The sequence below is a fragment of the Rhizobium sp. L9 genome (assembly GCF_002531885.1).
Classification (GTDB): domain Bacteria; phylum Pseudomonadota; class Alphaproteobacteria; order Rhizobiales; family Rhizobiaceae; genus Rhizobium.
The window spans coordinates 54758-111508 of the sequence record NZ_NWSZ01000002.1 but is presented as its reverse complement, the minus strand read 5'-3'; the positions used below and the strand labels follow the sequence as shown (position 1 = coordinate 111508).

General features: G+C 61.1%; 53 protein-coding genes and 1 pseudogene (2 of these 54 only partly in view). 21 read left to right on the top strand and 33 right to left on the bottom strand.

The genetic code is table 11. The features are described 5' to 3' along the window. Both CO660_RS01070 and CO660_RS01065 read right to left on the bottom strand, forming a co-directional pair. Window positions 1-648 carry the 5' portion of a glycosyltransferase family 1 protein gene (locus CO660_RS01070; RefSeq protein ID WP_097596998.1) on the bottom strand. The gene continues 534 nt to the left of window position 1, outside the view, so 648 of the gene's 1182 nt are visible here — the first part of the coding sequence; its start codon is at window positions 646-648; its stop codon lies off the left edge, out of view. A gap of 235 nt (window positions 649-883) precedes the next feature. Then, window positions 884-1924 (bottom strand): glutamine synthetase beta-grasp domain-containing protein, encoded by a 1041-nt coding sequence (locus CO660_RS01065; RefSeq protein WP_011426340.1) that lies wholly within the window; start codon window positions 1922-1924, stop codon window positions 884-886. Between the two features lie 432 nt (window positions 1925-2356). Between CO660_RS01065 and gstI the strand changes: the two genes are divergently transcribed. Next, window positions 2357-2548, top strand: coding sequence for a glutamine synthetase translation inhibitor GstI (gstI, locus tag CO660_RS01060; RefSeq protein WP_097597128.1), 192 nt, complete (start codon window positions 2357-2359; stop codon window positions 2546-2548). A gap of 65 nt (window positions 2549-2613) precedes the next feature. On the opposite strand, the gene CO660_RS01055 is transcribed toward gstI, so the two are convergent. From CO660_RS01055 to CO660_RS01025, 7 genes are all read right to left on the bottom strand, one after another. Next, a complete protein-coding gene (locus CO660_RS01055; RefSeq protein ID WP_097596997.1) occupies window positions 2614-3537 on the bottom strand; it encodes a sugar kinase in 924 nt (307 codons plus the stop codon). Window positions 3538-3721: 184 nt separating this feature from the next. After that, window positions 3722-4063 carry a hypothetical protein gene (locus CO660_RS01050; protein ID WP_011426337.1) on the bottom strand — a complete coding sequence of 114 codons (342 nt, stop codon included), beginning with the start codon at window positions 4061-4063 and terminating at the stop codon, window positions 3722-3724. Between the two features lie 167 nt (window positions 4064-4230). Then, window positions 4231-5217, bottom strand: a complete 987-nt coding sequence (locus CO660_RS01045) for an oligopeptide/dipeptide ABC transporter ATP-binding protein (protein ID WP_097596996.1) — start codon at window positions 5215-5217, stop codon at window positions 4231-4233. Beyond that, on the bottom strand, window positions 5210-6211 hold the full coding sequence (locus CO660_RS01040) for an ABC transporter ATP-binding protein (protein ID WP_097596995.1): 1002 nt from the start codon (window positions 6209-6211) through the stop codon (window positions 5210-5212). The genes CO660_RS01045 and CO660_RS01040 overlap by 8 nt, the downstream gene beginning before the upstream one ends. A gap of 1 nt (window position 6212) precedes the next feature. Continuing rightward, complete coding sequence (locus CO660_RS01035; RefSeq protein ID WP_085778968.1) at window positions 6213-7130, bottom strand: ABC transporter permease subunit; 918 nt, start codon at window positions 7128-7130, stop codon at window positions 6213-6215. Next, complete coding sequence (oppB, locus tag CO660_RS01030) at window positions 7127-8050, bottom strand: oligopeptide ABC transporter permease OppB (protein ID WP_085778967.1); 924 nt, start codon at window positions 8048-8050, stop codon at window positions 7127-7129. The genes CO660_RS01035 and oppB overlap by 4 nt, the downstream gene beginning before the upstream one ends. A 47-nt stretch (window positions 8051-8097) precedes the next feature. After that, entirely contained in the window at window positions 8098-9678 is a 1581-nt protein-coding gene (locus CO660_RS01025; RefSeq protein WP_097596994.1) for a peptide ABC transporter substrate-binding protein, read from the bottom strand. Between the two features lie 286 nt (window positions 9679-9964). Between CO660_RS01025 and CO660_RS01020 the strand changes: the two genes are divergently transcribed. Continuing rightward, window positions 9965-11686 carry an alpha-glucosidase gene (locus tag CO660_RS01020; protein WP_097596993.1) on the top strand — a complete coding sequence of 574 codons (1722 nt, stop codon included), beginning with the start codon at window positions 9965-9967 and terminating at the stop codon, window positions 11684-11686. A gap of 21 nt (window positions 11687-11707) precedes the next feature. Here CO660_RS01020 and ade read toward each other — a convergent pair whose 3' ends face one another. Both ade and CO660_RS01010 read right to left on the bottom strand, forming a co-directional pair. After that, window positions 11708-13405: an adenine deaminase gene (gene ade, locus CO660_RS01015; protein ID WP_097596992.1), complete on the bottom strand. Its 1698-nt coding sequence runs from the start codon at window positions 13403-13405 to the stop codon at window positions 11708-11710. Between the two features lie 116 nt (window positions 13406-13521). Further along, entirely contained in the window at window positions 13522-14625 is a 1104-nt protein-coding gene (locus CO660_RS01010) for a branched-chain amino acid ABC transporter substrate-binding protein (protein ID WP_097596991.1), read from the bottom strand. A 151-nt stretch (window positions 14626-14776) separates the two neighbouring features. Here CO660_RS01010 and CO660_RS01005 point away from each other — a divergent pair, with 151 nt between their 5' ends. Continuing rightward, window positions 14777-15076 (top strand): hypothetical protein, encoded by a 300-nt coding sequence (locus CO660_RS01005; RefSeq protein WP_097596990.1) that lies wholly within the window; start codon window positions 14777-14779, stop codon window positions 15074-15076. Then, entirely contained in the window at window positions 15076-15990 is a 915-nt protein-coding gene (locus CO660_RS01000; protein ID WP_097596989.1) for an HD domain-containing phosphohydrolase, read from the top strand. The genes CO660_RS01005 and CO660_RS01000 overlap by 1 nt, the downstream gene beginning before the upstream one ends. A gap of 78 nt (window positions 15991-16068) precedes the next feature. Here the strand turns inward: CO660_RS01000 and CO660_RS00995 are convergent, their stop codons facing one another. The 6 genes from CO660_RS00995 to CO660_RS00970 all read right to left on the bottom strand — a co-directional run bounded on the left by CO660_RS00995 (window position 16069) and on the right by CO660_RS00970 (window position 21867). Beyond that, window positions 16069-17394, bottom strand: coding sequence for an aspartate aminotransferase family protein (locus CO660_RS00995; RefSeq protein WP_097596988.1), 1326 nt, complete (start codon window positions 17392-17394; stop codon window positions 16069-16071). A 340-nt stretch (window positions 17395-17734) separates the two neighbouring features. Next, entirely contained in the window at window positions 17735-18052 is a 318-nt protein-coding gene (locus CO660_RS00990; protein ID WP_085778959.1) for a metalloregulator ArsR/SmtB family transcription factor, read from the bottom strand. Window positions 18053-18160: 108 nt separating this feature from the next. Further along, window positions 18161-18910, bottom strand: coding sequence for a pyridoxamine 5'-phosphate oxidase family protein (locus CO660_RS00985; protein ID WP_097596987.1), 750 nt, complete (start codon window positions 18908-18910; stop codon window positions 18161-18163). 31 nt (window positions 18911-18941) lie between these two features. After that, complete coding sequence (gene choV / locus CO660_RS00980) at window positions 18942-19994, bottom strand: choline ABC transporter ATP-binding protein (RefSeq protein ID WP_097596986.1); 1053 nt, start codon at window positions 19992-19994, stop codon at window positions 18942-18944. Continuing rightward, the gene (choW, locus tag CO660_RS00975; protein WP_097596985.1) at window positions 19991-20836 is read right to left on the bottom strand and encodes a choline ABC transporter permease subunit; all 846 of its coding nucleotides are present in this window, start codon (window positions 20834-20836) and stop codon (window positions 19991-19993) included. Before choW ends, choV begins: the two co-directional genes overlap by 4 nt. A gap of 74 nt (window positions 20837-20910) precedes the next feature. Then, window positions 20911-21867, bottom strand: coding sequence for a choline ABC transporter substrate-binding protein (locus CO660_RS00970; protein WP_085778956.1), 957 nt, complete (start codon window positions 21865-21867; stop codon window positions 20911-20913). Window positions 21868-22102: 235 nt separating this feature from the next. On the opposite strand from CO660_RS00970, the gene CO660_RS00965 reads away from it, so the two are divergent. From CO660_RS00965 to CO660_RS00955, 3 genes are all read left to right on the top strand, one after another. Further along, complete coding sequence (locus CO660_RS00965) at window positions 22103-22705, top strand: thymidine kinase (protein ID WP_011426320.1); 603 nt, start codon at window positions 22103-22105, stop codon at window positions 22703-22705. Between the two features lie 336 nt (window positions 22706-23041). Further along, window positions 23042-24115, top strand: coding sequence for a hypothetical protein (locus CO660_RS00960; RefSeq protein ID WP_097596984.1), 1074 nt, complete (start codon window positions 23042-23044; stop codon window positions 24113-24115). A gap of 232 nt (window positions 24116-24347) precedes the next feature. After that, complete coding sequence (locus CO660_RS00955; protein WP_097596983.1) at window positions 24348-25478, top strand: DUF2333 family protein; 1131 nt, start codon at window positions 24348-24350, stop codon at window positions 25476-25478. Between the two features lie 11 nt (window positions 25479-25489). Here CO660_RS00955 and CO660_RS00950 read toward each other — a convergent pair. From CO660_RS00950 to CO660_RS33680, 3 genes and pseudogenes are all read right to left on the bottom strand, one after another. After that, window positions 25490-25949, bottom strand: a pseudogene (locus CO660_RS00950) (PAS domain-containing protein). Window positions 25950-25994: 45 nt separating this feature from the next. Next, window positions 25995-26720 carry a LuxR family transcriptional regulator gene (locus CO660_RS00945; RefSeq protein ID WP_085778952.1) on the bottom strand — a complete coding sequence of 242 codons (726 nt, stop codon included), beginning with the start codon at window positions 26718-26720 and terminating at the stop codon, window positions 25995-25997. 112 nt (window positions 26721-26832) lie between these two features. Continuing rightward, complete coding sequence (locus CO660_RS33680; RefSeq protein ID WP_245421268.1) at window positions 26833-27201, bottom strand: hypothetical protein; 369 nt, start codon at window positions 27199-27201, stop codon at window positions 26833-26835. On the opposite strand from CO660_RS33680, the gene CO660_RS00940 reads away from it, so the two are divergent. Further along, window positions 27188-28678, top strand: a complete 1491-nt coding sequence (locus CO660_RS00940; protein WP_245421266.1) for a hypothetical protein — start codon at window positions 27188-27190, stop codon at window positions 28676-28678. The genes CO660_RS33680 and CO660_RS00940 overlap by 14 nt on opposite strands. A 67-nt stretch (window positions 28679-28745) precedes the next feature. Here the strand turns inward: CO660_RS00940 and CO660_RS00935 are convergent, their stop codons facing one another. After that, complete coding sequence (locus tag CO660_RS00935) at window positions 28746-29276, bottom strand: TIGR00645 family protein (protein ID WP_097596981.1); 531 nt, start codon at window positions 29274-29276, stop codon at window positions 28746-28748. 155 nt (window positions 29277-29431) lie between these two features. Here CO660_RS00935 and CO660_RS00930 point away from each other — a divergent pair, with 155 nt between their 5' ends. After that, on the top strand, window positions 29432-31111 hold the full coding sequence (locus CO660_RS00930) for a formate--tetrahydrofolate ligase (protein WP_097596980.1): 1680 nt from the start codon (window positions 29432-29434) through the stop codon (window positions 31109-31111). Between the two features lie 161 nt (window positions 31112-31272). On the opposite strand, the gene CO660_RS00925 is transcribed toward CO660_RS00930, so the two are convergent. Together CO660_RS00925 and CO660_RS33675 are read right to left on the bottom strand one after the other, a co-directional pair. Beyond that, complete coding sequence (locus CO660_RS00925; protein WP_097596979.1) at window positions 31273-32223, bottom strand: extensin family protein; 951 nt, start codon at window positions 32221-32223, stop codon at window positions 31273-31275. Window positions 32224-32370: 147 nt separating this feature from the next. Beyond that, window positions 32371-32643 (bottom strand): hypothetical protein, encoded by a 273-nt coding sequence (locus CO660_RS33675; protein WP_245421280.1) that lies wholly within the window; start codon window positions 32641-32643, stop codon window positions 32371-32373. Between CO660_RS33675 and CO660_RS00920 the strand changes: the two genes are divergently transcribed. The 6 genes from CO660_RS00920 to queF all read left to right on the top strand — a co-directional run bounded on the left by CO660_RS00920 (window position 32546) and on the right by queF (window position 39823). Beyond that, window positions 32546-34750 (top strand): TonB-dependent hemoglobin/transferrin/lactoferrin family receptor, encoded by a 2205-nt coding sequence (locus CO660_RS00920; RefSeq protein ID WP_245421272.1) that lies wholly within the window; start codon window positions 32546-32548, stop codon window positions 34748-34750. The two genes, CO660_RS33675 and CO660_RS00920, sit on opposite strands and share 98 nt — an antisense overlap. Before the next feature lie 265 nt (window positions 34751-35015). Continuing rightward, window positions 35016-37205: an anthranilate synthase gene (locus tag CO660_RS00915; RefSeq protein ID WP_097596977.1), complete on the top strand. Its 2190-nt coding sequence runs from the start codon at window positions 35016-35018 to the stop codon at window positions 37203-37205. A 103-nt stretch (window positions 37206-37308) separates the two neighbouring features. After that, a complete protein-coding gene (locus CO660_RS00910; protein WP_097596976.1) occupies window positions 37309-37548 on the top strand; it encodes a hypothetical protein in 240 nt (79 codons plus the stop codon). A gap of 14 nt (window positions 37549-37562) precedes the next feature. Next, window positions 37563-38219: a DUF2161 family putative PD-(D/E)XK-type phosphodiesterase gene (locus CO660_RS00905; RefSeq protein ID WP_097597127.1), complete on the top strand. Its 657-nt coding sequence runs from the start codon at window positions 37563-37565 to the stop codon at window positions 38217-38219. Between the two features lie 225 nt (window positions 38220-38444). After that, complete coding sequence (emfA, locus tag CO660_RS00900; protein WP_097597126.1) at window positions 38445-39359, top strand: CDF family cation efflux transporter EmfA; 915 nt, start codon at window positions 38445-38447, stop codon at window positions 39357-39359. Beyond that, complete coding sequence (queF, locus tag CO660_RS00895; protein WP_085778944.1) at window positions 39359-39823, top strand: preQ(1) synthase; 465 nt, start codon at window positions 39359-39361, stop codon at window positions 39821-39823. The genes emfA and queF overlap by 1 nt, the downstream gene beginning before the upstream one ends. Before the next feature lie 135 nt (window positions 39824-39958). On the opposite strand, the gene CO660_RS00890 is transcribed toward queF, so the two are convergent. Continuing rightward, a complete protein-coding gene (locus CO660_RS00890) occupies window positions 39959-40720 on the bottom strand; it encodes a DUF2076 domain-containing protein (protein ID WP_097596975.1) in 762 nt (253 codons plus the stop codon). 231 nt (window positions 40721-40951) lie between these two features. Here CO660_RS00890 and CO660_RS00885 point away from each other — a divergent pair, with 231 nt between their 5' ends. The 4 genes from CO660_RS00885 (at window position 40952) to leuA (ending at window position 44977) form a co-directional block, all read left to right on the top strand. Continuing rightward, the gene (locus tag CO660_RS00885) at window positions 40952-41536 is read left to right on the top strand and encodes an ATP-dependent Clp protease proteolytic subunit (protein ID WP_011426306.1); all 585 of its coding nucleotides are present in this window, start codon (window positions 40952-40954) and stop codon (window positions 41534-41536) included. Between the two features lie 149 nt (window positions 41537-41685). Continuing rightward, a complete protein-coding gene (locus CO660_RS00880) occupies window positions 41686-42915 on the top strand; it encodes a benzoate/H(+) symporter BenE family transporter (RefSeq protein WP_176536209.1) in 1230 nt (409 codons plus the stop codon). A 61-nt stretch (window positions 42916-42976) separates the two neighbouring features. Next, window positions 42977-43102 (top strand): hypothetical protein, encoded by a 126-nt coding sequence (locus tag CO660_RS34265; protein WP_257784615.1) that lies wholly within the window; start codon window positions 42977-42979, stop codon window positions 43100-43102. Between the two features lie 156 nt (window positions 43103-43258). Next, the gene (leuA, locus tag CO660_RS00875; RefSeq protein WP_097596973.1) at window positions 43259-44977 is read left to right on the top strand and encodes a 2-isopropylmalate synthase; all 1719 of its coding nucleotides are present in this window, start codon (window positions 43259-43261) and stop codon (window positions 44975-44977) included. Window positions 44978-45317: 340 nt separating this feature from the next. On the opposite strand, the gene CO660_RS00870 is transcribed toward leuA, so the two are convergent. The 4 genes from CO660_RS00870 to CO660_RS00855 form a co-directional block, all read right to left on the bottom strand. Continuing rightward, complete coding sequence (locus tag CO660_RS00870) at window positions 45318-46157, bottom strand: anti-sigma factor (protein ID WP_097596972.1); 840 nt, start codon at window positions 46155-46157, stop codon at window positions 45318-45320. A gap of 1 nt (window position 46158) precedes the next feature. Beyond that, complete coding sequence (locus CO660_RS00865; protein ID WP_097596971.1) at window positions 46159-46668, bottom strand: RNA polymerase sigma factor; 510 nt, start codon at window positions 46666-46668, stop codon at window positions 46159-46161. A gap of 185 nt (window positions 46669-46853) precedes the next feature. Further along, complete coding sequence (locus CO660_RS00860) at window positions 46854-47414, bottom strand: hypothetical protein (RefSeq protein WP_097596970.1); 561 nt, start codon at window positions 47412-47414, stop codon at window positions 46854-46856. Between the two features lie 158 nt (window positions 47415-47572). Next, window positions 47573-48481: a metallophosphoesterase gene (locus tag CO660_RS00855; RefSeq protein WP_097596969.1), complete on the bottom strand. Its 909-nt coding sequence runs from the start codon at window positions 48479-48481 to the stop codon at window positions 47573-47575. Between the two features lie 70 nt (window positions 48482-48551). Between CO660_RS00855 and CO660_RS00850 the strand changes: the two genes are divergently transcribed. Beyond that, on the top strand, window positions 48552-49031 hold the full coding sequence (locus tag CO660_RS00850) for an NUDIX domain-containing protein (RefSeq protein ID WP_085778936.1): 480 nt from the start codon (window positions 48552-48554) through the stop codon (window positions 49029-49031). 84 nt (window positions 49032-49115) lie between these two features. On the opposite strand, the gene CO660_RS00845 is transcribed toward CO660_RS00850, so the two are convergent. Next, window positions 49116-50126 (bottom strand): glutathione S-transferase family protein, encoded by a 1011-nt coding sequence (locus CO660_RS00845; RefSeq protein WP_097596968.1) that lies wholly within the window; start codon window positions 50124-50126, stop codon window positions 49116-49118. A gap of 276 nt (window positions 50127-50402) precedes the next feature. On the opposite strand from CO660_RS00845, the gene CO660_RS00840 reads away from it, so the two are divergent. Continuing rightward, window positions 50403-50903: an N-acetyltransferase gene (locus CO660_RS00840; protein ID WP_245362099.1), complete on the top strand. Its 501-nt coding sequence runs from the start codon at window positions 50403-50405 to the stop codon at window positions 50901-50903. On the opposite strand, the gene CO660_RS00835 is transcribed toward CO660_RS00840, so the two are convergent. The 4 genes in view from CO660_RS00835 to CO660_RS00820 are tightly spaced (at most 4 nt apart) and all read right to left on the bottom strand, a layout consistent with a single transcriptional unit that may run on beyond the window. Next, window positions 50904-51320, bottom strand: coding sequence for a GNAT family N-acetyltransferase (locus tag CO660_RS00835; protein WP_097596967.1), 417 nt, complete (start codon window positions 51318-51320; stop codon window positions 50904-50906). It abuts the gene before it with no gap. 4 nt (window positions 51321-51324) lie between these two features. Then, entirely contained in the window at window positions 51325-53397 is a 2073-nt protein-coding gene (locus CO660_RS00830; protein WP_097596966.1) for a hypothetical protein, read from the bottom strand. A gap of 1 nt (window position 53398) precedes the next feature. Continuing rightward, window positions 53399-56212, bottom strand: coding sequence for a DUF4159 domain-containing protein (locus CO660_RS00825; protein ID WP_097596965.1), 2814 nt, complete (start codon window positions 56210-56212; stop codon window positions 53399-53401). After that, on the bottom strand, window positions 56209-56751 hold the 3' portion of the coding sequence (locus tag CO660_RS00820; protein WP_097596964.1) for a DUF58 domain-containing protein. 378 nt of this gene lie beyond the right edge of the window; the window shows 543 of its 921 coding nt (coding positions 379-921); the start codon falls outside the window, past its right edge; the stop codon is at window positions 56209-56211. Before CO660_RS00820 ends, CO660_RS00825 begins: the two co-directional genes overlap by 4 nt.

The following is a 56751-nucleotide window of genomic DNA, read 5'->3' as shown; positions in this document are numbered from 1 at the left end:
TAATGCCACGCGGCCGACGGTCATGAAGATCGGGCGCGCCAGGCCGAACGGCTTTTCCTCGAGCGCCATAGGGCGGAACTGCGCGGCGTCGATGCCGCGGCTCCAGGGCATGAGATTGCGGATGCCTTTTTCCGACAGTTCACGCGCAAGGCTCGGTGTCGCCACCATGCAGCCGGCGCCGCCATTGTGGAACCAGCGGATGAAGGAATAGAGCCAGCTCTTCGGGATCGGCAGGCGGGCCGTGACATATTCCGGGAAGCGGGTGTGGTAGCTCGTCGAAAACGGCATGCGGTTCTTCAGGCACCAGCGGCGGGCAGTGAGCCCGAGCGGCCCTTCGGTGGCGATATGCACGTAGGAGGGATTGTGCTTTGCGATCTCGCGGGCAATGCGGCGATAACTGGCGATCGACAGACGGATCTCGGGATAGGTGGGGCAAGGGATGCTGTTGAAACGCTCCGGCGTCACCATCCCAACCTCGACGCCCATCTTTGCCAGTTCGCGATTGGTGTTCTCGATCGAGCGCACCACGCCGTTGACCTGCGGATGCCAGGCATCGGTGACGATCACCAGCCGTTCCGGCAGTTTGCCGGCCGAGGTGGCATTGGCCCAGCTCTCGCCGCTGTAAGTGTTTGCCGGACGTTGCAGCATATCGCGATTTCCATCCGCGTTGCAGTGATCTGTCAACGCTCAACCCCAAAGCGGGGTTCCGGAACGGCGATTCCCGCTTGCCTATTTTGAGGCATGACCATGATGGAAATATTACAGCCGCTTGCCAGTCTTTTCAGGCATTTAGCGGTCCGATCGGCGCGAATATGTCAGCGGCCGATCATCATCAGGCAGAAAGAATCACGGCGCCGGTCGAGGACCGGCGCCGCTTGGGAGGTTAGGCGGCAGCGGAAGCCGAACCGGCGAGCGGAACTTCCGAGATCGTCTTCAGAACCTGCGAAGCGATCTGGTAGGGGCAGCCCTGGGAGTTCGGGCGGCGATCTTCCAGATAGCCCTTGTAGTCGTTCTTGATGAAGGAGTGCGGCACGCGGATCGAAGCGCCACGATCGGCAACGCCGTAGGAGAACTTGTTCCACGGAGCCGTCTCGTGCTTGCCGGTCAGGCGCTTGTCGTTGTCAGGACCGTAAACGTTGATGTGGTCCATCAGGTTCTTTTCGAACTGCGCCATCAGCGCTTCGAAGTAGGCCTTGCCGCCGACTTCGCGCATGTACTTAGTCGAGAAGTTGCAATGCATGCCCGAGCCATTCCAGTCGGTGTCGCCGAGCGGCTTGCAGTGATATTCGATGTCGATGCCGTATTTTTCGGTCAGACGCTGCAGCAGGTAGCGTGCCATCCAGATCTGGTCGGCAGCCTTCTTGGAGCCCTTGCCGAAAATCTGGAATTCCCACTGGCCCTTGGCCACTTCGGCGTTGATGCCTTCGTGGTTGATGCCGGCAGCGAGGCAGAGATCGAGATGCTCTTCGACGATTTCACGGGCGACGTCGCCGACATTCGAATAGCCGACGCCGGTGTAGTAGGGGCCCTGCGGAGCCGGATAGCCCTGCTCGGGGAAGCCGAGCGGGCGGCCGTTCTGGTAGAAGAAATATTCCTGCTCGAAGCCGAACCAGGCATCTTCGTCGTCGAGGATGGTGGCACGGGCGTTGCTCGGGTGCGGCGTGACGCCATCGGGCATCATGACTTCGCACATGACGAGAACGCCGTTGGTGCGGGCCGGGTCGGGATAGATGGCGACGGGCTTCAGCACGCAATCGGAGCTGCGGCCTTCGGCCTGCATCGTCGACGATCCGTCGAAGCCCCAGAGCGGAAGCTGTTCCAGCGTCGGGAAGGCGTCGAATTCCTTGATCTGCGTCTTGCCACGCAGGTTCGGTACCGGGGTGTACCCATCGAGCCAAATATACTCGAGCTTATATTTTGTCATCGTGACTCTCTCAATACGACGAAGGTGAGCAAACCCGGAGACGATCTGGGCGCGCAAACGCATCCGACCGCCAGGGGATGCACCTATTGAAGCACGTAGCGTGCCAGTTTGATCGCGGGCGAAAGAAAAATTGTAAATCAGCCAGTCAATTCGCGCTTTTCCTTTCTCGAAGGAAGCCCGTTTGGACGATCGAAGATTGATTCATCAGGAGGATAGAGAGGTTTTCTGCCTCGGAACCGGATGAAAAATTGGGCGTTAGTCTGAAACGGTGAAGTGTTGAACAAATAGGCGGAAGCTTCAGCCATAGACAGCATATGGATCAATCATTAGTTAGATCATGCATTTATTTTGTGCAATTTGCATAAAGGATGTGCATCATGCTATAGTCGCGGTCCTGATGTCGATGCGCCGAACGGAATGGAGGCGAGTCTCATGCCCACCGGTTTCCATCGTGAATCCGCGACGATCTACCAGTTTCCCGTCAAGCCGACGCGGGCCGCAAGCCGGTTCGAACGCGCCAGGCTGATGGAGCGCGAGGCGGCTGATGTCTGCGACGCCGCGCTCGATAGCTGCTGGTATCATGACGAGGCGGTTCGCGAGACAGATCGGCCGACGAAGTCCTGATTTTCATCCCTTAAGGGGGAGGCATGCCGACCCGCGCATGGCATATGTACGGTCGTGCGCGGGCTTCAGGCGCCGCTCAACCCGAGCTTCTCTCTTGCAATCAACGCCCCATGCTCACTGACGACGCGAGCCGCAACGCCTGCGGCGAAGCGCGCAGCGGCCGGCGCGTCTTGACTCTCGAGATATCGTGCGAGAAAGGCACCATTGAAACTGTCGCCGGCGCTGGTGGTGTCGACGACCTTCTCGACCTTTTCGGCCGGCACGAAGGTCTCCTCGCCGCCGAAATTCAAGGTAACGCCGTCTGCGCCATTTTTGACCACGACATCGATAGCGCCCAGCGCGCGGTAGCGATGGATGGTCGCCTCGATGGAATCGTCGCCGAAATGGGCGGCCTCGTCGTCAAAGCTCGGCATGACGAGCACGGAGGAGCGGGCGCCTTCGCTAATCGTCGCATGCATCACGTCGTAGCTCGACCAGAGGCGTGGACGGATGTTGGGGTCGAAAACCACGAGCTTGCCGGCTGCCTTGGCGCGGCGGATTTCGGCGAGCAGCGTTGCGGCATCCTCCTGCGGCAGGATGGCAAGGGTGATGCCGGAGAAGTAAACGACGTCAGCGCTTTCCACCGCCTCGCGCAGATGATCCGGATCGGCAGCCAGGCTGCGGGCAGCCGAACTGTCGCGCCAATAGCTGAAGGAGCGTTCGCCGTTCTTCAGATTGATCATGTAGAGGCCAGGCGTCTTGCCCTTGATGCGGCGAATGAGGTTCGTGCCAATACCCGCTCCGGCGATAAAGGCAGCCATCTCGTCCGACATGGCGTCGTCTCCGAGCGCGGTGAAATAATCGACCGACCAATCGGGGCCGAGGCAAGCGCGGGCATACCATGCGGTATTGAAGGTATCGCCGGCAAAACCCTTGCGCAGCAGGCCGTCGCCGGCCTGCGAGAGCTCCACCATGCATTCACCGATCGACAGAAACCGTCTTCCGTTCACCTTGTCCTCCCGGCATCGGAGCGCCGCTGATACAACAGGCCGCTCTATCGCTTCGAATTAACGCTTCATCCGCTGATACGCGGAGCCGGGCGGAGTGACAAGCGTCGATATTGCAAGCGCCATTGCGACAAGGAACCGAAAGCCGCCTTCGCGGGCAAGCGAAGGCGGCGAGCGCGAAAGGTGTTTATTCGTGGATGGTGTAGCTGCCGAGCGCGCAAAGATCCTGCGTGTCTTCGGTGGTGTCGAGGTCCGAGTCTTCGTCGAATTCGAAGCGCATGTCGTATTTGCAGACGGTACGGCCGTCGGCGATGGTGATGTTCACGGTCTCGCCTGGATTGAGGACATCCTCGCCGAACACGTCTTCTTCCCAGCTGTTGACGCCTGTCGGCGAACTGTAGAAGCGTGTCAGGACGGACTTGGTCCCGTTGGTGAGCTGGAATTTCAGATCTTCGGCATGTGACGATACGGCGGAGGTGGCGATGATCGCAGCGGCAAGCGCGATCAATCCTGATAGTTTCGATTTCATATTGCGTTCCCCAAGCCCATGATTGGGCGGAGGCAGGGATAGCATGCGCGCATCTAAATCTTTGTTATCGGAGATTATAGATTCCGACGCATGTGTGTTTTGGCCGATTCACCGCAAAGGGGACGTGACAAGTGTTACGAGCGAAGGCCGCTTCATGCGGCCTCCACTCACGGCCGGTCCATATGATAGCAGGCCGCCTTCTGACCGGGACGAACCTCTTCGGTCGGCGGCATTTCCGTGCGGCAGATGTCGGTCGCCTTCCAGCAGCGGGGAGAGAAGACGCAGCCTTTCGGCGGGTTGAGCGGCGAGGGCGGATCGCCCTGAAGGCGGATGCGGGTGCGCAGGCGCGCAAGCTTCGGATCCGGGATCGGTGCGGCGGAAAACAGCGCCTGTGTATAGGGGTGAGCGGGATGATCGAAGACAGTGGCGCAGTCGCCTGATTCCACCACGCGGCCGAGATAGAGTACCAGCACATCATCGGAGATCAGGCGCACGACCGAGAGGTCGTGGCTGATGAAGATCAGCGTCAGGCCGAACTCCCTACGCAGCCTGCGCAGGAGCGTGATGACCTGGCCCTGGATTGAAACGTCGAGGGCCGAAACGGGCTCGTCACAGACAATGAGCTTCGGTTTGGTGATGATCGCACGCGCAATGCCGATGCGTTGCGCCTGGCCGCCGGAGAATTCGTGCGGATAGCGGTTGATCATCTCCGGCACCAGGCCGACGGCGCCCATGATTTCGCGCACGCGCTGGGTACGCTCGGCCTTCGAAAGCTTCGGTTCGAAGACGGTGACCGGTTCGGCGATGATGTCTCCAACCGTCATGCGCGGGTCGAGCGAGGCGATCGGATCCTGGAAGATGATCTGCATGTCGCGGCGAGCGGCACGCATTTCCTCCTCCGTGAGGTCGAGAAGATTGCGGCCCTGCCAGAGGATGCGGCCCTTCTGCGATTTCAAGAGCCGCAGAATGGACCGGCCGAGTGTGGATTTGCCGCAGCCGGATTCGCCGACAACACCGAGCGTGCGGCCTTCGGCGAGATCGAAGCTGACATTGTTAACGGCGGTGAGGAAGACCGGCGGCTTGAAGAGGCCTTTCGCCGGCAGTTCGAACTGGGTGGTGAGGTTTTCGACCCTGAGCAGCGATCGATCAGCCATGGTTCAGCAACTCCTCACGGCGCGGAAACGGATGGTAGCAGGCCGCACAGTGGCGCGGCGCCAACGGTTCGAGGGAAGGCGGACGGTCGATGCAATCATCCTGGACCTGCGAACAGCGCGGCGAAAAATTGCAGCCCTTCGGCAGGTGCTGCAGATTCGGCGGGCGGCCGGGGATGACGACGAGATCATCGACATCCTGGTCCGGGCGCGGGATCGAGGCATGCAGCGCGGCCGTATAAGGATGGGCGGGACTATCGAAGAGTTCGTCGACCGGCGCCTCCTCGACGATGCGGCCGGCATACATGACGGCGACGCGGTCGGCGAGACCGGCAACGACGCCAAGATCGTGGGTGATCATGACAAGCGCCGTGTTCATCTCCGCCGTCAGATCGTTGAAAAGGTCGAGGATCTGCGCCTGGATGGTCACGTCGAGCGCCGTCGTCGGCTCGTCGGCGATCAGGAGCTTCGGCTTGGTGAGCAGCGCCATGGCGATGACGATGCGCTGACGCATGCCGCCTGACAGTTCGTGCGGATAGAGGTGGAAGCGCCGCGTCGGGTCGGGGATGCCGACGCGTTTCAGCATGTCGAGGGCAGCGTCCGAAGCGGCGCGCGACGTCAGGCCGCGGTGAACCTCCAACTGTTCCGTCAGCTGCCGCGAAATCTTCAGCGACGGGTTCAGCGCTGTCATCGGGTCCTGGAAGACCATGGCCATGTCCTTGCCGCGGATCTGGTCGAGCTCGCGCGGTTTCAGCGACAGCACGTCCTTGCCTTCGAGCAGCGCCTGTCCCGCCGTCCGGCCGTTCTTGGCAAGCAGGCCCATGATGCCGAGGAAGGTCTGGCTCTTGCCGGAGCCGGACTCGCCGACGATGGCGATGCGCTCGCCGCGCCGCACCGTGAGGTTCATGTTGGAGACCGCCTTCACCTCGCCGTCGGGCGTTGCGAAGGTGATCGAGTAATCCTTGAGTTCGAGCAGGATGTCTTTTTCTTGGAACATTCTATCGATCCTTCGGGTCGAACGCGTCGCGCAGGCCGTCTCCGATGAAGAGCAGGCTGAGCAGCAGGGCGACGAGGAAGCTTGCCGGGAAGATCAGCAGCCAGGGCATGCTTTCCATCGCATCGGTCCCTTCCGCGATCAGCGTGCCGAGCGAGGTCAGCGGTTCCTGCACGCCGAAGCCGAGATAGGAAAGGAAGCTTTCCGTGGCGATGATCTCAGGCACTGTCAGCGCCGCAAAAATGACCACCGGCCCGACGAGGTTCGGGATGATGTGCTTGACGATGATCTTGAACGGCCGCTGCCCGGATGCGCGGGCCGCTTCGATGAATTCGCGATGCTTGATCGATAGCGTCTGGCCGCGCACGATGCGGGCCATTGTCAGCCATTCCAGCGCGCCGATCGCGGCAAAGAGCAGATAGACGTTGCGGCCGAAGATCACCATCAGCAGGATGACGAAGAGGATGTAGGGAAGCGCGTACATGATGTCGACGAAGCGCATCATGATTGCATCCAGCCTCCCGCCGATATAGCCCGATATCGCGCCATAGAGTACGCCGATGACGACCGAGACGACAGTCGCCGTCAGCGCCACGGCCAGTGAGACGCGGGTGCCGTAGAGCACGCGGGCGAGAAGGTCGCGGCCGTTCGGGTCGGTGCCGAAATAATGGCCGGTCTCGATCGAGGGCGGGATGCGGAACGCGGCCCAATCCGGGTCCTCGTAGTTGAAGGGAATGAACCAGGGACCGAGGAAGGCGGCGAGGATCAGGAGCCCGAGGACGGCGATCGACAGAACGGCCGCCTTGTTGCGCCCGAGGCGGCGAAGCGCATCCCTGGTGAGCGAACGGCCTTCGGGCGCCAGGCCTTCGGCCTGCAGAAGCTCCTCTGCGAGCAGCTCGCGTTTTGCGGGATTGAGGATCATCGGTTTCTCACCTTCGGATCGAGCCACGCATAGGCGATATCGACGAGAAGGTTCAGGAACACGATCAGCACCATGTAGAAGATGACCGTTCCGAGAACCATGCCGTAGTCGCGGTTCAACGCCGCATTGACGAAATAGCGGCCGATGCCGGGCAATCCGAAGATGCTCTCGACAACCAGCGAGCCGGTGAGAAGGTAGCTTGCCGCCGGTCCGAGATAGGAGACGACCGGCATCATGGCGGGCTTCAGCGCGTGGCGCATCACCGTCAGCCGCGGGCCGATGCCCTTGGCCTTGGCGGTGCGGATGAAGTTCTGGTTCATCACTTCGATCATCGAGCCGCGGGTTATGCGCGAGATGCGCCCGGCATGGGGAAGGGCTAGAACGACGATCGGCAGGACAAGGAATTTGAGCGAGCCGTCACCCCAGCCGCCGACCGGAAACCAGGCAAGATGGATGCCGAAGATCAATTGCAGAATAGGCGCGATCAGGAAGTTCGGCAGCACGACGCCGATCAGGATCAGGCTACCGAGAATGTAGTCCGGCGTCTTGTTCTGATAAAGCGCCCCGAGACAGCCGACGGTCACGCCGACGATGATGGCGAGCAGGAAAGCAGCCGTGCCGATCGTGAAGGTATAGGGCAGACCGATCATGATCTGCTGAGCGACGCTGAAATCCTCACTGGAGAAGGAGGGGCCGAGATCGCCCTTGAGCAGATCTCCGACGTAGAGCAGGTATTGCTGGATCAGCGGCTTGTCGAGATTGTAGTGGGCCGCAAGATTCTTGAGGATGACCGGCGGCAATGGCCTTTCGCCATCGAAGGGGCCGCCGGGAGCAAGGCGCAGGACGAAAAACGAGGCTGTCACGGCGATCCACATGACGGGGATCGTCGACAGCAGGCGACGGAGAGCGTATTTGATCATGGTCGTGGGCCGGTCCTCCCGCAGTGTGCGGGAAGGACCGTTTTCCCTTACTCTTTCATCGACAGCCAGCGCGTGCGGTGGATGTCCTGGATGTTGTCGACGAATCCTTCGATCTTTGGCGAAACGACATTCTTCGAGACGTAATAGTAGATGGGCAGGGCGGCGGATTCATCAAGCGCGAGTTGCTCGGCCTTCTTGAAGATTTCGGCGCGCTTGGTGAGGTCCGTCTGAGCATTGCCGTCCTTGATCAGCTTGTCATATTCAGGATTGGACCAGCGGCCGTAATTCATCTGCACGCCCGTCACCAAGAGGTTCAGGAAATTGTCCGGGTCGTTGTAATCGGCAAGCCAGCCCGCACGGCCGATTTCCACCTGGCCGCGCTGCATCTGGTCGTAATGCACCTTGGTTTCGGCGTTGACGAGCTCGACATCAACGCCGAGCGGCTTCCACATCGAAGCGATCGCGACGGCGATGCGCTTGTGGTTGTCATTGGTATTGTAGCTGAGGACCGCGTGGAGCGGCTTATCTGGGCCGAATCCGGCGTCGGCAAGCAGCTTCTTGGCCTCGGAGACCTTGTCCTTGTAAGGCAGGTCCTTCCAGCTGACATAGGCCGGCTCGCCGTAATTGGCAGTGCCTGGCGGAACCCAGGAATAGGCCGGAAGCTCGCCCGTGCCGAGGATCTGCGGGCCGATCACTTCGCGGTTGATCGCCATGGAGAGAGCCTGGCGGACGCGCTTGTCGCTGAAAGGAGGCTTCTGCGAGTTGACGACGTAATAATAGAGGCCGGAGAAGGGGGCGACATGCGCCTGGCCCGGCAGGTTCTTCTTCATCCATTCGTACTGGTCTGTGGGAAAGTCGGTGAGGATGTCGAATTCGCCGGCGCGGTAGCGTTTCAGCGCCGCTTCCTGGTCTTCGAGCACGAAGAACTTGGCGCCGTCGATCTTCAGGTCTTTGGTGCCATACCACTGGTCGTTCTTGACTGTTGTGACGTGCGAGCCGGGAACCCATTCGACCGGCTTATATGGGCCGTTGGTGACGATGTTGCCGATTTTAACCCAATCCTGGCCCTTCGCCTCGACGACATGCTTCGGCAGCGGATAGGCCGTGTAGTGCATCAGCGCATTGAGGAAATAGGGAGTCGGATTTTCCAGGGTGATTTCGAGTGTCTTGTCGTCGATCGCCTTGACGCCAAGCTGGCTGAGATCGGTGATCTCGCCCTTATTGATCTTCTCGGCGTTCTTGATGGTGAACTGCAAATAGGCGTAGTCGGCGGCGTTCTTCGGATCGACGAGGCGCTGGAAGGCGAAGACGAAGTCTCCTGCCGTTACCGGCTGGCCATCGGACCACTTGATGCCGTCGCGGAGCTTGAAGGTGTAGACCTTGCCGTCAGGCGAAATGGTCCAGCTTTCGGCCTGGCCAGGGACCGGATTGTCCTTGGCGTCTTCGGTGACGAGGCCTTCGAAAATGTCGCCGGCAATACGATTCTCCCAATCGCCGGAAAGTTTCTGGGGATCGAGCGACTGCGGATCGCCACCATTGTGGATGTTGAGCGTCGCCGCGTGCGCCGAAAACGCCAGCAATGTGCCAAGCATTGCGGAGGCGAGAAATTTTTTCGTGAACTTGTTCATCGTGGGTCCACCTTTCTAGGCTTTGCGCCTTTATTAGACATCTGTTCCCGGTTTTCGACCTCTTACGTGCAGGTCAGTGCGCACCTTATCGCAAAGGCTTTGCGTTGCAACCCCAAATCCGGAGGCTGGTTTGCGGTTGTGGACAAGCCTATATACGTCTCCCTCTTGCGGGATCGCGACGAAGCGTCGCGGCGGTTTCGGCTCCATTCATAACGGCTTCACATGGTTGTCTTTTGTTTCGTCCGCTTTAGTGTGGCGAGCGCGAACAAGGCGGGAGACGTAGCCGATGGCATTGCAGGCAGGCGGGAATGCGGACTGGTGGCGCGGAGCGGTGATCTATCAGGTCTACCCGCGCTCGTTTCAGGACACCAACAGCGATGGGCTCGGCGATCTCAAGGGGATCACCCGCCGGCTGCCGCATATCGCCAGCCTCGGTGTCGATGCGATCTGGCTTTCGCCCTTCTTCAAGTCTCCGATGGCCGACATGGGTTACGACGTTTCCGATTATTGCGACGTCGACCCGATCTTCGGCACGCTCGCCGATTTCGACGAGATGATGGCCGAGGCGCACAGGCTCGGCATCAAAGTGATCATCGACCAGGTGATCTCGCACACCTCCGACCGACATCCCTGGTTCGTCGAGAGCCGGGCGAGCCGGAGCAATCCGAAGGCGGACTGGTATGTCTGGGCCGATCCGAAGCCCGATGGGACGGCGCCGAACAACTGGCTGTCGATCTTCGGCGGCCCGGGCTGGGAATGGGACGGCGTGCGCCGGCAATATTACCAACACAATTTTCTGACTTCGCAGCCTGACCTCAATTTCCACAGCGAAGAAGTGCAGGAGGCGGTGCTGCAGACGGTGAAGTTCTGGCTCGACCGCGGCGTCGACGGCTTCCGGCTGGACACGGTCAACTATTATTTCTGCGATAAGCAGCTCCGAAGCAATCCGCCGCATGAGCCCGATACCAGTGACGGGGGCCTCGATGCGCCCGACACCAATCCTTACGGCATGCAGAACCACCTCTACGACAAGACGCAGCCGGAAAATCTCAGCTTCCTCAAGCGCTTTCGGGCGCTGCTCGACCGCTATGAAGATCGCACGACCGTCGGCGAAGTCGGCGACGGCGCTCGCTCGCTGAAGACGGTGGCCGCCTATACGAGTGGCGACGACAAGCTGCACATGTGCTACACCTTCGATCTGCTGGGGCCTGATTTCACCGCCGCGCATATCCGCGGCTGCGTCGAAGCCTTCCAGAAATCGGTGACCGACGGTTGGGTCTGCTGGGCTTTCTCCAATCATGACGTGATGCGCCATGTCAGCCGGTTCGCGCTGACGGAGGAGGAGCGGCCTGTTATCGCCAAGCTCGCGATCTCCGTACTTGCGGCGCTGCGCGGTTCGATTTGCCTTTATCAAGGCGAGGAGCTCGGATTGCCGGAGGCGGAGCTTGCCTTCGAGGATCTGCGCGATCCCTACGGCATCCGCTTCTGGCCGGCCTTCAAGGGCCGCGACGGATGCCGCACGCCGATGCCATGGGAAGCCGGAAAGGCGCATGCAGGCTTCACCTCGGCTGAAAAGAGCTGGCTGCCGGTGCCTTACGAGCAAGCTGCGCTTTCCGTGGATACACAGGAGGACAGCGACAGCTCGGTGCTGCACCACTACCGCCGGACGCTCGCCTTCCGGAAGAGCCACCCTGCGCTTGTTGACGGCGAGATGACCTTCATCGGCACCAATCCGGACCTGCTCGCCTTCACCCGCGACAAGGACGGAGAGAAACTGCTGTTCGTTTTCAACCTGACGCGCAAGCCGGCGGAATTCCGCGTGCCTGACGGCATGGTATTCGGAGAGCCCTTGGCCATGCCGGGCTACGAGGCTGTGGACGGTGCCGGGACGGTGGCACTTGCGGCGCTGGACGGATTTTGTGCGCGGGTTGGCGGCCTCTCGAAGCTGCTCGGGAAGGTGCCCATTGCGAAACCTGTCGAGGGTGAATTGCCGGAGGCCTGGCAGTAAGCCCACCCAACCCGGCGCTACTCACCCGATCAGCGCGAACTTGTCCACGTCGACCATGCCACGGTCGGAAATCTTCAGATGCGGGATGACGGGCAGCGGCAGGAAGGCCAGTTGGAGGAAGGGCTCTTCCAGTGTGGCGCCGAGTGCCAAGGCGGCCTGGCGCAGATGGTGCAGCGTGTCGCGCACTGTCTCGTAAGGCTCGATGCTCATCAGGCCGGCGACGGGCAGCGCGATTTCGCCGGTGATCTTGCCATCCTCAACAACGACGAAGCCGCCCTTGATCTCTCCGAGGCGATTTGCGGCGAGCGCCATGTCGTCCTCATCGACCCCGACGACGCAGATATTGTGGCTGTCATGGCCGACGGTGGAGGCGATCGCACCCTTCTTCAGGCCGAAGCCCTGGACGAAGCCATTGGCATGATTTCCGTTCTTGCCGTGGCGCTCGATGACGGCGACCTTGATGATGTCGTTGGTTAGATCGACAGTCGCCTCGTTGCCCTTGGCCGGCAGGCGGTAGCGGCGATGCTCAGTGATGATCTTGCCCGGCATGACGCCGATGACCGATGTTTCGCCCTCGGTGACCGGTACTCCAAAATGGGCGGCATTGACCCGCCGAGCCTTGACGCTGTCGAGGCCGATCGGGGCGACCGGTTTGCGCGTGGCAAAAAGCTCGTCGGTGACGCGGCGGCCGGCGCAAAAAACCATCTCTGCACGGCAGCTTTGTAGGCTGTCGAGAACCACGAGATCGGCGCGCCAGCCCGGGGCCACCAGGCCGCGGTCTCTAAGGCCGAAGGCTTGTGCGGCAGAGATCGAGGCGGCGCGGTAGATGGCGAGCGGCTCGACGCCGCTCGCGATCGCCGTGCGGATCATATGATCGAGATGGCCCTGTTCGGCGATATCGAGCGGATTGCGGTCGTCGGTGCAGAGCGCGAGGTAGGGTGAAAGCCGCTCGGTAATGATAGGGATCAGCGCGGCGAGGTCTTTGGAGACCGAGCCCTCGCGCACCAGGATGTGCATGCCCTTGCGAATCTTTTCCAGCGCCTCGGCGGCGCTCGTGCACTCATGCTCGGTGCGGATGCCGGCCGCGAGATAGCCGTTGAGGTCGTTGCCGGAAAGAAGCGGGGCGTGACCATCGATATGGCCGCCCTGGAAGGCCTCGAGCTTGGCCACGCAGACGGGATCCTTATGGATCACCCCGGGGAAATTCATGAATTCGGCAAGACCTATGACTTTCGGATGTTCGCGGAAGGGCAGCAGGCTTTCGATCGGCAGGTCGGCGCCCGCAGTTTCAAGATGCGTGGCCGGCACGCAGGAGGAGAGCTGGACGCGAATGTCCATGATCGTCTCCAGCGCGGATTTAAGGAAGAATTCGATGCCCTCGGCGCCGAGTACATTAGCGATCTCATGCGGATCGCAGATAGCGGTGGTGACGCCATAGGGCAGGACGCAGCGGTCGAATTCATGCGGCGTCACCAGCGAGGATTCGATGTGCAGATGCGTGTCGATGAAGCCGGGAACGACTATTCTGCCAGATATATCGACCTCGGTCTCGCCCACGTAATCGCCCGCAGTGCCAACAATGCGGTCAGCGCCGATGGCGATGTCGGAGCGGACGAGTTCGCCGGTGACGAGATCGAAGAAGCTGCCGCCCTTCAGCACGATGTCGGCGGGGATACGGCCCACACCCTGGTCGATGAGACGTTCGAGTCTGTTGGTCATGGCACCGCTCACATTGCAAACCGATTCCGGAACTTATAACCGATCTGCCGCGACATGCGATGCCACAAACGAAACCGGGCGCTTTTAGCGCCCGGTCGCAATCTGCAAATCTGGGATTATTCCGCAGCGACGATCTTGCCGCCTTCCCACTTATAGAGCGAGAAGCTCTGCGAGGTCAGGTCGCCGGTCTCGCCGTAGGTGAGCTTGCCGATGGCGGTCGGAACCTCCATGCCGCCCTTCAGTGCAGCCGCGACGGCTTCCGCATCCTCAGCGCTGCCGGCCTTTTCGATACCGGCTTTCAGGACTTCGACCGCGGCGTAGGCATTGAGCGTAAACGCCTCGGCCGGAATGTTCTTAGCGGTAAGCGCTTCGGCGGCAGCCTTTGAGTCCGGGTTCTTGGTGGCGTCGGAAGCGTTGGTGAACAGCGTGCCTCCCGCCGCATCGGTTCCGATCGCCCAGAATTCCGTATTGGAGAGGCCGTCGCCGCCGATGATCATCGCGTTGGCGGAGAGGTCATGCAGTTGGCGGGCGAGCAGGCCGCCTTCCGGGTGGTAGCCGCCAAAATAGACGATGTCGACCTTTTCGGCCTTGATGCGGGTGGTGAGGGCGCTGAAATCCTTGTCGCCTGGTGTGATTGCGTCATTGACGACTTCGGTGACGCCGCCGGCATTCAGCGTCGCCTTGAAGGCGTCGGCAAGACCCTTGCCGTAGGCGCCCTTGTCGTTGACGATGGCAATGCGTTTGTCCTTGAAATTCTTCAGCACGTATTTGGCGGCGACTTCGGCCTGCTGATCGTCGCGGCCGCAGGTGCGCAGCACGTTGGCGAGGCCGCGCTTGGTGAGGTCGGGAGCTGTCGCGGTCGGGGTGACCATCAGCACGCCGTTTTCAGCCAAAACGTCCGACACGGGGATCGCTACGCCCGATGTCACCGGGCCGACGACGAAGCGGATGCCGTCGCCGACAAGCTTGTTGGCGGCGGAAACGCCCTGCTTCGGTTCGCCGGCATCGTCGGCCAGCTCCAACACGACTTTCTCACCGAGAATGCCGCCCTTCTTGTTGATTTCATCGACAGCAGTCTGAGCGCCGTTCTTCACCTGATCGCCATAGGCGGCGACGGGACCGGTCAGGGGCGCGATCAGGCCGACGGTGATATCCGCATGAGCAAGGGGCGCAAAGGCGAGTGACGCGACGAGGGTCGCCGTCAATGTCTTGAGGGTCATTGTCTGTCTCCTTGGATGGGGTCGTCGACCCGCGATGATGTGCCGCGCCGGCTTTCCCGATCATTCAACAGCCTTCAGAGGCTGTGCCAAGGACGACCGGTAACGGTGCGATCAGCGAACCCGCCGGCCATGTTTGACTCGGTGAGGGCTCATGGCGAGATTTCTAGAAATTTTGATGAGATTGCGCAAGTTCATAACAAAATGGAAAGAAAATTCGGCCGATCCGGCGGAGAATTCAGTCGGAACCGATCATTTCCTTCGATTTTCCATTGTTTTCAGAGGCGAGGCGGCAAATGGTCACCACCTGCCTCCGGACAAAATCACCTCCATAAGGTTGTCTTTAACTTTCCTATTAACCGTTAGTTTGGCCAAGGGCAGTAGTATCCAGGAGACCCCGAATACCGCCGCATTGAAAAAGAGTACTGTACAATATCGGGAAACAGAGATCTGATGCTCAAGCGTATCGACGCCGGTCAGGTGTGTATCGGAATGTTTGTGGAGGTTGTCGAGGGCCTGTGGCAGGATCCGTTTTTGTCCAGGCGCAGATTTTCCCTGCGACGCGAAGTTGATGCTGCAAAAATTCGTAAATGCGGCACTGCCGGCGTCGTCATCAATACCAGCAAGGGGCTCGATACCAACGGCCTGCCGGGCCGTGACGTCGAGATCGACATTCAGGCCGCGCGCGACACCGTCCAGAGATCCATGCCGTTGTTGGAACAGGCTTTCGCAAAGCTGCGGAACGGCGATGGAGTCAGCATAGATCATGTGGCGCCGGTGATCTCGTCCGTCTCCAAGTCGATGGACGAGAACCCTGCGGTGTTCCTGAGCGTCACACGCCTGAAATCAAAGGACGAGGTAACCTTCCTGCATTCCATTTCGGTGAGCGCGCTGATGATCCTTTTCGGCCGCCATCTCGCACTCGACGAGCATACGATTCAGATGCTCGGCACTGCGGGTTTGCTGCACGATGTCGGTAAGCTTGAAGTTCCAATTGAGGTGCTGAACAAGGCAGGGCCTCTGGAAAAGGATGAGATCGGCTTGCTTCGGGGCCATCCGGAGAAGGGGCACGCGATCCTGTCGCGGCAGGAGGGCATCTCGGACATCGTTCTCGACGTTTGCCTCAATCATCACGAACGCATCGACGGCAAGGGCTATCCGCGCAGCTTGCCCGCCAGCGAGGTGAGCCTCCACGCGCGGATGGCCACGATCTGCGATGTTTATGACGCCATTACCTCTGTGCGGCCATACAAGGCGCCGTGGAGTGCCAGCCAGGCACTGAAATGGATGTTCGGTGCCGAGGGGCATTTCGATCGCCAGCTCCTGAAAAAGTTCGCCCTCTGCCTTTCCGTCGCCTCTGTGAGCTGAGGTCTGAATTTTCAGACGAAAAGACCCGCGAGAACATTGTCCATCGCGGGTCTCTGGCACCGAGCTTCGAGAGCCTCTTCAGATGTTGTTCTGAAGGATGGTCCTCAGCTTGCCGAAGAGCTCGTCGATATGCTGCTTCTCGATGATCAGCGGTGGTGAGAGCGCGATGATGTCACCGGTGGTGCGGATCAGAAGCCCGCTCTCATAGGCCTTCAGGAAGGCGGTGAAGGCGCGCTTCGTCGGCTCGCCGGCGATCGGGTCAAGTTCGATTGCGCCGATCAGACCGGTGTTCCTGATGTCGATGACGTTGGGGCAGTCCCTGAGCGAATGCAGCGCATCGGCCCAATAATCGGAAAGCTCAGCGGCGCGGGTGAGCAGACCTTCTTCCTTGTAGGTGTCGAGCGTGGCGAGGGCTGCGGCGGAAGCGATCGGGTTCCCGGAATAGGTATAGCCGTGGAAGAACTCAATCATGTGCTCCGGGCCGTTCATGAAGGCGTCATGGATCTCGGAGGTGACGAAGACGGCGCCCATCGGAATGACGCCGTTGGTCAGCCCCTTGGCGGTGGTGATCATGTCGGGCTTGACGTCGTAATATTGCGCGGCGAAGGGGGCGCCGAGACGGCCGAAGCCGGTGATGACTTCGTCGAAGATCAGAAGGATGCCGTGTTTGGTGCAGATTTCGCGCAGCTTCTGCAGGTAGCCCTTCGGCGGAATCAGGACGCCCGTGGAGCCGGCCACCGGCTCGACGATGACGGCCGCGATGGTGGAGGCATCATGCAGCGTGACGATGCGCTCGAGTTCAGTGGCGATGTCGCCGCCATGCTCAGGTTCGCCGCGGGTGAAGTTGTTCTTGCCGGGCTGGTGGGTGTGCGGCATGTGATCGACACCGGTCAGGAGCGTGCCGAACATCTTTCGGTTGGCGACGATGCCGCCGACGGAGATGCCGCCGAAATTGACGCCGTGATAGCCGCGCTCGCGGCCGATCAGGCGGAAACGCGAACCGTTACCCTTCACGCGGTGATAGGCAAGCGCGACTTTGAGGGCAGTCTCGACGGATTCGGAACCGGAATTGGTGTAGAGGACGTGGTTCATGCCTTCCGGAGCGATATCGACCAGGCGGTTCGCCAGTTCGAACGCCTTGGGATGGCCGAGCTGGAAAGCCGGCGCGTAATCGAGTTCGCCCGCCTGCTGGCGGATCGCTTCGGTGATCTTCGGGCGGCAGTGGCCGGCGTTGACGCACCAGAGGCCAGCCGTGCCGTCCAACACCTGACGACCGTCATGGGTGGTATAATACATGTCCTTGGCGCCCACGAATAACCGCGGCTCCTTCTTGAACTGGCGATTGGCCGTAAAGGGCATCCAGAAGGCACGAAGATCATTCGGTGCATTGAGGCGGTTGGACATGCTGTTCTCCTGGCCGTTGGCGGCCCGTTCCCGAGGGGTTTGTCGTCCGAATTTTTACTGCCCGGTCAAATTATCAGCGCTTCCCAACGCGTCAACGAGAAAAGTCCCAACGCTTGGCCTTCTGTTCAGCATCCGATGTTGCGTCGCCGGCAAGAAGTCGCGGGTTGGGCTGATGTCAGGCATCAGACGAAGGTCACACAGAATCCGAAAAAACGACCGGCAAATCGCGTGATTTGCCGGTCGTGTCTTTAAGGTTTAGGTGCTGAAATACGTTGCCGATGCTCCCCAGGGGTATTCCCATGCGGCGCGGCACCGGCGGACTGTTATGTCAGCGCTATCATCAGGCTGCGGATCTATTTCGGCTCGGAACGAGGTAGATGTCTTCGAGCGTCGCCAAGATCTTCATGACAGGCTCGGATGTGCTCGAATAGTAGATGGTCTGGGCGTCGCGGCGGGTCTTGACAAGCTTCTGCGCGCGCAGTTTCGAAAGGTGCTGTGAAAGCGCCGACTGGCTGAGGCCGACTTGTGTGGCAAGTACGCCGACGGCGACTTCGCCCTTCACCAGGCTGCACAGGATCAGCAATCTTTTGGGGTTGGCCATGGCTGACAATAGTGCTGCCGCCACATTCGTGTGGTCAGCCAAATCAGGGGTTTCCATATTCTTATCTTCCTAATGCGAAACGTACATCATCTATCTGGTAAGGGCTGTCTGCCGGAGCCCGCGGCAAAATTAGCAACTGGGCTCGAAGATTGTATATACCTAAAATTAAGGTATCGAGTATGCTATTTTAGATATGTTTGAACAAATGTGATCGGAATCCACAGCGGGCGTTTCGAATTCGTATCGCAGCAAAAAGTCGCCGGAAATGATTTCAAAGCCCGCCGGATCGATGCCGCAGATACGCCAAGAAGCCGATTTCGGGGCTTTTAAGCGCGCTGCAAGGGTTTCCGCCACATCGGGATGGCGCTCTACTAAATCTCGCACTGTTTCGGCCGCTTTGGCGGCAATCTCTTCGATTGCCGGCGATTGGATGATGAGATCCCCGCCGTCGAGATGGTAGGCGCGGCCGAAGCCGGCATTGAGGCTCGCCTGCTCCGGTTTGAGACGGAAGAAGAGAAAATCGGGGAAATCGATATAGAGATTTGCCTTGGGATGGCGATCGAGAAAACGCGTGCGAATGCGCTCGTGGAACCGATGACCATGCTCAATCGGCTCCGCCGTGCATTGGGTCGTCAGCCGGCTATGGGCAAGCGGATCGCCTTTGCCCGGCTCACCGGTCAGCAACGAGGCGCGCGGGTCTCGTACTAGCGCTTTCGTGTGAGCTGAAAGCTTCGAAACGAGAATAACGGGCGCGCCGTCGACGTCGGTAGCGAGAAGGACACGGCTGGCAAAGGGAAAACCAGTGTCGGGATCGAGAACGGCAATTGCCGCGTACCGTGCGGAGCGCAGCAGCACGCGGCCGAGCCTACGGGCCTCGTCGTCGGTTTCGCGTAAGGGCGAGGGCTGATGTTTCATGTCCGCTTTGTGGCAAAGCGGATCGAAAACATCAAGCGTCCTCCTTGCGGCGATGGCGCGTGAGGCCGGCGACGATATCCTGGGCGGTGATGGTGCCGATGACGGTGCCGTTTTCCACGATGCCGATGCTGCCCGGCTGACGGGCGAGTACGTCGAGGACATCGACGAGCGGGGTCGCGGCGCGGGCCGTGGCGCTGACGCTCATACCGGCAGCGGTCTGGCCGAGGCCGGGCTGCATAACGTCGGCGGCCGTCAGCATGTTGATCGGGTTGAGGTTCTGCACGAAGTCGGCGACATACTGGTCCGCGGGGTTCTTGACGATGTCGTGCGGCGTTCCGCACTGAATGATCCGACCGCCCTCCATGATGGCGATGCGGTTGCCTATGCGGAAGGCCTCGTCGAGATCGTGGCTGACGAAGAGAATGGTCTTCTTCAGCCGCCGCTGGAACTCCAGGAGTTCGTCCTGGAGGCGGGTGCGGATCAGCGGGTCGAGCGCAGAGAAGGGCTCGTCCATGAGCAGGATCGGGGCGCCGGTGGCAAAGGCTCGGGCAAGGCCGACACGCTGCTGCATGCCGCCTGACAGCTCGTTGACCTTACGGTTCGCCCATTTCGTCAGGTTGACGAGTTCGAGCTGCTCGCCGACGCGGGCTTTGCGTTCGGCCTCCGGCATGCCGGCGAGTTCGAGACCGAAGCCGACATTTTCGGCGACGGTGCGCCAGGGCAGGAGGGCGAACTGCTGGAACACCATGGAGACGGTGTGGGTGCGCAGTTCGCGCAGCGCCTTGGCATTGCATTTGTAAGGGTTGACGAGGCCGGTGGTCGTGGAGACCGCGACCTCGCCGCGCACCACGGGAGCGAGCCCGTTGACGGCGCGCAGCAAAGTCGACTTGCCCGAACCGGAAAGGCCCATCAGCACGAGGATCTCGCCTTCCTCGATCGTCAGCGAGGCATTGGCGACGCCCAGCACCAGGCCGGTCGCGGCGCCGATCTCGTCGCGCGTTTTGCCCTGGTCGGCCATGGCAAGGGCGGCTTCCGGCCGATCGCCGAAGATAATGCTGACATCCTTGAAGCTTACCGCGGTCATGCGCCGTCTCCTTCACCCGCCGTGCGGAACATGCGGTCGAGAATGATCGCCAGGATGACGATACAGAGACCGGCTTCAAAGCCTTTTGCGACATTGACAGTGTTCAGCGCACGCACGACGGGGACGCCGAGACCATCGGCGCCGACGAGTGCGGCGATGACCACCATCGACAGCGACAGCATGATGGTCTGGGTGAGACCCGCCATAATCTGCGGCGCGGCGAAGGGAAGCTCGACCTTGCGCAGCACCTGCATCGGCCGCGCGCCGAAGGCGACCGCGGCTTCGACGAGGGAGGGTGGCGTTGAGATGATACCGAGACGCGTCAATCGGATGGGAGCGGGGATCGCGAAGATGACAGTCGCGATCAAGCCCGGAACCATTCCGAGGCCGAACAGGATCAGCGCCGGGATCAGGTAGACGAATGTCGGAATGGTCTGCATCAAATCGAGTACCGGGCGCATGGCTGCATAGACCCAGGCGCGGCGGGCGGCCGCGATACCCAGTGGAATACCGATCACCATGCTGACGAAGGTGGAGGCGAGCACAAGCGCGAGCGTCTCCGTAGTCTCCTTCCAGTATCCTTGATTCATGATGAGCAGCAGCCCAACACAGGTGAAGAGCGTAATCGCGATCGACCGCCGCAGCCAAAAAGCGAGGGCGGAAATGACCGCAATGACGATCAGCGGATGCGGCTTTTGCAACACGAAGAGCAGGCCGTCGATGACGTGCGACAGCAGAAAGGCAAGCTGGTTGAAGAACCATTCGCCATTCGAGGTCAGCCAGTCCACGAAGGATTTGGCCAATGGGCCGATGGGAATCTTAGAGTCGGTGATCCAATTCAAGAGCGCGCCTATCCCGAAAAAATTAACAATCGGACAAAAATGAAACGGGGCGGCGAGCCGCCCCGTTCATGTGATCAAAGGCCCAGGCTGGTCTTGGCGGCCGCCAACGCGTCGCCCTTGCCGTCGCGGGTCTTGACGCCGGCGAGCCAGGGCTCGAGCGCCGACGGGTTGGCCTTCAGCCATTCGGTAGCCGCAGCTTCCGGCTCCTTGCCGTCATCGAGGATCTTACCCATGATCTGGTTCTCCATGTCGAGGGAGAACGTCAGGTTCTTCAGCATGGAGCCGACATTCGGGCATTCGCCGAGATAACCGGCGCGGACATTTGTGTAGACCTTGGCACCGCCGAAGTCGGGACCGAAGACGTCGTCGCCGCCTGTGAGGTAGGTCAGCTTGAAGTTGGTGTTCATCGGATGGGGTTCCCAGCCGAGGAAGACGACGGGCTTGCCTGCTTTCTCGGCCCGAGCGACCTGGGCGAGCATCCCCTGTTCGGAGGATTCGACGACTTCCATATCCTTCATTCCGAAGGTGTTCTTTTCGATCAGATCCATGACGAGGCGGTTGCCGTCATTGCCGGGCTCGATGCCGTAGATCTTGCCGTCGAGATCGTCCTTGTGGGCGGCGATATCCTTGAAATCCTTGATACCGAGCTCGGCACCCTTGGCGTTGGTGGCGAGCGTGTACTTGGCGCCGACGAGGTTCGGGCCGAAGGATTCGACCGACTTGTCATCGATGTAGGGGCGAACGTCCTTTTCCTGCGTCGGCATCCAGTTGCCGAGGAAGATGTCGATGTCCTTGTTCTTCAGCGAGGTATAGGTGACCGGCACCGAGAGGACCTTGATGTCGGTCTGGTAGCCGATGCTTTTCAGGACGACGGAGGCGGTCGCCGTCGTGGCGGTAATATCAGTCCAGCCGACGTCGGAGAAGCGGACGGTGGAGCAGCTGTCGGGATCGGCGGCGAAGGCGGCGGTCGCAACGGAGAGGGCGGCGACGGCAGTTGCAGTGACGAGTTTGAATGTGCTTGTTGTTTTCATTTTAGACTCCCAGTCTTTAGGTCCCCAAGCCAATCACCAATAACCCAGTTTGACAAGCGACCTCAGTGCGTTTGCGTCGTATCGGAGGGTGCGATTGCGACGTTTGCGGTTTTTTCCGAGGTGCCCAGTTTTCGAGGCTTTCGACGGAGTCCAGACGGCGATTCCTGTGATTATTGCCCTTGCGGGGCTTTTCTTTGCCACTCCGAGCTTTCAATAACCGATCAAGGAGACTCTAATGGCAAAGCTCTATTTCAACTATTCGACGATGAATGCCGGCAAATCGACGATGCTGCTGCAGGCCTCCTATAATTACCAAGAGCGCGGCATGCGCACGGTGCAGCTGATCGCCGCCTTCGACGAGCGCGCCGGCCGGGGCGTGATCGGCTCGCGGATCGGGCTGGAGGCGAGCGCCATTCCCTTCGAACCGGACGAGGATCTGTTCCGACTGGTCATGACGCTGAGTGGTGAAGGGGCGCCGATCTCCTGCGTCTTCGTCGACGAGGCGCATTTCATGACGCCTCTCCATGTCTGGCAGCTTGCCCGCATCGTCGACCGGCTCGGCATCCCCGTCATGGTCTACGGGCTGAGGACGGATTTTCAGGGCAAGCTGTTTCCAGCCTCACAGGAGCTTTTGGCGATTGCCGACGAAATGCGCGAGGTGCGGACGATCTGCCATTGCGGGCGTAAGGCGACGATGGTGGTGCGGCTGGACGCGCAGGGAAAGGTGCTGCACGAAGGCGCGCAGATCGATGTCGGCGGCAATGAGAAATATGTCTCGCTCTGCCGCAGGCACTGGGACGACGAAATGAATGGGGCCTGGATCGCCGAGCCGGTCTGAGACCGTCCGTTTTATTTGGCCGCTTTAGCAAAAGCCGATCACGTGACTTCAATGAAAGGGTGGAGATGTCATCCAGCTACGTTATCGGTGATCACCACGAAATGTTCGTGCGCACTTGTCGAGAGCGGACGCTACCAGAGTGCCAGTAATGCGCGATGGTCTGCGCCTTCTGGAGCAGCGCGAGCAAGAGAGCGCCCTGGAGCTCGAAATTCGTCAGACGGTGAAAGCCGAGCGGCGCTCCGAGCGCGTCTAGTTAGAAGCTCCCTCGGTGCTAACCGCTCACACTTTTCGGCGTTATGCTCTAGCTTGAGGCAGAAGATTCCCTGGAGAGATTAGGTGCGCAGAGCCCCGCCATTCGATAGCCTGTACGAAGCCGCAGGCGGCCTTGCCGAAAAGATTGCGGCCGAGGGAGCCTATTGCGAAGCCTGCATCCGCGGCTTTGACAGCGACGAAACGCGGTCGGCCGACGAGGTTTTTCTCGAACAGAACGCGCGCTTCCAGGCCCATATTGCCGATGGCACGGCGCTCGATGCGTTGCTTGCCGAACTGGTCTTCACATTGGACCGGATGACGGCGGAGGTTTCGGCCGATCTCGATAGTTTCCGCGGATTGACCCTGCGCGAGAAAATGGCCGGCTGGACGTCGCGCCAGAGAATGTGGCGCATGTATACCGAACGCGTGCGCGAGGCGCCAGTCATCGAGCGGCTGCTCGATCTCCTGGCGAAATCGGACGCGCTCGCCAGGCTGATCATGAGCCAGCGCACCTCGATCATCGAACGCCACAAGATAGCCGAGCACGGGCTCGTGGGCATTGTCGAGCAACGGCGCCGGCTGGTCGATTCCATCGATATCGCCCGCCTGAAGATGAAGGAGCTCAACGCCAAAGCACTGACGACGCAGGGCCGTATCGGCGTCTATGGCAACAGGGCGCACTGGGAGCAGATGGAGGCAGAGCGGCGGGCGTTGAAGGCAGAGGCCGAACGAATTTCGGCCGAGGAGCACGAGATGCGGGACGACAGCCAGCGGCGCGAGCGCTTCATCGGCCTGTTCCAGGCTTTCGTCGATTCGCTGAATGGCCGGATCGGTGCCTGCAACGTCTTGCTGCGCAAGCTGATGATCGATGTCGAGGAGCGGCTGATCATCTATCAGGCGCAGGTCGATACCGACCGGCCAGGCATGAAGGTCAGGATCAAGCCGGAACTGTTCCCCGACATTGCAGCCCCGATCAGGCTGTTCGAGAAGGATATGCTGGTCGCCCAGGATCTGGAGCGGCGCAAGAGCCGGGCCGACCTCGACGTCGCCGGAAAATTTCCGGCTTACGCCGAGCTGGCACCGGACACGTCGGGAGCGCCGCTCATCGATTCGGCGCGCAGATCCTTCCGCTTCAGGTTGCCGTTCCTGCGTTCCTGAGCCGTGACGCGCGCGGTTCGCGCTGCTTTCATTCGTAAAAATCGAGGGCTCTTGTTGTGCTCGGGCTGGCGAGCGCATATGTGGATGCAGCGGGGCGGCGATGTCCTCCTGCATAATTCCTTAGATTGGAACCATTTAAGGAATTATGCAGTGACTCAAAGTGCTACAGCGTCCTTAGCGCGTCTAAAACGCGCGGCGCGGTAGTGTTCGCCTCGCCTGACAGGAGACGACGATGCTTGACCGGATTGCCGGTTTTTTCAGGCGGATCGGCCAGACGATCGGCCGCTGGGCCCGCCTGTTTTCCGCCTGGGCCTTTTGGCCCTTTCTTGCCGCGCATGGCTGGTACCAGCGCCGGAGCTGGTTGATCCGGCTGCCGATCATCGCATTCGTGGCGCTCTTCGCCGTACTTTACGGCTATTTCTTCTGGCAGACGCAGGTCTGGTCGAACTTCAACACTGCCTTCGTCGACCAATACCGCTTTTCGGAACGCAAGATTGCCGCCGGGCAGGAACTGCCGTCCGCCGAGGGCGCGAGCGGCGCGGCCACCAAGACCTGTCAGCGCTCAGCCATTGTCGATGTCACGGCTGACCTTACCGATTTCAACGTCAACCAGAACGCATGGATTTCTTCCATGCTGCTCTACAAAATGGGCTTCTTCGGGATCGACTGGGATCACACGCCCTTCCTCGACAACAAGGCCTCGTTCCAGCGTGGCATCAACCAGGCAGTCCGGCGTACCTCGGCGGAGCTTGTCGATACACTCGGGCGCGTGCGCGGCACGTCTGGCATCAACAACGATCTGCAGAGCGCGCGCGGCAATCTGCAGTTCGACGAATATAGCTGGTATTTCGGGCTCAATCCGTTCGGGCCTAAAACGCCAACGCCTTCCTACTACCGCTCGGCGATCGGCAGCCTGCGCAAGTTCAATACTGATCTGTCCGCCTGCAACGTTATTTTCGACGGCCGCGCCGACAATCTGATGCAGTTCATCGACCGCATCGCCAACGATCTCGGCGCCACTTCCGACATGCTTGCCGAGCGCTCGGAACACCATAATCGCGGCTGGTTCGACACGCGTGCCGACGACCGGTTCTGGTTCGCCTACGGCCAGCTTTATGCCTATTACGCCATCCTGACGGCTGCACAGGCGGATTTCTCGCAGGTGGTGCAGGAACGCAATCTCGGCGCGATTTGGAGCGGCACCACGCGGCAGTTCCAGGCGGCACTGCGCATCCAGCCCTCGATCATCTCGAACGGCCGCGAAGATGGCTGGATTATGCCGAGCCACCTCGCGACCATGGGCTTCTATATTCTGAGGGTGCGCTCAAACCTCGTCGAGATCCGGTCGGTGCTCGATCGTTAGAGCGTTGCGCGTCAGCGGCGCCCCGTATGATCCTCGAAGCCAACGACGCGCAGCCTCTCGACGAATTCATAGGTGACGCCGACGATGCCGCCGCCGCTGGCATCGTCACGGAAGCGGCCGATGCTGCGCACCAACTTGTAACCGCCGAGCCGGTTGTCGACGCGATAGACGAAATGGAAGCCGACGCCGTGACGGCTTGCCTCCTCGAAGGTCTGGGCGATCAGGCTGCGGTCTTCGGCGTGAATTCGAGACATCAGTTCGGCCAGATGACCGGCCCGTCGCTATAGGGAAGATCGAAGATCGTGTGCACATCCTCGCTTGCAAAGAAATGTCCGGGTTCGATGTCGATGCGCCAGAAGCCGAAAAGGCGATAGGCCGCAACCATCTGCACGATTTCCGCATCGGTGATGCCATATGGACGCGGGACTGTGCTACCTTGTCGACGACAGGCTGTTCGAAACGAAGAGACACGATTCCCCCAATCACGGGACGACGTGCTGACCCTCTTCTGATTTTTCAGCTGATCAGCTTCAATCGAATTGCTTTTGCTACCAACTGGGTGCGATTGACGCAATCGAGTTTCTTGATCGCGTTGGTCATGTAGGCGTTTACCGTGTGATCGGAGAGCGCCAGGATCTGGCCGATTTCGATCGAAGTCTTGCCCTGTGCCGTCCAGCGCACGACTTCAAGTTCACGCGCCGACAGCGCATTGTGCGCGTTTTCCTCGTTGCGCCTGACGGCATTGTATGCGTCGAGGGCATGCAGGATGATGATCGCCAGCTCGTTGACCTCGCTCTGGCCGAGCGCCGCACGCTCGCCGCAGAACCAGAAGACCAGGCGCTGCCCATCGAGTGCAATCGTCGGCATGGCAACACCCGCAGGTATCGCATGGCGCAGCATCAAGGCGCGGAGTTCGGCTGGAAAGGCCTGTCCATTGACGGTATCGTCGAGGTGCCAGGCCTGCGGCACGGCCGACTCCCTCAGCCGTACGCCGAAAGGGCAACCGCGCATCATGTTGGCGCGATCGAAGTCTCTGATATAGGCCGCGGGAAGGGAGCTTTCGATCAGTAGCGGTTTCAGGAGGAGGTCTTCTGGCGAGGGAGCGTGCATCAGCGTCGCATAGGACAGTCCGAAAGCCGCAGAGACCCTGCCGAGCCCTTGTGCAAACAGGCCGCGCGTTCCTGCAACAGCAAGTTCCGCCGCAAGCAACGACTGTCTTTCAGAGGTGGTCATATAAGACATTTGTACGCCTCCGGCAGCCCCAATGTTAACGCTATCAAATACACAAACACTGCTGGATGCTAGTCCCAATTGCCTTATCTCAAGCCGATTAGTACGAAACGCGCAGAAATAGTCACGACTGCGCGCGCCTCGGTTGAGTTGGGGCTTGTGCAAATAGCGTTGTGGTATCTTTGACTTCTTCCGCGGCGGGATAGCTGCGGATCTCGCCTGCTCCGGGAGCGAAGAGAATCACGCCGGAAGAGCTTGGGCAGCGAGAGGCGTCGAAATCTGGCTTGCTGCGGCACGATGCAATTGATAGGCGTATTATCATGTACAACTGAGGCGATTTAATCGTGCGCTTTGCACCTGCTCTGCATTTTAAGCATCTGTTTTCTCTGGCAGTACTTGTTTTTCTTTTGTTGAACTTGTCGATCGGTGCCGCGCCTTCGCAGGCGGCTGGGCAGAAGAAGCCGGCAGGGCAGCCCCCGATGCGTTTCATCATCGTACACAGCCTCCTCTGTATAGAAGACTGTCCTGAATGGATATCGGCGGAGGGCCGCATAACCGCCGATACTCCCGCCCAGCTTAGAAGAGTTCTGAAGAAAATCGGGGACCGGAAACTGCCCGTCGTCTTCCAGTCGGAAGGCGGTGAGGTGGATGCTGCCTATGCGATGGGCCGGATGATCCGCAAGGCAGGCCTGGAAACAGCCGTAGGCGGCACGCGATTGAAGGATTGCCCGGAGGATGATGCGCGTTGCGCCGCAGCTATCGCCAAGGATGGCAGCTCGGTCGGCGTCACCTATTCGGATGGTGCATACTGCTTTTCCGCATGTCCGCTGGCCTTCGCCGGCGGCATCTCACGCGTCTCGTCGCAATGGGCCTTCATTGGCGTCCACCAGATCACGACCGTCTACAACAGGGTGCGTATCTCCTATCGCATCGAATATAAGATCGTGAACGGCAAGAAGACGGAAATTTCCCGCAAAGAGGTTGGACGCAAGGCGGTGGGACAGAGCAGCTCCACCAAGCTCGGCAAGAAGGCGACTGCTGCGCTGACGACCTATTTGAAGGAGATGGGCGTTAGCGGCGATCTGATCGCCTTGATGATGAGTACGGCTCCTGATCGTATCACGATCATACCGCCCGCAGATGCACTTCACATGGGGCTGAACACCGACATGCTGTCTTACAATGAGTGGCCGGGCATGCCGCTCTGCGTGCCGGATGCCGCCACTGATGCCGTCTGCCACGGCCATTCTGCAGTCGCAGACACAAGCGAGAAACTGCCGACAACCCAGCCGATGGACTTTCTGCTGATGCATCATGGCAATTGTCAGGAGGAGTGCACGCAGTGGATTTCTGCGGAAGGAGACATCACGCCGGATACCCCGGTTCGGCTGAAGGCGATCTTGGAGGCGCTCGGCGAAAGAAAGCTGCCGGTCGTGCTTCAGTCCAATGGCGGGGACATGGATGCGGCTTTCGCGATGGGACGTATAATCCGTGCTGCAGGCCTGGAGACCTCGGTTGGCAGAACGCGGTTGCCGAACTGCCCGACGCTAAATCCGCGTTGCAAGGCGAGCATGGCCAAAAGCGGTCCAACTGAGGGGGAGGTCTCCGCCGGCGGGGCATACTGCCTTTCGACCTGTGCTCTCGTCTTGATGAGCGGAACGCCGCGAATTGTCGGATATTCCGATATCGGCCTCGTGAGACCCACCACGGCTGAATCTGCGAAATTCTTCGCCTATTTCGACGAGATGGGTGTCAATTCCGAGTCTTTCGAGGCGATGATGATCGCGACCTCGATTGAGCGAAAAGAAATTCCTCGTGCTCAGGCGCTCGAGCTTGGGATCGTCAATGGCATCATCCCTTATGGCGATGAGCCCGGCGACCGCCTGTGTGGACCCGCTGCCAAGGAAAGTCTTCGATGCCCCAGAAAAGCTGAGGCAGAGATCATTCCTGCTGCTGGGGCCTCGAACTGACGCGGAAAGGAAGGCCTCGACTGCCGGCCTGCCCGCGCATCGACCTGACAAGCGGTTCGTCGTCTCTCTATCCCTCGTCCTTCAAATCGTTCTTCGACGTCACACTCATGAGCTTCTCCAGGAAGCCGAGCATGACGGCGGAGGCGACGAAGGTGAGGTGCATAAGCGTCAGCCACATGATCTTGCCGTCTTCGTATTGGTCGGCATTGAGGAAGACCTGCAGCAGATGAATAGAGGAGATGGCGACGATCGAGGAGGCGACCTTGATCTTCAGGCTGCCTGAATCGAGCTTGCCGAGGAAAGAGACCTCGTTGTCGGCGCCGTCGGCTTCATCGAAGCGGCTGACAAAATTCTCGTAGCCTGAAATCATCACCATGACGATCAGGCTTGCGACGAGGGCCGCATCGATCAGGCTGAGCATGGCAAGGATCATGCCCGCCTCGTCGAGAATGAAGACGTTGGCGGTGATCTTCAAGAGCTTATAGCCGAAGGAAACGGCATAGGCGGCGAGCGCCAACACCAAGCCCATGTAGAAGGCGACGAGAAGCCAGCGGCTCGACAGGATGATACGCTCGACGAGGAGTTCCAATGCTTTCATGTCTTCACCTTCAAAAGCCGCGACGGTTGAGCGCCCCATAACCGTCCAGCGTGGCGGCTGCAAGGCGAGCGCTATTCACAGCTTAGCGATATTTCGATATCCCACTGACGAGGGAAACGCCTTCGCGCCCGCGCAGGCCGCAATGGGGAGCATCCATGCCAGCAATCAAATCGGATATCGAGATTGCGCGTGCCGCGGCCAAGAGGCCGATCTTTGAGATAGGGGCAAAGCTCGGCATCGGGGCCGAGCAGCTCGTTCCTTATGGTCACGACAAGGCAAAGGTCAGCGCCGAGTTCATCGCGGCGCAGGCGGACAAGAAGGACGGCAAGCTGATCCTTGTCACGGCGATCAATCCGACCCCGGCCGGCGAAGGCAAGACGACGACGACTGTCGGCCTAGGCGACGGTCTGAATCGGATCGGCAAGAAGGCGATCGTCTGCATACGCGAGGCTTCTCTCGGCCCCTGCTTCGGCGTCAAGGGCGGTGCGGCCGGCGGCGGTTATGCGCAGGTCGTGCCAATGGAAGATATCAATCTGCATTTCACCGGCGATTTCCATGCGATCACCTCGGCGCACAATCTGCTGGCGGCGATGATCGACAACCACATCTACTGGGGCAACGAAGAGAATATCGACATTCGCCGCATCACCTGGCGGCGGGTCATGGACATGAACGACCGGGCGCTCAGAAGCATGGTCTCCTCGCTCGGCGGCGTTGCCAACGGTTTTCCGCGCCAGGGCGGCTTTGACATCACCGTCGCCTCGGAAGTGATGGCGATCCTCTGCCTTGCTACCGACCTCAAGGATCTGGAGCGGCGGCTCGGCGACATCATCATCGGCTACCGCTTTGACAGGACGCCGGTGCGTGCGCGCGACCTGAAAGCCGATGGCGCGATGGCGGTGCTGCTCAAGGATGCGATGCAGCCGAACCTCGTACAGACGCTGGAGAACAATCCGGCCTTCGTGCATGGCGGCCCGTTCGCCAATATCGCCCATGGCTGCAATTCGGTGACGGCGACGAAGACGGCGCTGAAGCTCGGCGACTATGTGGTGACGGAAGCGGGATTCGGGGCCGATCTCGGGGCTGAAAAATTCTTCGACATCAAATGCCGCAAGGCCGGGCTGAAACCGGACGCGGCCGTTATCGTCGCGACCATCCGGGCGCTGAAGATGAATGGCGGCGTGAAGAAGGAGAATCTCGGCACGGAGGACGTCGCGGCGCTGAAGAAGGGCTGCGCCAATCTCGGCCGGCACGTTGCCAATGTGCGCCGGTTCGGCGTGCCCGTCGTCGTCGCGATCAATCATTTCGTCATGGATACCGATGCGGAGATCGCGGCGGTGAAGGAATTCGTCTCGCGGCTCGGCGCCGAAGCGATCCTCTGCCAGCACTGGGCCAAAGGTTCGGCCGGCATTGAGGAACTGGCGTTTAAGGTGGTGGAGCTGGCCGAATCGGGCCAGGCGAAATTCCAGCCGCTCTACGGCGACGACATTTCGCTGTTCGAGAAGATCGAGATCGTCGCCTCGAAGATCTACCATGCCGGCGAGGTGACCGCGGACAAGGCGGTGCGCGATCAGCTGCAGACATGGGAGGAGCAGGGCTACGGCAAGCTGCCGGTCTGCATGGCGAAGACGCAGTATTCCTTCTCTACCGATCCGAACCTGCGCGGCGCGCCGGAAGGCCATATCGTCTCTGTGCGGGAGGTGCGGCTTTCAGCCGGAGCCGGCTTCGTCGTCGCCATCACCGGGGAGATCATGACGATGCCCGGCCTGCCGAAATCGCCGTCGGCGGAGCGGATTTTTTTGAATGAGCAGGGTTATATTGAAGGGTTGTTCTGATCAGAGGCGGACTTCCCGAAACGCTCGACCAGACGGTGCTTCCGACGCTTTTCAAAGTCTGGATCGATAAACAACCGGATAAGGCTTTGCATCGTGCCGAGGAACAACGGTCCGATGGCAAAGGCCCAATGGAATTCAGCGATGATCAGGAAACTGGTTCATCAGTGACAATAGCGATAGCCGCCCTTCCTTTCAATGACGTCGAGATGAAAATGGGTCTCGTGGGCGGCGTCACTTTCGGGGTCGAGAACAGTGGTGAAATAGAGACAGCCGGCGGCGCTGACGGTTCGCTGAAAGGCGCCGGTCAGTGTGGAGTCCTCGCGGCGGGAGCGGACGGCGACGTCCTCGCCTTTCTCGAAATGGAAGCTTGCAATGTCGATAGCATTGCCGCGAGCATGTTCGGAGATCTTGCCGGTTCCGGCGCCATTGCGCAGGCGGCACATATAGGACGTTGCCTGGTTAACTGATGTGATGCGGCCCTGTCCCGGCAGGGCAGCGGCGGCGGCGGGGATGACGCTCTCCTTTATCCAGCGGGCAAGCGCGAGGGCGGCCGGGCAGCGCATTGTCGCTTCCGGCTTGAGCGCAATGCCGGGCAGGGCCTCGGAGACGATGATCGGCTTGTCGATGCCGCAGCCATTGCCGTCGTCGATGCGCGGCGCTTCCTTGAAGACAACGCCCAGAGCCTGAAGGGCGGCGGTGCATTCTGCATGTTCAGCATCGCTCTCGGGCTCGATTGTCAGTTGCTGCTCTTCGAGCGTCTGCTCACCCTCCGGCTTGTTTTCTTCCGGCGCCTGGGGGCGACCGGCAGTACCCGGCGGCAGCGGCGGACCTTGCATCGGTTCCGTCGGCTCCGGTTTTGCCGGGGCGGCGTGCGGCGCGGGCGTCTGGCTGGATGCCGGCGCCTCCGGCTCCTTCACGTCCGGTTTCGGCTGAGGGGCGGGAACTTCCTCCGGTGCGGGCGGTTCCGCCTTTTCCGCTGGCGGGGCAGACGGGCTGGTCATCTGTCCGGTATCGGGCCGAGGTTCTGGCAAGGGGCCCTGCGCAGGCAGGCGGGCGCCGGCAAGAAAGACGCTAGCGGCGAAAAGGATCGCCAGTGTCGAAAGTTTCCTCAATGGGCCCAGATCCTAGTATCGTCGCGGGTAACAACGCATGAGGGCGTTTTTCGTTGCAATTGTGCAACGTCCTACGAGATCGTTAAAACTTGATGATAATATTCAACATGAGGCACTCACTTATGTTGACAATACTTCTCATGTTTTTTATGCGGCGAAAAGAGGGCGGAATTCTGCTTCGTCTTCATCAGCAAAAGCCCAGCCAGCCCCTCGAGCGTTCGACGCGCCACGACCAGCCAGCCCGGTAATCACCATCAGAGGGTAGGTTATGATCATCCGGTATTGGCGCTCGGTTCTATCGGTCTGCACGGCAGCCGCAGTTATTCTTCCTGTTTCGCAGTCTTTCGCACAAAGCTTTCCGGCCAGCACGCCGGAAGCCGCGTCGGAGGACAGCACCGTGTTGCAGAAGATCGTCGTCAAGGGCAAGCGCGTGGCGCCGGGCAGTGTTGCCGATACGCCGCTCGCGACCGAGATCACTGAGAAGCAGCTGGAAGAGAAGCAGGTCACTAATTACGACGACATCGGCCGCAGCGTCGATGCAGGCGTGAACTATTCGCGTGCCGATGCAGGCTTCAACCTGCGCGGTCTTTCCGGTGCTCGCATCTTGACGACGATCGACGGCATTCCGATCCCTTACATCTCAAATAGCTCGCGCCAGGGTGCTTTTGCGCCTGCCAACGCCAATGGCGGCGGCGATATGTTCGATTTCGATTCGCTGTCCTCGCTCGATATCGTGCGCGGCGCAGATTCGAGCAAGGGCGGTTCGGGCATGCTCGGCGGCGCTATCGTTCTCAATACGCTGGAGCCGGAGGATCTGATCCCCGAAGGCCGCGATTGGGGCGCGATCGTGAAATCGACCTATGACAGCGAAGACCGCAGCCTCTCCGGCTCGGCCGCCGCCGCCAAGAAGATCGGCGGCACCTCGATCCTGTTCCAGGGCGGTTACCGCAAAGGCCATGAGCGGGCGAACATGGGCAACAATGACGTTTACGGTGCTCTCCGCACCGAGGCGAACCCGGCTGATTTCGACCAACACAACCTGCTCTTCAAACTGCGCCAGGAGCTGGAAGGCGGTCATCGCATCGGCTTGACGGCGGAACGCTTCCGCCGCGACCTGGAAACCGACCTGCGCCATCTTCAGGGAGGAACCAGCCCTCGCAACTTCATGATCGACAATTATGACGGTCGCGAACAGCGTGACCGCGATCGCGTATCGCTCGACTACGATTATGAAGCGCAGTCTTCCGACGCGGTCTTCAGCAGTGCGCGCGCCACGCTTTATTGGCAGGATTTGAAGAAGGAGGCCGGCAGCGGGGGCCGTACGACCGCCAATGTTGCCTATGGCCGCAACAACGAGGTCGAAAACGAAACCTGGGGCTTCAGCGGCACCGCGACCAGGGACTTCGAATATTCCGGCCTCAGCCACTCCGTTCGCGTCGGGCTCGACGTCGGCGTCTCCAGCTGGAGCCAATATAGCTGGGCTCTGTGCCCGACATTGACGACGTGCCCGGCGCTGAACAACCAGGCGGAAGTGCCGAATGTGGACAGTCAGAACCTTGGGCTTGTTGTCGAAGACAAGATCGAGATCGGCAACACCGGTATCACGCTGACGCCCGGCTTCCGCTTTGACTGGTTCAACTACGATCCCTCGACCGGCGGCGGTTTTGCCAACAATACCGGCCTTACCCGTTTCGGCGATCTTCGCGACCGAACGGAAGCCGCCATGTCGCCGAAGATTCTTGCGACATACGACCTGACGCCTGATGTAGAGCTCTATATGCAGCTGGCGGTCGGCTTCCGCGCGCCAACCGTCGACGAACTCTATAGCCGCTTCTATAACCCCACCGGCCGCTACGCCCAGCTCGGCAATCCTGATCTGGAACCCGAAATCGGCCGCGGCGTCGAAGTCGGCGCCAATTTCGACACGGGCGATTTTACCGGCAGGGTCGCGGCTTTCCATACCCGTTATCAGAACTTCATCGAGACGGTGACGAGCGTCGACGCGACAGGCTTTACTGAGTTCAATTACACGAACGTGGCTGCGGCGACGATCTCGGGTATTGAAGCCAGCACCGTCAAGACCTTCAATAACGGCATCAATCTGCATGCTTCGCTGGCCTATGCCTATGGCAGGAACGAAGAGACCACCCAGCGCCTGCGCTCGGTGGCGCCGTTCAAGGCGATCATCGGCGGCGGCTGGAGCAATGAGACCTTCGGCTTCGACCTTTCCTCGACGCTTGCGGCCGGCATGCTCACGGACCATCTCAATACACCGGTCACGAACACCAACGACACGACCTTTGATGCGCCCGGTTACGCAATCGTCGACTTGACCGGCTGGTGGACGCCGGAACAGTTGCCGGGCCTCCGCGTCCAAGCTGGTGTCTACAATATCTTCGACCAGGAGCACTACAACGCGCTCGCCGTGCGCGACGTCAATCTCAGCTCGGCGACAGCGTCGCAGCCGCGGGAGTGGTATTCCGAGCCGGGTCGCACATTCAAGGTCTCGCTCACCAAGACTTTCTGAGCCAGTCATGCCTTCAAGGCTGGGGAGGGGCGGCTTTCGGGCCGCCCTTTTCATTCGTGCGATCGCCTCTTGCGTGGCGGCTGATCTCAGGCTAACAATTTTCGCATGATCAAGTCTTTGAACATTGCTGTTTGGTGGTGGGCTCGCTGAGGCGGCCTCGACCAATCGTGTCCAAAGACGACGACGAGTGAGCCGCCCGAAACTTCGAGGCGGCTTTTTTGTTTTATCGCCGCCTGTCGTCCGGGCCCGATAACGGAGTGGAACTATGGTAACGATCCTGCGGGATGATGGTGCGGAAATCTACGAGACCAAGGGCGGCATCACCGTCACCCGGCAGCGGCGGGCGATCCCCTATGCCGACGCGGTCTCTTCCTATGTCGACAAGCTCGACGAGCGCCGCGGCGCGGTCTTCTCGTCGAACTACGAATATCCGGGCCGTTATACGCGCTGGGATACCGCCGTCGTCGATCCGCCGCTCGGCATCTCCTCCTTCGGCCGCGACGTCTGGATCGAGGCCTATAATGAGCGCGGGGAGGTGCTTCTCGGCTTTGTGACCGAGCGGCTGAAGACGGTGCCCGCGCTTGTGCTCGGCGCCTCCTCCGGCCGCCGTCTCGACCTTTCCGTCAAGGCGCCGGATCGGGTGTTTACCGAGGAAGAGCGTTCGAAGATGCCGACGGTTTTCACGGTGCTGCGCGCCGTGACCGACCTTTTCTATTCGCAGGCGGATGCGAGCCTCGGCCTCTACGGCGCCTTCGGCTACGACATCGCCTTCCAGTTCGACGCGATCGATTTGAAGCTGACGCGGCCCTGTGATCAGCGCGACATGGTGCTCTACCTGCCGGACGAGATCCTGGTCGTCGATAACTATGCCGCGAAAGCCTGGATCGACCGCTACGATTTCGAGAAAGGCGGCGTGACGACCGAGGGCAAGGCTGAGCAGATCGCGCCGGAACCCTTCAAGCAGACGGATGCCATTCCGCCGAAGAGCGACCATCGACCGGGCGAGTATGCCGAACTCGTCGTCAAGGCGAAGGAGAGCTTCCGCAAGGGCGATCTGTTTGAAGTCGTGCCCGGGCAGAAATTCATGGAGCGCTGCGAAAGCAAGCCTTCCGATATTTCCAAGCGGCTGAAGGCGATCAATCCCTCGCCCTATTCCTTCTTTATCAATCTCGGCAATCAGGAATATCTGGTCGGCGCCTCGCCCGAAATGTTCGTGCGCGTCTCCGGCCGGCGCATCGAGACCTGCCCGATCTCGGGCACGATCAAGCGCGGCGACGATCCGATCGCCGACAGCGAGCAGATCCTGAAGCTCCTGAATTCGAAGAAGGACGAATCCGAACTGACCATGTGCTCGGACGTCGACCGCAACGACAAGAGCCGGGTCTGCGAGCCGGGCTCGGTCAAGGTGATCGGCCGCCGGCAGATCGAGATGTATTCGCGCCTCATCCATACGGTCGATCACATCGAGGGGCGGCTGCGCGACGACATGGACGCCTTTGACGGGTTCCTCAGCCACGCCTGGGCCGTGACCGTCACCGGTGCACCGAAGCTCTGGGCGATGCGCTTCATCGAGAGCCATGAAAAGAGCCCGCGTGCATGGTATGGTGGAGCGATCGGCATGGTCGGCTTCAATGGCGACATGAATACCGGCCTGACGCTGCGCACCGTGCGCATCAAGGACGGCATCGCCGAAGTGCGCGCCGGGGCGACGCTGCTCAACGATTCCATTCCTGAGGAAGAAGAAGCCGAAACCGAATTGAAGGCCTCTGCCATGCTTTCCGCCATCCGAGACGCCAAGACCGGCAATTCCGGCAAGATCCAGCGCGACGTCGCCAGCGTCGGCAAGGGCGTCAACATCCTGCTCATCGATCATGAGGACAGCTTCGTCCACACGCTGGCCAATTATTTCCGCCAGACCGGGGCAACGGTTTCAACCGTGCGTACGCCGGTGCCGGAAGAAATCTTCGACCGGTTGAACCCGGATCTAGTCGTGCTGTCGCCAGGTCCCGGCAATCCCAAGGATTTCGATTGCAAAGCGACGATCAAGAAGGCGCGGGCCCGCAACCTGCCGATCTTCGGCGTCTGCCTCGGCCTGCAGGCGCTCGCGGAAGCCTATGGCGGGGAATTGCGCCATCTGGCGCTGCCGATGCACGGCAAGCCTTCGCGCATCCGCGTGCTGGAACCCGGCATCGTCTTCTCCGGCCTTTCGAGGGAAGTGACGGTCGGCCGCTACCACTCGATCTTTGCCGATCCCTCGACGCTGCCGCGGGAATTCATCATCACGGCGGAAAGCGAGGATGGCACGATCATGGGCATCGAACATGCCAAGGAGCCGATCGCTGCGGTGCAGTTCCATCCCGAATCGATCATGACGCTCGGCGGCGATGCGGGCATGCGGATGATCGAGAATGTCGTGGCGCATCTGGCGCGCAAGGTGAAGACGAAGGCGGCCTGAGCCTAGCTCCATCTCGCCCCTTTCCATGTTCGGATAGGGGCGAGGGTTGACTCCGTTAGGCAAATCAGAACATTTCCGGAACGATCAACCGGGAATTATCGCCGTGGCCAGTGCCGAGAAGTTCATCGTCCTTCCCTACCGCAAGAACCGCGGCAGTCTCGTGCCTGGCGAAATGCGTCAGGCCTCGAACGCCGTCAGCGCGGAAAAGATCGCTTCGGCGATGGCCGAGCGTTTCGTCGGCGTTGTGGCCTATGCCGTGATGGTCGACGAGGAGACCGGCGACATGACCTCGCCGCGACTGCTCGCACGATATGGCGAGATTGCCGATCTCAACGCTGCCTGATGCGCGATTTTCTGATGGAGACATCGCTCTACCTGCCGGTCAAAGCCTTCCTGGAAGCGGCCGGTTATGTCGTCAAGGGTGAGGTCGGCGGATGCGATCTCGTCGGGTTGAGCGATGGCGAGCCGCCGGTCGTGGTGATCTGCGAACTCAAGCTCTCCTTCAATCTGGAACTGCTGCTTCAGGCGGTCGATCGGGCTGCCGTGAGCGACGAACTCTGGATCGCGGCGCGCGTTTCGGCCAAGGGGCGCGGGCGGGAGACGGACAAGCGCTACCGCGACCTCTGCCGGCGGCTCGGCATCGGCATGCTCGGCGTCTCGGATGGCGGCGAGGTCAGCGTCATCGTCAGTTCGATCTCGCCGATGCCGCGCACCAATCCCAAGCGACGCTCACGCCTCGTCAAGGAGCATCAGCGCCGTCGCGGCGATCCTGCCGTCGGCGGCGGCTCGCGGGCGCCGGTCATGACGGCCTATCGCCAACAGGCGCTGCTCTGCGCGGCCGCACTCGACCGCGGAATTGTGCGTCCGCGAGATATGAAGGCGCTGACGCCAAAGGCCGGTCCGATCCTGCGCGACAACGTCTATGGATGGTTCGAGCGCCGGGAAAAGGGCGTCTACGCCCTGACGACGGCAGGCCAGGCCGCGCTTCTGCGGTGGCCGCAATCTCTCGGGTAAGATTCCGCTCCCCCGGCGCTGTAGAGGATCGCGTATCGGGTGCCGGCACTGCTTCCCATCGGGAAGCGACCACTGGCTGTGAAGGGACCCGTCATTCTCTTTGACAAATCCTCCATCATCGCCCATATCAGCCGCAACTGGGCCGCCTGCGCGACATTCGCGTGGGCGGTTTTGCATTTCAATGGCTTGGACCCTGCAATTCATTCGCAACCGCAGGAGGACGATATGAGCGACAACGGCGATCTTACTGTTCAAAAGCTGGCGATGTGGGGTATTCCGCTGTCCCTCGGCGTCATGGGCCTGAAGATGGTGGCCTGGTGGGTGACCGGATCGGTGGCGTTGCTGTCGGACGGGCTCGAATCGACGGTCAACGTCGTGGCCGCCTTCATCGCCTTCTTCGTCATCCGCTACGCGCAGAAGCCGGCCGATCACGACCATCCTTTCGGCCATCACAAGGCGGAATATCTCTCCGCCGTGACCGAAGGCGTGCTGATCGTCGTCGCCGCGCTGCTGATCGTCAAGGAGGCGATCGGTTATCTCGCGGAACCGCGCATGCTCGATGCGCCGGTGCTCGGTCTTGCGATCAATATTGCCGCCGGCCTCATCAATGCGGTCTGGGCGCGGCTGTTGATTCGGACAGGACGCAAACATCGCTCGGCGGCGCTGGCGGCGGATGGGCAGCATATCATGTCGGATGTGGTGACATCCGTCGGCGTGCTCGTCGGCCTGCTGCTGGCGTTGGCGACGGGTTATGCGATCTTCGACCCGGTTCTTGCCATTCTGGTTGCCATCAACATCCTGTATCAAGGCTGGAAGGTGATCTCGCAATCGATCGGCGGTCTGATGGACCAGGCGGTCGAGCCGCAGGAAGAGGAAGCGATCAAGCAGGCAATCGCGACCCATGCGGCGGGTTCGATCGGCGTGCATGACCTGAAGACGAGGCGCGCTGGCACCGTCACTTTCATCGATTTTCACATGGTGGTGCCCGGCACTATGTCGGTGCGGCAGGCGCATGATATATGCGACCGCCTTGAGGATGCCATCAGAGCGGTGCATGAGGGCGCCAAAATAGCCATTCATGTGGAGCCGGAGGGCGAAAAGGCCCATGGCATCCGCGTCAAAGTCATCAAGGAGGCATGATGCCGAATACCGATGTTTCCAGCCTGTCGATGCTGGGTCAGCAAACCGAAACTGCGAAATCGCCGGAAGAGGCGGTGCTGGAGAAAGTGCCGGCCAATCATGCCGGCACCGACTATGTCGTGCGCTTCACCGCGCCGGAGTTCACCTCTCTCTGCCCGATGACGGGGCAGCCGGATTTCGCCCATATCGTCATCGACTACATCCCAGGCGAATGGCTGGTGGAATCGAAGTCGCTGAAACTCTTCCTGTTTTCCTTCCGCAATCACGGCGCCTTCCACGAGGATTGCTCGATCTACATCGCCAAGCGCATCGTCGAACTGCTCGACCCCAAGTGGCTGAGGATCGGCGCTTACTGGTATCCGCGCGGTGGCATTCCGATCGACGTCTTCTGGCAGACGGGCAAGCCACCGGAAGGTGTGTGGCTGCCGGAGCAGGGTGTCGCCACCTATCGTGGACGTGGGTGAGGAGCGTCCGGCAAAGCCCGAGCAATCGATCCAGTGAATCGATTGCAGCGACGAACGCCCTGAGCTTAAAGCGAAGGGCGGGGATACGGTGCGGCAAGTGATTACAAACTGCCGCCCATTTCTGCTCGTTAGACCTCAAACATCCGTCACGTCGTCGCCGGACGAATCATCACTATAATCATCGCCGTCATCGTAATCGGCCTGCTGCAGGTTGTCGTCATTGTCATTGCCGGCAATATCCGCGGCCTGACGGACGTCGTCATTGCCGTAATAATTGTTGATGATGGTTTCCTCGGTCGGGGCGGCTGCATTGCCGAAGGGGTTGGCGCCGAAGGGTGAGCCCCAGCCGAGCGAGGACATGTGGTTGCCGAAAATGCCGCTCAGGGAGTTGGCAAGCAGCATGCCGCCGGCAACGCCCGCGGCCGTGCTGAGCGCACCTCGCAGAAAGCTGCCGCCGGCAGACGGCGCGTAGGCCTGCTGACTCCAGGGGCCGGTGGGCTGCTGCGGCGTCTGGCGATCGTAGCCGCGCGGCTCGTCATAGGCGCGGGACGGTTGGCCCCAGGGGCCGGGGTTGGAGGGGACAGGCGCGGGCTGCTGCGTCTGGGTATTGCCGAAGATTGAGCTCAGGAAACCGCCGCCCTGTTCGGCCTGGCGGTGCTCGCTGGCTCCGGCTTCAAACTGCCGGACGCGCTCCTCGAGTTCCTTGATGTGGTTGGCGGCCGCCTCCAGCCCCTTTTCCTGCACGATGACGGCCTGGGCGAGATAGTAAGTGGCGGACGGCTGCTCGCGCGTCGCCTGGTCGATCAGAGCTTCGGCCTCGCGGTCGCGCGGCTGGGCTTGCGCGGTGCGCACGCGGTCGAAGAGGGCGGTCAGCAATTGGCGTTCTTCCGGTGACATGTCCGGTCTCCTGTTGATCTCTTTTGGCGATTGCCATGTGAGAGGTGAGGTAGGAACCGATTCCGGCTTTTCAAAGCCTTCCACCGTTACATTTCAGTAAGGCTTGCGGAACAGTGCGCGGCTTCTTAAGGATATCTCCACCGCTTCGGTGCCTTGTGTTTTTCCCGCATTGTTTTAGGCATTGAGTCGCACTATGTGCGAGGAACCCGAATTCATCTCCGAGAGGTTCGAATGAACGACGAAGAACAGGACGACAAGACGAAGGAACTGCCGCTCGGCAAGGAAACGGAGGCGAATCTTTTCAAGTCGCGTTCGATCTTCATCTATGGACCGATCAACCAGGAACTGGCGCAGAAGGTCTGCTCGCAACTCGTTGCACTTGCTGCGGCCAGCGACGAAGACATTCGCATCTATGTCAATTCGCCCGGCGGTCATGTCGAATCCGGCGATTCCATCCATGACATGGTCAAGTTCATCAAGCCGAAGGTCTGGATGATCGGCACCGGCTGGGTCGCTTCGGCCGGCGCGCTGATCTATGTCGCGGCTCCCAGGGAGAGACGCCTGTGCCTGCCGAACACGCGCTTCCTGCTGCACCAACCGTCGGGCGGCACGCGCGGCATGGCATCCGACATCGAGATTCAGGCACGCGAGATCATCAAGATGAACGAGCGCCTGAACAAGATCATGGCGGAGGCCACCGGCCAGCCGCTCGAGAAGATTGCCAAGGACACGGATCGCGACTACTGGCTCTCGGCCGAAGAGGCGAAGGACTATGGCCTTGTCTCGCGCATCGTGACGTCGCAAGCCGACATCTGAGTTTTCTCGACCGAAACCTTCGAAACGCCCTTGCCTGCCGACCGCAGGTGAGGGCGTCTTGATTTCGGTTATGCTTGCGGTCATTGACCGGTAGGGCTGGACGGAAAGCCCTCAATCTGGACTTGCGCGGGCGCCAACCATCATGCTCCATGCGCCATTCCAGCAGCCCAGAGTCCGCCATGCTCAAAGATTTTTCCGTCCAGGCCCTGTTCATGGGTCTGCTTACCGCTTTCGTCGGCTCCGCCAGTTCCTTCGCCGTCGTGCTGCATGGGCTGCAGGCGGTGGGTGCGACGGATGCGCAGGCCGCTTCGGGGCTGATGGCGTTGTCGATCTCCATGGGCGTCTGCGCGATCGTGCTCAGCGCCGTGACTCGACTGCCGATCAGCATCGCCTGGTCGACGCCGGGGGCGGCGCTGCTCGCAAGCACCGGCGCAATCGAGGGCGGCTTCAATGCAGCGGTCGGCGCATTCCTGATCTGCGCCGTGCTGATCATCATTGCCGGGTTGTTCAAGCCGCTCGGCCGGGCGGTCGCCGCCATTCCCGCGCCGCTCGCGAATGCGATGCTATCAGGTGTGCTGATCGGCCTCTGCTTTGCGCCGGTGAAGGCGATCGGCTTCAATCCGCTGCTCGGTCTGCCGATCGTCATTTCCTGGATCGTCGTCGGCGCCTTCATGCGGCTCTGGGCGGTGCCGGCCGCACTCGCCGCCTTCGTGCTGGTGCTCGCCTTCGGCGTCGACATTCCCGACGGCGCTTTCGCCTCGCTCGAACGATCGCTGGTGCCGACGGCGGAACTCGTGCGGCCGGTATTCACCCTCGCGGCCTTCATCTCGATCGCGCTGCCGCTTTTCATCGTCACCATGGCCTCGCAGAACATTCCCGGCATCGCCGTCCTAAAAGTCAATCACTATGATCCGAAGCCAGGTCCGCTCTTCGCCGTCACCGGCTTCTTTTCGTTGCTGTCGGCGCCTTTCGGCGGCCATGCCGTCAACTTGGCGGCGATCACCGCGGCAATGTGCGCCGGGCATGACGCGCATGCCGATCCCAAGCGGCGCTATTGGGCATCGCTGATCGCCGGCGTCGGTTACGTGATCCTCGGGCTGCTCGCCGGCGCGGTCACGGCCTTCGTCGCCTTGGCGCCGCCCATTCTGATCGAGGCGGTGGCGGGGTTGGCGCTGGTCGGGGCCTTCTCATCCTCGGCGATGTCGGCTTTCCAGGCGCAGGAATCGCGCGAGGCGGCGGCGATCACCTTCCTCGTCACTGCATCCGGCGTTTCCTTCGCCGGCATCTCGGGTGCCTTTTGGGGACTGATCGCCGGCGGGCTGATGCTGGCGCTGTCGCGGCTGGTGAAGATGTCGAAAGATCGCGCTCGGCAGAAGTAACGGAAAGCCGGCGGGCCGAGAGGGCTTGCCAGTTTCACCGCCCAACGCTATAAGCGCGGCCATGAAGACCTCTGGCGCCAAGATTTCCGATACGATTGCACGCGGCCGCATCGCCCTGCGTGACGTCTCGAGCGCCGTGACCTCGCTTCTTCTCCTCGGCCTTACGCGCGGTTGCCGGGTCCGTTGAGGAGCGCCCGGCGGCCGAAAGCCCGCCCGGCATCGCTCCTCGCGATTCACTTTCAAAATTGACCTAACGACCGACGAAGGTCCGCATTTGTTTATCGCCAAGGCCGATGCGATCGGCTAAGAGGCGGGGCAAATGCCGGGACGAGGAGACAAGATAATGGACAACACCACCAGCCGATCCTCCGCAAAAGGCATGCCTGATGCCGCGGTGAAATACCGGCCCTATCCGCAGGTAAACATTCCCGACCGCACCTGGCCGACGAAGACTATCACCAAGGCGCCGGTCTGGTGCTCGGTGGACCTGCGCGACGGCAATCAGGCACTGGTCGACCCGATGGGCCACGACCGCAAGGCCCGCATGTTCCATCTGCTGCTCGAGATGGGCTTCAAGGAAATCGAGATCGGTTTCCCTTCCGCCTCGCAGACGGATTTCGATTTCGCCCGCTGGTGCGTGGAAGAGGGCAACGTGCCCGCCGACGTGTCGCTGCAGGTGCTGGTACAGTGCCGCCCGGAGCTCATCACCCGCACCTTCGAAGCGTTGGAAGGCGCAAACCGGCCGATCGTGCATTTCTATAACTCGACCAGCGAGCTGCAGCGTCGCGTCGTTTTCGCCAAGGATGTGCAGGGCATCAAACAGATCGCCGTCGATGCCGCCAAGATGATCACCGACATGGCGGCCAAGGCCGGCGGCGGCTACCGTTTCGAATATTCGCCCGAGAGCTTCACCGGCACGGAGCTGGAAGTGGCGCTGGAGATCTGCAACGCCGTCATCGAGGTGGTGAAGCCGACGCCGGACAACAAGCTCATCATCAACCTGCCGTCCACCGTCGAGATGGCGACGCCGAACGTCTATGCCGACCAGATCGAATGGATGTGCCGCAGCCTCGACAATCGCGAGAACCTGATCGTCTCGCTGCATCCGCACAACGACCGCGGCACCGGCATCGCCGCCGCCGAACTGGCCTTGCTGGCAGGCGCCGACCGTGTCGAAGGCACGCTGTTCGGGAATGGCGAGCGCACCGGCAATGTCGACGTCGTCACGATGGCGCTCAACATGTTCACGCAGGGCGTCGATCCCGGGATCGACTGCTCGAACATCGAGCGCATCAAGGAAGTGTTCGAATATTCGAACCAGATGACGATTGCCGAGCGTCACCCTTATGTCGGCGAGCTGGTCTATACGGCGTTCTCCGGCTCGCATCAGGATGCGATCAACAAGGGCATGAAGGCGGCACAGGTCGCCAACCATCCGGTCTGGGAAGTGCCTTATCTGCCGATCGATCCGCGCGACGTCGGCCGCTCCTACGAGGCGATCATCCGCATCAACTCGCAGTCCGGCAAGGGCGGCATCGCCTATATCCTGCAGCAGGATTACGGGCTCAACCTGCCGCGCAACCTGCAGGTCGAATTTCGTGAGGATATCCAGCGTATCACCGACGTGGAGGGCAAGGAGCTTCCCTCGAAGCGCATCTACGACCGCTTCATCGAGCGCTACGTGACGCAGCCCGAGGCGCGCCTCAAGTTCGTCGACCACCACACCTATCCCGACACCGAGCGCAAGGGCCAGCGGATCGTTGCAGCTGAAATCACCGACAATGGCGAGATAAAGCGCATCGAAGGGCGCGGCAACGGCCCGATCGACGGCTTCATCAACGCACTGTCGCATTATCTCGGCATCGAGATGTCGGTCGAGGATTATTCCGAGCATTCGCTACAGCACGGCTCGAATGCGGCGGCGATCTCCTATGTCGAGACCTCCTATCCCGGCGGCAAGCTCTTCGGCGCCGGCATCAATACCAACATCGTTGCGGCATCGCTGGAGGCGATCGTGTCGGCTGCCAACCGGGTGCTCGAAGTGAAGGCTGGCAAGGCTTGATCTGCGAAGGGTTCAGGCCGCGATCGTTTTGGTACGGCGCGGCCTGACGATTCGGTTGATTTTGTTGCGTCTTCGCTAAGCGAAAGTAGGGAAAGGCCGTGTGGCCCCCTCATCCGCCCTACGGGCACATTCTCCCCGCTGGGGAGAAGAGGGAGCGAGTGGCGGCCTAACGTCCTTCGGCGCCCTCTTACGAATGAGAGGGAGCCAGACGTTGCGGCATATCCCTTCTCCCCAGCGGAAAGGCAGGCGGATGAGGGGCGGCTGATGCTGATGGTCGATTTTGCCATTTACCGCCTCAGTCGCTGGCGGTAATCATTCACCCTCATACGACAGGCGGCAATCAAATCGCCGTGGCAATCTTCATGGCAAGCTGGCCGAGGGTGGCTTCGGCGGAGGGGCCGGCGAGAACGTAGGATGTGCCGGCATTGTGCCAGGTGACCAGGCCAATCTCGTCCTTGATCGTTTCCTTGAAGTCGTCGGTCTCAGGCGGCTGCGCGTCCTTCCGGAAGCAGATGGAGATTATATCGCCGTCGCCGTTGGAATAGACGAGCTGACCGACGGGGCGATTGTCGCCGAGAATGACGCGGGCACCCTGGAAGGTCCAGGATTCGGCGCTGAGATCCGGCACGCGGAAAGGCACGCCGATGGCGGCCGTCAGCCAGCTGGAGATTTCTTCGGCCTGCGATGCCGGCACTTCGACGAGGTGACGGGGTTGGCGGATCAGCAGGCGTTGATATGCGGTGACGTCGCCGAGCCAGTTGTTGGTATTGGCGGGCGCCGTGGCGGTCGTGGTGGCGATCTCGTCGGCATCCGGGGTGGTGCCGGCAAAATAGCCGATGCCGCAACCGACGACGAAGAGGATAAGAGCGGCTGCCAGCGCCTGCGGGCCGCTCGGGGCCAGTTTCACCTGGGGGCGCATGGCGCGCTGGGCGATCGGCGTCTTTGGCGGCTGCGTGCTCTTGATCGAGCGGACGAGGGCGAGCGGCACCGGCTCCTTCAGGACATCGTCCAGGCGGCGGCGGCCGAAATCGGCGCCATGACGCAGCTTTTCATGCAGACGGCGCGCATTCTCGTCGGTTGCCAGGCGCTGCTCCAATTCGTGCCGTTGTTCGGGAGAGACCTCGCCGTCGAGAAGGGCGGTGAGCTGGGCTTCGAGCGGCAATTTCCTAAGATCGAGCAATTCAGTACCTGTGGATGGGGTGGGTGCCGGCAAGCCCGGCGAAATGCAGCCTTGCGGTGGCAAGCTGGGAGACGACGCTTGCCGTCGAAATGCCCATGATCTCGGCCGCCTGCTGGTAGCTGTGGCCTTCGACATCGACGAGTAGGAAGATCGAGGAAACGCCGTCCGGCATTTCGGCGATCATGCGATGGATGGCGTCGGGATCGACCGGGGCCGAACGTTCACGGGCAGCCTCTCTGATGTCGGTGACGTTGCCGCGTGCCGACACCTTCGGCTTCCGCTTGCGGCTGTCCTCCGTCCACTGCTGGCGGGCAAGCGTGTAGATCCAGCTTTCCAGTCGGCCCTCGCCATTCCACTGATGGCCCTTGGCAATGGCACGCAGACAAACGGCTTGGACAAGTTCATCGGCCACGCCAGCTTCGCCCGCGAGCGTGATCGCGAAGCGGCGAAGGTGGGGCAGAAGGCCGACGAGATCACGCCGGAGGTCGATGGTCGTTGCGGGCTGACGCATTGTCTATCCAAGAAGCATTCGCGATGGTTTCGCAGACGAAGGGTTCGCCATCGGGCGCGAAACCGGCTTTATCGGCACCGGAGGTGCAGGCTCTTTATGAAGCAAGTCTACTGCAGTTCGCAAGCATCCGGTCATCTTATCCCTTTTCCCGAGGGGTTTTCCTAATCTAGCCCGCAAAGCTTGCGTCAATATGTCCTGTAACCGTTCAAGCTTTGCAGCAGAGCGCGGTAAGCCCAAGTGTTTTCGCCGCCGCGGTCGCGAATCTCGACGAGCTGGACGCGAGCCCCTTGGATGTCTCCCTGTTCCACCAGTGCCATGCCCATATAGGAGCGGGCGAGAATATAATTCTCATCCGCCTGCAATGCCTTGCGGTAATAGGACATCCCAAGCTCCATGCGGCCGGCTTTGCGGTTCGCATAGCCGAGATAATTCAGAACGCGCGGGTCGTTCTGATTACGGGCAAGATTGAGCACGGTGATGGCGTTCTCATACTGGCCGGCATAGGCAAACTCGCGGGCGAACTTGTAGAGATCGTCATCGTTGAAGCTGTTCTTCTTCGGGGTGACGCATTCCTTCTTCTGCTTATCCCAGACCTTGCCGCCGGTGCAGGTCTTGGTCGTCTGGGTCTTCGGCGGCGGATTGGTGTCGTCGTTGCTGTCGCCGACCGCGAAGGCGGCGCTCGCCATGCCGAGTACAAAGCCGGCGGCAAGTGTTGTTCTGCACAGGCGATGGAAGGGGGAAGTCATTGGCGGCTCCGTTCTGAGGCGATGCAGTCGGTCGGATTGTACGCTTACCGGTAAAAATACCAAGAGGGTAGGCAGCCTCCATGACAAATGTTGCGACTGTGGCGAAGCACTTTCCGAGATTGATTCAAGTGCCGCATAAAAAGAGTCGGAAGTCAGCGCTAAGGGGCGAAAATATCGACGCTTTCCGACATCATCGCATCGCCTGTCCTGTTCAGGCTGAAGCGCTCGCCGGTGAGTTCCCAGGCGCCCGGAGAGCCGTCGATGGAGAAGAGGTTGTAGGCGGCCGGCGGCTTAATGCTGCCCGGTCCCTGCGAGGCCGACGCGATGCCGACGACCGGCACCGGCTGCACCTGGCCGCGCAGCCAGTGGAGCGTGTTCAGATGCGTGTGGCCGTGCAACACGAGCTCGGCGCCGCCGGTCGAAATCACGGCCGCGAAGCGACGGATGCCGATCATGCGTTTGTGAAAGGCGGTGGCGCCGCGGATCGGCGGATGATGGATCATGACGACGCGGAAGAGACCGGCTTCGCCGGCCGCGCGCAGCATGTTCACCGTATCGCGGGCCTGGCGAGCGCTGAAAAAGCCGGAGGCGGCGAAAGGGGGCGTGGCGACTGCCGTGGAGCAGCCGACGATCGCAACTTTGTCGCGGACACGTAGATAGGGAAAGATGCGGCGGTCTTCCTGCCATTGCGGCGAGGCGAGGTCGCCGCGGACATAATCGTACCAGGCGCGCATCGATTTCTCATAGGCACCCGGCACATAGGCGTCGTGATTGCCTGGAACGACCGAGGTGTCGGCGGGATCGCCGAGCGCGCGCAGCCAGGCGGCGGCGGCCCGGATCTCGATGCCGCTGGCCAAGTTGACGAGGTCGCCGGTGACAGCCAAATGATCGGCCTGATGGGCACGGATGTCATCGAGCAGCAGATCGAGCGTGCCGCCGAAAAGGTGCTTGCTTCGATTTCGATGCCAGTTCACAAAGCCGGTTATGCGTTTTGAAAACAGCTCTTGTATGGAAAGACGGGGCAGCGGTCCGAGATGGACGTCGGAAATATGCGCGAGCTTGAACATGCTACGAGACATAGACCAGCTTATTGACAAATCAAACACATCCGGAGCGATGAACAGCCGAAACGGAACGATGGTGGATAAAGAGAAGCGGCCTCCTCACATCAGGCTGGCCTTGCGCCTCCTGCATGTCTATTTCTCCTTCGCCCGCGGGATGACCATGGGCGTCAGGGCCGCCTGTTTCGATAAGGACGGGCGGATTTTCCTCGTGCGCCACAGCTATGTCGGCGGCTGGCATATGCCTGGCGGCGGGTTGGAGCGCAACGAGACGGCTGAAGAAGCGCTGGTCAAGGAGTTGCGCGAGGAGGGCAACCTCAGAATCATCGGAAAACCGCAGCTGGTCCAAGTCTATTTCAACACCACGACCACCCGGCGCGACCACGTCGTATTCTATCGCGTAACCGTCGAGCAGACGGCGCCGCGGCCGCCGGATTGGGAGATTTCCGACAGCGGGTTCTTTTCGCTCGACAGCCTGCCCGAGGGCACGACCGAGGCGACGTATCGCCGCCTCGCCGAGCTTCGGGGCGAGCAGGAGCCTGACCATCGCTGGTGAGAAGCTTCAGGCTGCATTCAGCCCGCCGCATAATTTCTTAAATCGGAATCGAGTTAAGAGTAAATTATGCAGCAATTTAAAGTTCTACAGCGTCCTTTGCGCGTCCAAAAAGACGCGCGGCGCTGTAGCGCGGTCATGCGGGCTGTCGAGATCGAGCGCCGGGCCGGCGGGGACGATGCCGGTCGGGTTGATCGTCTTGTGACTGCGGTAGTAGTGCTGCTTGATGTGCTGCAGGTTTACCGTCTCGGCAACGCCTGCCGTTTGATAGAGATCCCTGAGATAGCCGGGCAAATTGCGATAATCGGCGATGCGGCGGATGTTGCACTTGAAGTGGCCGACATAGACCGGATCGAAACGCACCAGCGTGGTGAAGAGGCGCCAATCGGCCTCGGTCAATCTGTCGCCGAAAAGGTAACGGCCCCTGCCCAGGCGTTCGTCGAGAATGTCGAGTGTTTCGAACAATTTGACGACATTTTCCTCGTAAGCTTCTTGAGTTGTGGCAAAGCCCGCCTTGTAGACGCCGTTATTGACCGTGTCGTAGACGGTGGCGTTCAGCGCGTCGATCTCGGCACGCAGATCCTCCGGGTAGAAATCGGCCTTCGAGCCCGTCAGCCCGTCGAAGGCGCTGTTGAACATGCGGATGATCTCGGCCGACTCGTTGTTGACGATCGTGCCGGTCTGCGTGTCCCAGAGGACGGGAACCGTGACACGGCCGGAATAATGTGGATCGGCTTTGGCATAGATTTGCCAGAGGGTGGCCGCGCCGTAGAGGCGATCGCCGGTAGCTCCGTCGCCGACTTTGAATTCCCAACCGTTTTCGGCCATTAGTGGGTCGACGACAGAAACCGAGACCAGGTCCTCCAGTTTCTTCAGCTTGCGGAAGATCAGGGTGCGATGCGCCCAGGGGCAGGCGAGAGAGACATAAAGATGATACCGCCCGGCCTCGGCCCTGAAGCCACCGCTTCCGGAAGGTCCAGCCTCGCCGTCTGCCGTCACCCAGTTGCGAAATTGCGAGGGCTGACGTTTGAAGTGGCCCTTGCTTTCCTTCGTGTCGTACCAGACGTCATGCCAGACGCCGTCCACAAGCATTCCCATGATTCATTCCCTGGTTGCCATGTTGGAATTGACGTTAGCTGAGATAGTGGGGCTTTGCAGGCGGTAAAGATGAACAGTGCGTCACGCCCCCGACGCCAGCAGGCTCGGGTGTGCATTTTGCGTTGGACGGCGGAAATTTTTCCTGCTATCGGCCTTTTCACGATTTGAGGAACACCTGCCTGATGTTCATTTCCAGAAACCTGCGACGACGCTGATGCTCCGAACGCCAAGGGCGTGTTCGAGACCCATCAATCTGTCCAACCGGTTTCTGTCATCATGTACAAGCACGATCTCGTCTACCTCACCGAAGACGCGTCCCACGACGCCGCCATCGAACACATCAATGAAGAAGCCTTCGGTCCGGGCCGCTTCGCGCGGGCTGCCGCGCGTATCCGCGAGCAGGGGCCGCATGACCTGTCGCTCTCCTTCATCTGTGCTGACGACGGCGAGACGATCGCCTCCGTGCGCATGACGCCGGTGCTGGCCGGCACGGTGAAGGGGCATCTTCTTGGCCCGCTTGCCGTTCGACCCTCGCACAAAAATATAGGTATCGGCAGGGAACTGGTGCGGATCGCGGTGGAAGCTGCGCGGCGCAAGGGTTCGGAAGCCGTCATCCTCGTCGGCGATCCGCCCTATTACGGTCCGCTTGGCTTCGAGAAGGTGGCCTATAACGCGCTTGCCTTTCCAGGCCCCGTCGATCCGGGCCGGGTGCTGGTCGTTCCGATGGCCGAGGGCGTGCACGAGCGGCTGAAAGGTATGATCGCCTGGCGCGGATGATCAGAGCTTTTTCCGGAGGAAGCTGCGGGTGCGACCTTCCGGGAAATTTTCAAGCTCACCGAAGACTTCATAACCCTGGCGCAGATAGGCGCGGAGAGCCTGCGGGTTGAAGGTATCGATCCAGGCGCCACGGCATCCTCGCGCCTTGGCCTCGTCTTCCGCTTTTGCGAGAATCTTGCCGGCTATGCCCGTTCCGCGCAGCGTATCGGGGATATAAAGCAACTGGATGAAGAGCCAGCCCCAGGCGGTAATGCCCGACAGGCCGCCGGTCACCTTGCCGTCGGTATCGCGGATGAGGACGGCGAGCGGCTGGCGGTCCGAAGGGCCGACATCGCTGTTATTGAAGGCCGAGAGCGCATCGGTGATTGCCGCGAGTTCCACAGCCGAAGGCGATGCCGTGAGCTCGAACTCCGGCATGCGACTATCGCCCTTCGCGCCACCACATGGCGCCGAAAGCGAGCAGCAGGATGCCGACGCCGGCGAAACCGGCAAAGAGCGGCAGCGTGTTGATTCCCTTCAGGACCGTTTCGTTGGTCATGCGGATCATCATTCGCTCGTTATCGGAGACGCGGACCTGGCCGCGCACCGGCAGGATCGGCGGAACGCTGATTGCGCCCTTTTCGCTTGCGACGCGGGTCACGAGACCTTTGCTCCTGTCGACGACAGGCTTCAGCACATCGGTCGTCGAGATCATCGCCTTGAATTCCGGCGCATCGACAGCGCCGATGTGCACAAGCGTCGATAACTTGCCGTTACGGATTTCGAAGAGGCCGACCTCGTTCATGCGTTTCTCGGCCTTGTAAAGCCCGGGTTCTGTCTGGGTGAGCGGCAAGGTTTCGGTCTTGCCGGAGGGATAACGCACGGTGGCGTTACCAGGATTGTCGCCGATTGTCTGGCGGGTGACTTCAAGGGTTCGGCCGGAGGCGCGCGCGGTCAACGCTTCTTCCTCGAGCGCTGGTTCCTTCATCAGCCAATGAGCGATGCGGCGATACAGCGAGACATTTGGACCGCCGCCTTCGAAGCCGCGCGCCCAGAGCCAGCCCTGATCGGAAAGCAGCATGGCGACACGGCCCTGGCCGGCACGGTTCAGCACCAGCAGCGGATGGTTGTCGGCGCCAACCATGATAGTTTCGCCCTGCGGCCGTTCGACATCGACGCTGCGGAACCAGCGGCCCCAATGCGGCGGGTCCTCGCCGGAGCCGTCCAAGCCGCGCGTGACCGGATGCTTACGCCCTTCCTCGGAGAGTCGAGGATAGAAGGCCTTCTCGATCATCCGGCCCGTCGGCTCTGCCGGCAGCACGGAGGCGAGCGGCGTCATTGCGATCGACTCTGGGCTCGCATGTTCCGGGCCGGCGGCAATCAGCAGCGCGCCGCCGTTCTCCACGTATTGGGCGATGTTGTCATAGTAAAGCATCGGTAGCACGTTGGCGCGATCCTGATAGCGATCGAAGATGATCAGGTCGAAATCCTTGATCTTGTCGATGAAGAGTTCACGCGTCGGGAAGGCGATCAGCGACAGCTCGTTGATCGGCGTGCCGTCCTGCTTTTCCGGCGGACGCAGGATGGTGAAGTGAACGAGATCGACCGAGGCGTCGGATTTCAGGAGGTTGCGCCAGGCGCGCTCGCCGGCATGCGGCTCGCCGGAGACCAGCAGAACGCGCAGATTCTGGCGGATGCCATCGATGACATGAACGGCACGGTTGTTGGCGGCGGTGACTTCGCCGGGAAGCTCGGCGACGGAAAATTCGAGCACATTGCTGCCGCCACCCGGAACCTTGAAGGAGAAGGGCGTATCCTGACCGGGCGTTGCCTGCAAGGTAGCGATCTCGTCGCCGTTCAGCTTCACCGTGACGTCGGCCGTGCCGCCGGGGCTCGGACCATCGTCAAAGACGCGCAGGACGACCTGCTGCTCCTCGTTGACGATGCCGAAGCGCGGTCCCTTGATGACTTCGATGCGACGGTCGAATTCCTTGGGCTTGCCGGTGACGAGACCATGGATCGGTGCATCGAAGCCAAGCGCCTGATTGGCGGCCGGGACATCATGGACTTCGCCGTCTGTCAGTATGATGGCGCCGCCGATGCGGGCGGAAGGGACGTCAGCGATGTTGGCTGCCAGCGCCTCGAAGAGGCGGGTGGACGGAACGTCGGAATTGATGTCGCCTTCGACATCGATGAAGCGGGGTTCTATCTGGGGGAAGCGGGCAAGCTGCGCTTTCAATGCCGCAAGTGCGTCATCGGTCATCTTCGTGCGCTCGGGCGTCTGCTGGCTCTGGCTCCGGTCGATGATGACGGGGACGATCGTCGACAGCTGATCCCGATCCTCCTGCAGCAGTACGGGATTGGCAAGGGCGGTCAGCAGGGCGAGGGCGGCCAGTGTCCTGATCCAGGCGCCGCGAATGCCGCGCCAGATCGCAAAGGCGGCGATGAGAGCACTGGCGGCGGCCAGTGCCGCCAGAATCGGCCAGGGCAGGAAGGGTGAAAAATCGAAGGTCATCTCATTGCCCTAACCGTTCGAGGAGGTCGGGAACGTGGACCTGGTCGGTCTTGTAGTTGCCGGTCAGCATGTACATCATGATATTGACGCCGGCTCGGTAGGCATATTCACGCTGCGCTTCATCCGAGGGCACGGTCGGCAACATCGGCGTGCCGTTTTCGTCAACTGCCCAGGCGCCGGCGAAATCATTGCCGGTGATCAGGATCGGCGAAACCCCGTCGGCCGTCGCCGCCGATTTTTCGGTCGCTTCGCGGCCACCTTGCCGGGCCTCGATCCAAAGCGGGCTGCCGGCATAGCGGCCGGGAAAGCTCGACAGGAGATAGAAGGATTTGGTCAGCACGTGATCCGAGGGTACCGGTTCGAGCGGCGGGATATCGAGGTTGGCGAGGATTTCCTGCAGCCGCTGACCGTTGGCGCCGACATTGCCGCCATTGTCCAACGCGCTTATCTGGTCGCGCGTATCGAAGAGCACGGTGCCGCCGTTGCGCATATAGGCGTCGATGCGGCTGATGGCGGCCGATGACGGCATCGGCGCCGTTGCCGAAACCGGCCAATAGATGATCGGATAGAAGGTGAGCTCGTCCTTGGTGAGGTCGAGCCCGACGGGCGGCGCCGGCTCCAGCGTCGTGCGGAAGGTCAGGAACTGGGTCAAGCCCTCAAGGCCGCGCTCGGATATATTGTCGACTTCCTGCTCGCCGGTGACGACATAGGCGAGATGCGTGTTGTCAAGCCGCTCCAGAATGAGGTCGTCGCCGGGCCGGGAGTCGTTGGCGTGAAGTGTGCCGGGCTGCACCAGGAAGCCGGCGCCGACCGCGACTGCGATCACGCCCATGGTGCGGGCGGCCGGGCGCAATCGCGAAAAAGCGCCGTTCATGAAGAGAACGACCAGCCCGTCGGCGAGCAGCAGCAGAAAGGCGACCAGGAAAAGAGCCGGCTTTGCCGACCAGCTTTCGCCGCCGATCAAGCCTTCGCGCACGGCATTGGTTCCAGCGGTATCGAGCGGCTTCAGTTCGGCGTTCTCGGGCAGCACGTTCAATGAGGTGAAACCGTCTTCCGAACCGTAGAGACCGGGCGGATTGTCGAAATCCGCCGTCGGTTCGGCTCCGGCCCTGGGGATCAGAGGTCGCGCCGAGCCAGTCTCGGAGACGAGCACACCCTTGGCCGTCAGCATGCGGTAGGGCGGAAGGGTCTCGGAGACACGCGCGCTGTTGCGCGCCTCAGACGTGACACCGCCTGAGCGCGATATCTGCAGGAGGTGACGCAGCATATCGACGAAAGTGCCCGAGATCGGCAGATCGGACCAGGTCGCTTCCGCGGTGACGTGGAAGAGGACGATCTGGCCGGATGCCAGCTGCTTCATCGTCACCAGCGGCGTGCCGTCGGCGAGGCTTGCCCAGGTGCGTTCGGCAAGGTCGGGTGTCGGCTCGGCAAGCACCTGCCGTCTGACGACCACATCGGCGGGACGCGGTATGCCCGCGAAAGGCCCGATGCTCGGAAATTCGGCCAGCGACTGCGGTTCGCTCCAGGACAAGGTGCCGCCCAGCGCCCGTTCTCCCTGGCGCAGGATGACGGGAATGAGCGGATCGTCGGCAGGTGCCGCCGCCATGCGCGGGCCGGCGAAACGCAGGAGCATGCCACCGTTCGATATCCAGCGTGTCAGAGGTTCGTAGGTCTCCTCCGGCAGGCGGCCGATATCGGCCATGATGATGATCGAAGGATTGCTGGCGAGAAGCTTCGGTATGGCGACGGCCAGATCGGAGTCGGTGGGCTGGATGATATCCGCATAGGGCTGCAGCGCCCGCTGGATGTAGTAGAGCGGCGAGAGCAGCGGCTGGAATTCATCGGCTCCGGTACCGGACAGCAGGACGACCCGGCGGCGCTTGAACGCATCGTCAAGAAGGTGGACCGCGCCTGCCGTCGCGCCGTCGTCGACGCTGATGCGGGCGAAATCGTTGCGCATCTCGAAGGGAGCGGTGATCGAACTCGTGGCGACGCTCTGGCCGGGACGGAAATCCACTCTGCCGTTGGCAATCGAGCGGCCCTGGGCATCGACGGCGTTCAGCGCCACGGATGCGGGGCGCGAACTGTCGAGCCGCGTGACTTTGACGGTCATGGCATCGGCCGCATTGCTGGCCGCGGTGACGGCAACCGTCTTCGTGGCATCGCCCTCGATCAGGCGCAGATCAGCGGGCTGGAGCTCGGCGAGCCTGCGCACCGTCGGATCATCGGCTTTGGCGGCGGCACCGTCGGTCAGGAAGGCGAGGGTGCCGGGCTTGACGCCGTTGAGCGCCGCGCGCAGCGCCTGGAAGGCGCGCTCGCGATCGGGGACCAGCGGCCGCGGCTCGGCAGCCCGCAGCTTGTCGCGGGCACTCGCTGCCGTGCCGGGCACCGCATCATTGGTCGGATCGGCGGTGAAGGCGATCGCTACCGGCGTGCCCGCGGATTCGGCATCGTCCACCAGCGCGTCGGCGGTCTGGACGCGCCGCTCCCAATCGGGCGATGCCGCCCAGCTGTTGTCGACGAAGAGGACGAGCGGGCCGCCCGAGGCCAGAGAATTGGTGCGCGGGTTGAAGACCGGATCAGCAATCGCAAGGATAATGATGGCGGCGAGCAGCATGCGCAGCAGCGTCAGCCACCAGGGGCTTTGCGCCGGCGTTTCCTCGCGTTTCAGCACCGACGCAAGGATTTTCAGCGGTGGAAAGACTTCCGTTTTCGGACGTGGTGGTGTCAGCCGCAACAGCCACCAGATGACCGGCAGGGCGATCAGGGCACCGAGAATGGCGGGATAGGCGAAAGCGAAGGGCAGGGCGTTCATAGCAGCCCTCCATGCGTTGCCTTGGCCGGCATGCCGGACAGGTACATGTGGACCGCAACCAGCGCCTCCGAGGCAAGATGATCGGTGCGGTGGGTCGTAAAGGTCCAGCCGAGATGCCGCAGCGACTGACCGAGGCTCTCCCTGCGGGCGAGGTAGGCGTTGCGATAGGTCTCGCGGATGTGTTCGGCGCGGCCGGAGATGAGCTTTGCGCCGGTCTCCGGGTCGATGAATTCGGTGCGGCCGCTATAGGGAAAGATCTCTTCAGCGGGATCTGCTATCTCGACCACATGGCCGTGCAGGCCGCGGCGGGCAAGCGGGCCGAGCCGCTCCATGATAACAGGAGCGTCGTCGAGGAAATCGCCGATGAGCACGAGGTCGCTCCAGCCGCGGATCATTCCGGTTTCCGGCAGCCCGCCGGTCAGCGGCGCGTGCATGAGCGCGGCTGCGAGGCGTTCGGCGGCATTGCGGGTGGAGGCGGGTTCCATGATGCCGGGGCAGCCGATGCGTTCGCCGGAGCGGGCGAGGATTTCGGCAAGCGC

Excerpts from the sequence above, each read along its gene's own strand:
- CO660_RS00945 (WP_085778952.1), bottom strand. The coding sequence starts at position 26,720 with ATGTCTTATATGACCACCTCTGAAAGACAGTCGTTGCTTGCGGCGGAA.
- CO660_RS01045 (WP_097596996.1), bottom strand. The coding sequence starts at position 5,217 with ATGGCTGATCGATCGCTGCTCAGGGTCGAAAACCTCACCACCCAGTTC.
- CO660_RS00885 (WP_011426306.1), top strand. The coding sequence starts at position 40,952 with ATGAACGACGAAGAACAGGACGACAAGACGAAGGAACTGCCGCTCGGC.
- CO660_RS01005 (WP_097596990.1), top strand. The coding sequence starts at position 14,777 with ATGGCGAGATTTCTAGAAATTTTGATGAGATTGCGCAAGTTCATAACA.
- CO660_RS34265 (WP_257784615.1), top strand. The coding sequence starts at position 42,977 with ATGAAGACCTCTGGCGCCAAGATTTCCGATACGATTGCACGCGGCCGC.
- queF (WP_085778944.1), top strand. The coding sequence starts at position 39,359 with ATGCCGAATACCGATGTTTCCAGCCTGTCGATGCTGGGTCAGCAAACC.
- CO660_RS01020 (WP_097596993.1), top strand. The coding sequence starts at position 9,965 with ATGGCATTGCAGGCAGGCGGGAATGCGGACTGGTGGCGCGGAGCGGTG.
- CO660_RS00970 (WP_085778956.1), bottom strand. The coding sequence starts at position 21,867 with ATGAAAACAACAAGCACATTCAAACTCGTCACTGCAACTGCCGTCGCC.
- CO660_RS00965 (WP_011426320.1), top strand. The coding sequence starts at position 22,103 with ATGGCAAAGCTCTATTTCAACTATTCGACGATGAATGCCGGCAAATCG.
- CO660_RS00860 (WP_097596970.1), bottom strand. The coding sequence starts at position 47,414 with ATGACTTCCCCCTTCCATCGCCTGTGCAGAACAACACTTGCCGCCGGC.
- CO660_RS00955 (WP_097596983.1), top strand. The coding sequence starts at position 24,348 with ATGCTTGACCGGATTGCCGGTTTTTTCAGGCGGATCGGCCAGACGATC.
- CO660_RS00940 (WP_245421266.1), top strand. The coding sequence starts at position 27,188 with ATGCGTTTCATCATCGTACACAGCCTCCTCTGTATAGAAGACTGTCCT.
- CO660_RS01025 (WP_097596994.1), bottom strand. The coding sequence starts at position 9,678 with ATGAACAAGTTCACGAAAAAATTTCTCGCCTCCGCAATGCTTGGCACA.
- CO660_RS01010 (WP_097596991.1), bottom strand. The coding sequence starts at position 14,625 with ATGACCCTCAAGACATTGACGGCGACCCTCGTCGCGTCACTCGCCTTT.
- CO660_RS00990 (WP_085778959.1), bottom strand. The coding sequence starts at position 18,052 with ATGGAAACCCCTGATTTGGCTGACCACACGAATGTGGCGGCAGCACTA.
- CO660_RS01035 (WP_085778968.1), bottom strand. The coding sequence starts at position 7,130 with ATGATCCTCAATCCCGCAAAACGCGAGCTGCTCGCAGAGGAGCTTCTG.
- CO660_RS00840 (WP_245362099.1), top strand. The coding sequence starts at position 50,403 with ATGTACAAGCACGATCTCGTCTACCTCACCGAAGACGCGTCCCACGAC.
- CO660_RS00985 (WP_097596987.1), bottom strand. The coding sequence starts at position 18,910 with ATGAAACATCAGCCCTCGCCCTTACGCGAAACCGACGACGAGGCCCGT.
- emfA (WP_097597126.1), top strand. The coding sequence starts at position 38,445 with ATGAGCGACAACGGCGATCTTACTGTTCAAAAGCTGGCGATGTGGGGT.
- CO660_RS01050 (WP_011426337.1), bottom strand. The coding sequence starts at position 4,063 with ATGAAATCGAAACTATCAGGATTGATCGCGCTTGCCGCTGCGATCATC.
- leuA (WP_097596973.1), top strand. The coding sequence starts at position 43,259 with ATGGACAACACCACCAGCCGATCCTCCGCAAAAGGCATGCCTGATGCC.
- CO660_RS00855 (WP_097596969.1), bottom strand. The coding sequence starts at position 48,481 with ATGTTCAAGCTCGCGCATATTTCCGACGTCCATCTCGGACCGCTGCCC.
- CO660_RS00915 (WP_097596977.1), top strand. The coding sequence starts at position 35,016 with ATGGTAACGATCCTGCGGGATGATGGTGCGGAAATCTACGAGACCAAG.
- CO660_RS00835 (WP_097596967.1), bottom strand. The coding sequence starts at position 51,320 with ATGCCGGAGTTCGAGCTCACGGCATCGCCTTCGGCTGTGGAACTCGCG.
- gstI (WP_097597128.1), top strand. The coding sequence starts at position 2,357 with ATGCCCACCGGTTTCCATCGTGAATCCGCGACGATCTACCAGTTTCCC.
- CO660_RS00890 (WP_097596975.1), bottom strand. The coding sequence starts at position 40,720 with ATGTCACCGGAAGAACGCCAATTGCTGACCGCCCTCTTCGACCGCGTG.
- CO660_RS00995 (WP_097596988.1), bottom strand. The coding sequence starts at position 17,394 with ATGTCCAACCGCCTCAATGCACCGAATGATCTTCGTGCCTTCTGGATG.
- CO660_RS01065 (WP_011426340.1), bottom strand. The coding sequence starts at position 1,924 with ATGACAAAATATAAGCTCGAGTATATTTGGCTCGATGGGTACACCCCG.
- ade (WP_097596992.1), bottom strand. The coding sequence starts at position 13,405 with ATGACCAACAGACTCGAACGTCTCATCGACCAGGGTGTGGGCCGTATC.
- CO660_RS00850 (WP_085778936.1), top strand. The coding sequence starts at position 48,552 with ATGGTGGATAAAGAGAAGCGGCCTCCTCACATCAGGCTGGCCTTGCGC.
- CO660_RS33680 (WP_245421268.1), bottom strand. The coding sequence starts at position 27,201 with ATGATGAAACGCATCGGGGGCTGCCCTGCCGGCTTCTTCTGCCCAGCC.
- CO660_RS00830 (WP_097596966.1), bottom strand. The coding sequence starts at position 53,397 with ATGACCTTCGATTTTTCACCCTTCCTGCCCTGGCCGATTCTGGCGGCA.
- CO660_RS00845 (WP_097596968.1), bottom strand. The coding sequence starts at position 50,126 with ATGGGAATGCTTGTGGACGGCGTCTGGCATGACGTCTGGTACGACACG.
- CO660_RS00935 (WP_097596981.1), bottom strand. The coding sequence starts at position 29,276 with ATGAAAGCATTGGAACTCCTCGTCGAGCGTATCATCCTGTCGAGCCGC.
- oppB (WP_085778967.1), bottom strand. The coding sequence starts at position 8,050 with ATGATCAAATACGCTCTCCGTCGCCTGCTGTCGACGATCCCCGTCATG.
- CO660_RS01000 (WP_097596989.1), top strand. The coding sequence starts at position 15,076 with ATGCTCAAGCGTATCGACGCCGGTCAGGTGTGTATCGGAATGTTTGTG.
- CO660_RS00865 (WP_097596971.1), bottom strand. The coding sequence starts at position 46,668 with ATGCGTCAGCCCGCAACGACCATCGACCTCCGGCGTGATCTCGTCGGC.
- CO660_RS00880 (WP_176536209.1), top strand. The coding sequence starts at position 41,686 with ATGCGCCATTCCAGCAGCCCAGAGTCCGCCATGCTCAAAGATTTTTCC.
- CO660_RS01040 (WP_097596995.1), bottom strand. The coding sequence starts at position 6,211 with ATGTTCCAAGAAAAAGACATCCTGCTCGAACTCAAGGATTACTCGATC.
- CO660_RS00905 (WP_097597127.1), top strand. The coding sequence starts at position 37,563 with ATGGAGACATCGCTCTACCTGCCGGTCAAAGCCTTCCTGGAAGCGGCC.
- choV (WP_097596986.1), bottom strand. The coding sequence starts at position 19,994 with ATGACCGCGGTAAGCTTCAAGGATGTCAGCATTATCTTCGGCGATCGG.
- CO660_RS00930 (WP_097596980.1), top strand. The coding sequence starts at position 29,432 with ATGCCAGCAATCAAATCGGATATCGAGATTGCGCGTGCCGCGGCCAAG.
- CO660_RS00825 (WP_097596965.1), bottom strand. The coding sequence starts at position 56,212 with ATGAACGCCCTGCCCTTCGCTTTCGCCTATCCCGCCATTCTCGGTGCC.